Below are 50,098 nucleotides of genomic sequence, written 5' to 3'. Positions count from 1 at the left end.
CGCAGCGGCGCGGCGGAAGTCCAGCAGCACCACGCAGTGCGGCTGGCGACGGTGCGTGTCCAGCGCGGCAGCGCCGGCGGTGCTGTCGACCCAGTGCACGGTGACGCCCACCGGCAGGCGCTCGCCGAGCAGGCCGGCGAGGTCGCGTACCGGCGCGAACAGCACCAGGGTCATGGGAGCCGGGGCGGGGTGCAGAAGCTGCAAGGAGGCGGACATGGAAGCGACGGTCCTGGCACGGGGTCAGCGGGAGAAACCAGGCAGCTGGTCGGAGGAGGCAGGGCTGAGCAGCCATGCCCCCCACACCGGCTGGTTGGGCGTGGCTTCGCGTTCGCCGGGCAGTGGCACGGTGGTGCCCTTGGCCAGCGGTTGCACCAGACGCGGGGTCACGATGATCACGAGTTCCTTCTCCTCTTTCTTGTAGTTCAGGCTGCGGAAGAACGATCCGATGATCGGCAGGTCGCCGAGCAGCGGGACCTTGTCGACGTTGGAGCTGACCGAACTGCTGACCAGCCCGCCGATCACGAAGGTTTCGCCATCGCCCAGCTCCACCGTGGTGTCGGCGCGGCGCGTGGTGATGGAGGGAATCTGCACGCCGTTGTAGGCAATGCCGGCGGCGTAATTGAGGTCGCTGGCTTCCGGGGCCACCTTCAGCGCGATGCGGTCCGGGCTGAGCACGGTCGGGGTAACGGTGAGGCCGATGCCGAAGGGTTTGAAGGTCACCGTGGTGGTGCCCAGGCCCTGCGGTTCCAGAATCGGCAGTTCGCCACCGGCCAGGAAACTGGCGCTCTGCCCGGACAACGCCACCAGGGTCGGCTCGGCCAGCACCCGGGCCATGCCGTTGCTCTGCAGCAGGTCGATGTTGGCGGCCCAGCCATGGGTGAGCGACTTGAACACCAGGCCGAACGCCGATGACAGCGGATTGGCGTCGGTGTCAGTGGTGACACTGCCGACCGGCGGCGTGATGCCGGGCACAAGGCCACCCGGACGAACCACGCCATACGAGAAACCGTTGTTCTGGTTGGCGAAGTTCATGCCGATCTCGCGCAGCACGGTCTTGTTGAACTCCACCACCTTCACTTCCACCTGGACCACGCCGCTGCTGGCCACGGTGGAGACGTCCGCCAGCTGGCCTTCGCGACCCAGCGTGGCCTGCGCGGCCTTGCGGCTGCGTTCGTGGGCCAGCAGGCTGGGGGCGCTGCCCTGCAGCAGGCCCTGCTGTTCCTGCACGGTGAGCTGCAGGTCGTCGCCGTCGGCCAGCGCGCCCTGCACGGCGCTACGCACTTCCACCTGCAGGCGCTGCGGTTCGGTCTGTTTGTGCTGCCACAGCAGCAGTATGGTCACGCCGGCGTTCTTGCCGACCAGCAGGGCCTGACGATTCTTCAGCATCACCACGTCAGCCACGCCCGGATCGGCGATGGCGACGCGTTCGAGGTTGGCCGGTAGCGTCCACGGCCGCTGCTCGCGCACCTGCAGCACCACGTCGGCGCGTGCCCATGCGGGTGGCGGAAACAGCACGAAGGCCAGCAGCAACGCCACCAGCACGGCGATGGGCGGCAGCAGGGGAGCGATGGCAGCGGGGCGACGCGTCATGAAAGGTCTCTGCATGGGGTCAACGAGAACCGCTGTGGGAAGAAGATTCGCCGCGGATGATCTCCACGCCGGGGCTGAGTCGCGGGGCGGAGCGACGCACGGGGGCCGCTGCGCGGGTGACCGGCGCGGGTGCGGTGCCATGACCGGTACGACGACCGGCCAGCGCGTCGGCGTCGATACCGGCAAACGCATCATTCTCGGGTGAGGCCAGCGCCAGCTGCTGTTCCGGGCTCAGCGCACGGCGCGGGCTCAGCACCGCCACGCTCGGGGCGAACAGATCCTGGTCGGGCAGGCCCACGTCGGCGGGGTTGCGCAGCGCCAGGAACAACTTGCCCTGTTGCGCACCCAGCAGCAGGCGATTGGCTTCCTCCACCGGCACCGCCAGCACCGCGCTCCTGGCCGGTGCCGATGCGCTGTTCGAGGAATTGCCGCTGGCGGCGCTGCTGCCCTGGATGTCGGCGGCGCGGCTGTCAGCGGCGTCGCCGTTGCTCGGGGCGGCCGCAGTCGCGGGGGCGGTGTCGGTCGCTCCATAGCTGAGCACGCGCAGTCGCGACAACAGCAGGCGTGCCTGCGCCTGGCCGTCGGTGTTGATCCCGGGCGGTGCGCGCAGGTTGAGGAACACGTCCACATAGTCGCCGGGCAGAATGCGGTTGCCCGCAGCGACCAACTCATCGACCGGCACCGCCAGCGCCCGCTCGCCCGGGTTGAGCCGCATCGCGTAGCCCTGCGCCAGCTGTTCGCGGTCCAGCGTGGCGCTGACTTCCAGGACGGGCACAGGTTGTGGTGTCACCGTGTTGTTCACGGTGGAGGGGACGACATTGGATGCAGGTGCACGCCGGCTCAGCGCAAATGCGGCCAGCGCCAGCACCACGGCCAGCGCGATCAGTCCAATCGCGGCCAGGCGGGTCAGCTTGAGCATGCGGAAGACTCCTGGAAGAGGGAAAGCGGCATCACGGCGTGCCCAGGTCAAGTTGGGCCACGGCCGTGCTGCGGATCGGTTGGGTCATCACCCAGCCATACACCCGCCCGGTGCCGGGCAGGAACGGCTTGGCCTGGTAGTCGTAGCTCACTGAAATCTGCATGCACTGCGCGCTGGGCAGGCCGCTGCACGGGGTCGGCACCGACACCACGATGGGCGCTGCGCTGGCCGCGACGCAGTTCGGCGATTGACCAGCGTAGTTCAGCAGCCACTGCATCGACCGGCGCGCGGCTTCACAGGCGGCGGCGCGTCGTTGGTCGGGCGCGGCGTAGCGCAATGAAGCGCGTGCACCTTCAGCGGCGGCCAGCGACAGGGTCTGCTGCACCGCCATGATCATCACCCCGGTATAGGTCAGCATCAGCAACGGCAGCAGGCCGAAGATCAGCATGAAGGCGAACTCGATCGTGGCCGCACCACGTGCGCGTCTGCGGTTCATGCGCCCGCTCCCTGCGCCGGCCACAGCACCCATGCCAGCGTGGCGAAGGCCAGGTAGGCTGCGAACGGAATGCCCACCCGTCCCTGGCGCGCGTGATGCATCTGCACCAGGGCAGGGTGCTGCTGCCACTGCTGCACGGCCCGTGCCTGCAGTTGCTGCAACGGAAGCGGCAGCATGGCGCGCAGGCGCGGCAGCCCCACCACGCACAGCACATGCACGCCCGCCAGCGCGCTGGCCCCCAGCCACACCGGCAACAACGCGTCCAGCCCCAGCAGCAGGCCCAGCACGGCGAAGTACTTGACGTCACCCGCGCCCATCCAGCCGACCACGTAGAACGGCAACAGCGCCACCAATCCCGCCACCGCACCCCGTAGATGGTCACTGACCGCTGCCGGTTGCCCGGCCAGCTGAGTTCCCAGCAGCCCGAGCGCAGCACTGCACGCACCGGCCAGCAGCCAGGCATTGGGCACGCGTCGCGCATACAGATCGCTGATCGCGATCCGCAGGCTCAACAGCAGCGCGAGCAGGGCGAGAAAGGACATCCGGGTGCTCCTCCAGAGCAGGACGGTGCGGTGCCCCCGACGCCAGGCCGAACGAACCCATCACCGCACGCCCAAGCGAACGGTGGGGCAGGGCCGTCAGGCCTGGCGTGGAGGAATCAGGTGGTGGTGCTACCGCCGCCGGTGCCGCCGATGGTGCTCTCCACCAGCTCTTTGAGCTTGGTAAACAGCGTGGAGAACATCTCGCTGAGGCCTTCGCGGCCGGCCACCACCAGGACCCCGGCGATCACCGCGGCCAGCAGGCCGTACTCGAGTGCGGTAACGCCATCTTCTTCGGCAAGAAAACTGCGGATTGAAACGTTCATGACGGTCGTCTCCCTGTTCCTGTCAATCAACTGTGCTGCTGGAGTGGCCGCCCCCGGTCATCCGGGACGCAACCATTGAACTGCGTCAGGCCGAAGCCTGCACCACGCAGATGGGGTCAACAGGGAATGAGCGTCCGGCCGCTGCGGGTGGCGAACACCCGATGGCGGCGGCGACAGAACTGTCGCGACGCGATGTGAAACTGCTGCATTGCATCCCCCTTGTGGTCAGTCCGGATTTCCGCCAAGAACGTGCCGGGCTGTGCTGCATTAACTCTTGAACATTTTCCTGCCTGGCAATGCACAGAAACGGCATTCCAGTGACGAACTTGAGTTTCTATCTGTGACCGCGGTGGCAAAACTACACCTCGCGTATCTCCGATGTAAAGTCCTGGCAGTGAAGCGTTCGTATATTATTTGTGAATGCGTTGTGATGTCGGAAAATTGACGCATAAACAGCCAGAAATCAGAGGTTTGGCTTAATGGTTAATGTGTCAGTTAATGTCGCAGACGGCTTGATTTGCGCCGCTGCGATTAAGGCATACTGGCCCCGTCCGTTGGCGGACAGGCCCGGGGCGCTGGCGGCGCAACCGGGACGTTGAATCACAAGGGGGCTTCACTGTCATGGTTGATGGTGCGGGGGAGGCGGCCGGAGTAAATCCGCTGAAAACGTTCGACCTGGCCACGCTGGGTGGCGTGCTGCGCGTGTGTGATATTGAACTGGTATTGCTGGATGCCAACGGTCCGCGTGCCAGCGTGCAGTCGCAGGTGCACGATGAATCGCTGTTTCTTTCTGCCACCTGTGGTTTCCAGTTTCGCGGTCGTTTCATGCTGCCGCCGGACTGGTGCCTGCTCGGTTTCATTCACGCCACCGATCCCGAGCGCAGCTGGTGCCATGGGCTGCCGCTGACCGCAGGCATGGCCATCACCGTGCTGCCGGAAGGCATCAGCGAGTTTTCCCTGAGTGCGGGCACACAGCTGAGCCTGCTGCTGACCCCGACCCGTCGCCTGCAACGCAAACTGGCCGAACTGACGCTGCGCAGCACGCTGCCATCCGGCCAGGCACTTTCAGTCTTCATGGGCGACACCGGTACTGGAGCCACGCGGCTGGCGCAGCGCTACGCGCAGCTGCCGGCGTGGCTGGACGGGGGTGAGCAGGCGTTGCCCGATGACGCCGTGGAGCGTCTGCTGCACGACCACGTGCAGGCACTGCTGGGTGCGGAGTCGCAGGAACGTCCCAGCTGCAGCCGCGCACGCCGTACGCATTACCTGATAGCGCAGCGCGCCGAGAATTTCATGCGCCAGAACCTGCGCCGCTACATCTACATGCATGAAATCTGCGATGCCGCCGGGGTCAGCGAGCGCGCACTGCGCTATGCCTTCGAAGACCTGTTCGGCACCTCGCCCAACCGGTATCTGTCCATGCTGCGCCTGTGCGCGGCATGCCGGGGGCTGTCCACCGCCGATGCCACCCGCAAGTCGGTGAAGGCGGTTGCCCTCAGCTGCGGGCTGTGGGACCTGTCCCGTTTTGCCGACAACTATCGTCGTGTATTTGGCGAACTGCCGCGCGACACCCTGATGCGCGCGCCGGCCTCGTTGGGCCATCCGGCCTGACTGCACGTTTCCGGCATTCTGCCGGAATTGCACATTCCCCTGCCGGTTTCCTGCCGTCTCTTGCCGGAACGCACGTTCGTGCTGCCGGAATGAAGTGCCCCGCGTTCGCGCAAGCGCCTGTAATGACTCCCACGTGCCGGCGGGCACGCCGTCAGAACTGCAACGGGGGGAGTGATCATGAACCGCATTTTCCGTTTGGTATGGAACCACCAGCTCAATGCCCTGGTGGTGGTCTCGGAAATCGCCACCGCGCGTGGCAGCCTGGTCGCCGGTCCGGTCGTCGTACACCTGAAGGTGCCATTGAAACTGCTCGCGCTGGGCCTGGCCTGCGCGCTGGGCAGTGGCTCGGCGCTGGCGTCGGACAACCAGACCCTGACAGACCTGCAGGCGCTCACCGACAAATACCTGCCGGTGCAGGTCGACGCCGAAGTGGCGTTGAAGTCGCTGGTTTCGGCAACGTCAGCCACGCCCCCCACGTCGCCCCTGGCTGACGTTGCCGCCCATGTACAGGTGGGACTGGGCGCGCGTTCAACAGCGCCCGCACCGCGACCGGTGGCCGCGGCCGTGCGGGTCGGGCTCAACACCCGGAGCACCTCCCGGTTGCCGGTAGCGGCAGCGGTGCATGTGCCGGTTGAAGTCCAGCTGGCCGATGCCGTCGCCCTGGACGCCGACGTGGACGCTACGGTGGATGCCGACGCGTCGTTGCGCGCCACCGTGGCCGCCGGTGTTGCCGGCACCGCGGATGTGCAGGCCGTGCAGGCACAGGTGCAGGTCGCTGATCGCAATGACAAGCTCGTAGCGGCCGATGTGAGCGTGCAGACCAGCGCGCTGCAGAACAACCGACAGGGCCTCGTGGGCGGCCTGCTGGGTGGCGTAGGTGATCTTGCAACGGTAGTTGGTGGCGTGGTCCAGAACGTCGGCAGCACGGTAGCCGGTTCGGGACTGCTGGGTGATATCGGTAGCGGCCTGGGCAACACGGTCGGCGATCTCGGCGGCGTGGTGGGAGCGGTCGGCAACGGGCTGGGCGGTGGCGTGGTCAACGCGTTGCCGCCCGGCAGCCCGAAGGCCCCGGTCGCCAGCGACCCGAACGCGGGCCTGATCATCGGTACCGGTGGGCTCACCGGCAATCTGAGTGAGCTGGTGGGGCCGACCGCGCAGGGGCTGCTCGGCGGCGACGGTTATGTGCGCAACGGCAATCTGGCGGTCAGCAGTGCCAACGTGATGCAGGCCTATTCCGTTACCAACGTGCTGGGCCTGCCGGTCGTGAACCTGAGTCCGGTCGGCACGCTGCTGGACGGGCTGAGCGGGGCCACCACCGGCGGCAACTCGCACCTGACCCTGATCGGCGGCGTCACCTCCGACAGCTACATCTACAACATCAACAACGGCGACCCCAACGGCCTGCTCGGTCTGATCCTGCCGGGCCAGGCCCCGGCGTGGGCCAGCAAGTGCGTGGACCTGCTGGTGGCCGACATCGACTGCTGGGCGCTCAATCCAGCGCAGGATTATCAGGTGCTGATGGGCGACGGGGCCTATGCGAACGGCTCGCGCGAAGTGGTGATCGGTGCCAATGCGCGGCATGAACTGCCGCAGGTCGACGCCAACGTGGCGTTCCCGGGCGCGGGATTGAACGATCCAACCGATCCGACCGGCGTGCCGACAGCCGACTACGCGGCGCGCATGGGGCATTCCGTGGTGGTGGGCGACAGTGCGGTCGGCACCGCCAATGGTCAGGTGCTGCTGGGCGCGGAAGCGCGCTCCACCCAGGCCAACAGCGTGGCACTCGGCTTCCGTAGCGTGGCCGACCGCGGCGCGCAGGCCGCGTACGCAGCCTACGGCCTCACGGCTTCGCAGGTGTCGGCAGGCGAAGTGTCGGTGGGCTTTGCCGGCGGCGAGCGCCAGATCAGCAACGTAGCCGCCGGCAGCGCCGGCACGGATGCAGTGAACGTGGCGCAGTTGCAGGGAGCCATCTCGCAGATCAGCGCGGCCGCTGACATCTTCGCGGTGTCGTACGACGATGACGGCACCGGCCAGCCGAACTACGCCAGGGTGACCCTGGGCAATGGGGCGGGCCCGACCACGGTGACCAACCTGGCGGCCGGCGCAGTCAACGCCGGCAGCAGCGATGCGGTCAACGGCGCACAGCTGTTCGCAGCGAACCAGGCGGTATCTACGCATCTTGGCGGTGGCTCGACGCTGGATGCCAACGGCAATGTGACCGCGCCGACCTACACCATCAACTCGGTGTCCAGCACCGGCGCGGTCACGCCCGGCACCTACACCAACGTCGGCAGTGCGTTCGACGCGGTGAGCCTGTCGCTGGCCAACGTGGCCGAGCAGACCGACACGGTGGACCGGCTGGCGGTGAAGTACGACGTGGATGGCAGCGGCAATGCGGTCAATCGGGTCAGCCTGGTCGGTGACGGCAGCGGGGCAGCGGTGGCGATGGGCAATCTCGCAGCCGGGCAGGTCGACGCCAGCAGCACCGAGGCGATCAATGGCGGGCAGCTGTTCCAGACCCACAGCACGCTGGCCGCCTTCTTCGGCGGCAGCACGGCATTCGATGGCGGCACGGGGCTGTGGACGCCGCCCAGCTTCGCGATCTCCTCCTTCGGAATGAGCGGCAGCAGCAGTACCGACGTCTACGCCGATGTCACCTCCGCCTTCGCCGCAGTGGATGCGTCGCTGACCACGCTCAATACGCGCATCAACCAGATGCCGCGCCTGCCGTCCACCTCCAGCCCGTACTTCCAGGTCAATTCGACCAAGGCGGCGGCGAACGCCAGCGGCACCGACAGCATCGCGGTCGGCGGCGTTGCCAGCGCCAGCGGTGCCGGCAGCATCGCCATCGGCGACACCGCCTCCGCCACGGCGACCAACAGCGTGGCGTTGGGAGCCGGTTCGGTCGCCGACCGCGACAACGCGGTATCGGTGGGCAGCGCTGCGGCCACCCGTCAGATCACCCACGTGGGCGACGGCACCGAGGCCACCGACGCGGTCAATCTGCGCCAGCTGCAGGCCTCGCAGCAGGGCACGCTGCGCTACGACACCACCGTGCAGGGTGATACCAACTACAACAGCGTCACCCTCGGCGCGCCGGGCGGCGGCACCACCGTGGTGCACAACGTCGGTCCTGGCACCGCAGGCACGGATGCGGTCAACGTCGACCAGCTGCGTGCCGGCATGAACCAGACCCTCGATGCGTCCAAGGCCTATACCGATGAACGCATGGGCGGCTTTGACCGTGATCTGCGCCGCACCGACAACCGCGCCTCGGCCGGTGTTGCAAGTGCGATGGCGACGGCGGGGCTGCCGCAGCCTTCCGAAGCCGGTCGCAGCATGGTCGCTGTGGCAGCAGGCAGCTACAACGGTGAGTCGGGTCTGGCCGTGGGCCTCTCCGGTGTGTCGCAGGGCGGGCGCTGGATCTACAAGGCAAGCGGGTCCACCAACAGCCGCGGCGAAGGCGGTGTGTCGGTGGGCGCAGGTTTCCAATGGTGAGTCCTGGGGAGACAATCATGAAAACGCAGATTGCACATGACACCGCGCTGGTGCGCTCGCTGGGGTTGGCGCTGGCCACGCTGCTGTTCAGCGCCTGCGCCACCCACGCGCCCAGGCAGGGATCCGAGGCAGGTGCAGCTGTTTCCTTCCCGGACGCGGGGAAGGCCGGGCCGAAAGGCGGGCTGTTCGTCGATCTCGAGAACCTCAGGCAGTACGCACGTGGCATGAGCAAGCGCCAGTTGTACGGACTGTTGGGCACGCCGCACTTCAATGAAGGCATGTGGGGCGTGCGGGAATGGAACTACCTGTTCAATTTCCGCAGCCAGCCCAATGGTGATTACTTCTCCTGCCAGTTCCAGGTGCATTTCGATCGCGATGGCATCGCCCAGGAGAGTTACTGGAAGCCGCAATCCTGTGTGGCGATGCTGCAGGCGGGTAACACTGCGCCGGTCGCATCTGCTGCGCAGCCGCTGCCCGCGCAGCCACTGGCGCTGCAGGCCGACGCATTGTTTGGCTTCGACAGCGACAGTTTGACCGCGCAGGGACGCCGCAGCGTTGATGCGCTGGTGCAGCGCATAAAAGCAGCCAGCGAGGTACAGATGATTGCGGTCACCGGCTACACCGACCGGATTGGCGCGGACGACTACAACCAGGATCTGTCGCAGCGTAGGGCCGAGGCGGTGCGCGCGGCGCTGATCGCCGGCGGTGTGCCCGCAGCGGCGATCGTGGCCGAAGGACGGGGTGAAACCGCCCCGCTGGTCGCGTGCGCGCAGCCGGCGGGCGACGCCTTGATCGACTGCCTTGCGCCAAACCGGCGCGTGGAGATATCCGGTGTTGCGCAACTGGCAAGAAAATAGCAGGAAGTTAATCAGAACCGGACAGTAAAGTATCTTGCAAGTAATTGTTTTCGTTCGTCTAAAAAAAGAAGTTAATGCTGCGTAACGACCAGCAGTTTCGCCCTTTCAGTTTCATCACGCCCGCGTCACGGCACAGCGACGAATGTGCGCACCGTACGGGGGGAAGTCGTTGGACCGAATACGTACCCATGCATGGAGTCCAGGTCGCATGGGTGCAGAGCTTGACCTGGCTCGCTGTCGGCCGCGGGATGTCTCCCCCGTCATCGCTGAGGGAGCAGCGAGCCAGGTCATCTGTTTTGGTACGACGAATCTATTCGACGCCGGCTATCTCCACTTTCAGCGCAGCCGCTTCGCTTTCGCAGTCGGTTGCAGGCACGCCGGCACCACGCAGGGCATCAATCTCGGCACGCGCCGCCTTCATGTCAGCGAGAAAATCCGCATTGGCATGCAGCTTCGCCACCGCACCGGCTGCCACTGCGCGGCCCTGCAGCACATCACTCTGCCAGTGCGCATTGCAGATCAGCCGGTTCTCGCCAAACGCACGCCCACGCGCCAGTATCGCATCGGCCTGGTCGGGACTCAGCTCGGTCAGGATCAAGGCCCAGGCCCAGCTCAGTGCGGTATGCCCTGAAGGATAGGAGCCATCCTTGCGCAGGGCCTCTTCGTCGCCGGGCGCGCAGGTGCTTTCCTTGTAGAACACGAACGGCCGCGTGCGCTGGTAGTGGTCCTTTGCCGCATACGTCGCCAGCCCGGCATCGACCATGCTCCGCTGCAGCAGCAGATACAGGCGGGGCGTGTCGGCCTTGCTGACCGGAATTCCCAGCGCGCACGAGAACGTGCTGGCCACCTGCGGGAACTCGAGGTTGGCATCACGCGTGGCCAGCGCATAGCGCGGGGTGCCGCGCAGCTTGCGCGCGGCGGCGTGCGTGGCCTGGTCGCGGGCGAACGCAGCGCTGCCCTTGGCGGGCGGCGGCGGTAACAGGGCCAGACTGTCAGGCAGGTTGCGACCGAGGTACCCGGCCGGAACGCCGGGGCGTATTTCAGGAACCGGAGAAGGGGCCGCCGCGGTTGGCGGTACCGCGGCGGCCGTTGGTTCCAAAGGACCCGTCGCGCACGCGGACAGGACGGAACAGACCAGCACGGCGCTGAAGGGGGCCAGACGTCGGCTGGGTGTGCGCATGGTGACCTTCCCTGGACAGGGGTCAGCCAATCCCGCACCCGTACACCCGGTAAGGGAGGGCCCCGGTGTACGGGTGCGGAATGGCTGGTGTTACTTTCGAAGTTGCCGGAGAGCCCGGCAACCGGCGTTCTACTGAGGTGGTCTCAGTAAAACTACTGAGTCGCCGTGGCCTGCGGACGCGTGCCGGGCACCGGGAAGCGCACTTCGATGCGGGTGCCGCCCAGCGGGCTCTGGCTGACCTGCAGGCTGCCGCCGAGCAGGCGCGCGCGTTCTTCCATGCTGATCAACCCCAGTCCCGGCGCGCGGGTGGTGCCGGAGGACGACATGCCCACGCCGTCGTCGTCCACCCGCAGCACCACCTCATGGCCCTGCACGTTGATGCGCACGTCGGCGACGCTGGCACGGGCATGGCGGTCGACGTTGTTGAGCGCTTCCTGGACGATGCGGAACACGCTCAGTTCACTGTCCTCGCCCAGGCGCGGGGCACAGTCGATGCTGCAGCACAGGCGCAGGTTGCCGCGTGCATTGCGCTTGTTGCAGAACGCATCCAGTGCGCTGGCCAGGCCGGTGAAGCGCAGGATGCTGGGATGCAGTTCGTGCGAGATCGAGCGGATGTCGTTGGAGACGGCCAGCAGCTGGTCCTGCAGTTCGGTCACGATCGGGCGTTCGCGATCAGGCAGCTGATGGCGCAGCGCGCTCATCCGGATCGAGATGGCCGCTAGTGACTGGTTGATGTCGTCGTGCAGGTCGCGGGCGATACGGGTGCGCTCTTCCTCCTGCACCACCAGCATGCGTCCGGTCACCTCGCCGAGGCGCTGGTAGGCGCGGTGCAGTTTGATGCGGCTGGACATCTTCTGGTCCGACAGTGCACCGAGAAACAGCAGCGCCAGGCCGGTGCCGATGGTCCAGGCCTGCGCGGTGAGCAGATTACGCTCCGGGCTCCAGAAGCCGAACGGCCCCAGCCCGTACTGCCCCAGCACGGTGCCCAGCGCCGCCACCAGCAGCATGCCCACCGACGCACCGGCCACGCCGAACACGATGAGCGCCCAGACCAGGATCGGCACCGGTGCCAGCGACAGCAGCGGCGTCACCACCCCGTCGCGCCAATCGACCGTCCACAACAGGACCAGCAGCGCCAGCAGCACCGCCGCAAGCGCGGCGGCGTTCAGATGCCAGCCTTGGCGGCGCTGCGGTGAGCGGAAGCAACGGCCCAGGTTGTATACCGCCGGAACCACCAGCAGGTAGCTCACGGCATGGCCCAGCGCCAGTCCACGCAGGTCCTGGACACTGGAGATCCGGGCACCGTTGGCCAGCGCATACCACCACGCGCAGCACAGTGGCAGCAGCACGCACCCCATCAGCAGGAACAGGGTGAGGTCGCGATACCCCTCCAGCAGCGGACGCTGCTGCTGCCAGCGCACCAGCGCCCAGGCAAACACCGCCACCATCGCAAATTCGCCCAGGCTGGTCAGCACCTGCGCATAGGCCCCCGCGGGTACCAGCAGCAGCGCCAACAGGCTGCCGGCCGTGGCAGCCAGCAGGGCGTCGCGCCACTGGTGCAGCGGCAGGGACAGCAGCCAGCCGAGCAGCAGCGGGCCAGGCAACCAGAACAGGTGTACGGCCCCGTCGGGCAGGGGAACCAGATACGGCAGGCATTGACCCAGCAGACACCCGGCCAGCAGGGGCAGGGTGCGCAGCAGCAGTCCGCGGAACTCGCCAGCAGTGGGCGCGCGGAAGCGTGACATGGGCTCTGGACCGGGCCTGCGCCTGGTGCGCGGACGGGTGCCCACACGGGTTGCCTGACTGCCTGCCTGCACGTCGCACCTCATAAGCGGTCGCGGAGGGGTCACCCGGAGTACGGGGCCGCGGGGATCAGAATGCTTGTCGGCGCTGCATTACGGTCGCACAATCACTCCAATACACGCAGGTTGTCGTCTCCCGCGCTATCCACTTTCCGACATGAACCCCGGAGTTGGCATGGACGATTCGCTGGCCCAGTACAGTCGCTTCGACGTCGACGGCTTCGATGCCGACGCGCTGCTGGGGGTCGTGCGCGATACCCGTTTCGAGCAGCGTCTGCTGGCGGGGGGGCAGTTCAGGGCCTGCGTGCAACGGGTGGTGTTTCCCGAATTCAGCCTGGACAGCGGGGCCTACAACCTGCCCATTTTTGCCAGCGGCAGCTTCGGCGAGGACCTGATCGGGCTGGCCATGGCAGTCAACAGCGATGGCCCGATGTGGGCCAACGGGCGCTGGATTCCCGCCGGTCAGATCATGGTGTTCGCCGAGGACAGCGAACTGAATGTGCGGCCGCGTCCGGGCGGCTGGCAATGGGCGGTGCTGCTGATCTCCCGACCGGTACTGCAGCGCGAAGCCGTGACCTGGCTCGGGCGCGAACTGCAGGTGCCGCGTTCGGGCTGGTACAGCCGCGCGGCCAGCGCCACCGATGCCGCGCGGCTGCGCCGCACCGTGCTGAACACCCTGAATGACGCCGCGCACCCCAGGGGGCTGGTGACCCCGGCACAGATCCAGGCGCAGGCGCAGACCTTGCTGACCGCGTTTCTCGCGTCCGTGGCCGCCACCGATGCCGGACAGCCACGACGTGCGTTGGGCAGCTACAGCGAGCGCTACCGCGACGCGGTGGTCCGGCGCGCTGAGAACTACCTGAAAACACAGTGCGACCGGCCATATGACAGCCGGGCGCTGACCACGGCGCTGGGGGTCGGCGAACGCCAGTTGGAGCGCCTGTTTCGTGATGCCTACGGCCACGGCCCCTGCCAATGGCACCAGATGGCACGGCTGAATCTGGCGCGCAGCGCGTTGCGACAGGCCCGTGGCCAGGGCGCGGTGACCGACGTGGCGACCCGCTATGGATTTGGCCACCTGGGGCGTTTCTCGGTGATGTACCGGGACGTTTTTGGTGAAAGCCCTCGCGACACCCTGCGTGGTTGAGCGCAGTGTCACGGTTTTGATGCGTCCGCATCACGTTGCCATCACGGCGGTGCAAGCAACGTCATAACCCTGTGCAGGTGCCGTTCACAAAACGGGTCGGCACCCGCCACAGGGATCCGTGGACGCAACAGGAGACACGACTATGCAGGCTTTGCAGGTGCAGGAAGAGTGTCGTTATCGCCGGGTGGTTCTGGCCGATGATCATCGCGTCGTCGCGCAGGGCATCGAGCAGTTGCTGGTGGGCCGTTTCGACAACATCGAACTGGTGACCTCGGGTGAGGCACTGGTGGAGTCGGTACGCCGCGATCCGCCTGACGTGGTCGTCGCTGATATCAGCATGCCGGGGTTGAGCGGCATCGACGCGATGCGGGTAATGCGCGAAGAAGGCTACGACATGCCGGTGGTGTTTCTCACCATGCACGACGAAACCAACATGGCGGCGCAGGCACTGCGCGCGGGCGCGCGCGGCTATGTGCTCAAGAGCGCGGCCGGCGAGGAACTGGTGCGGGCGCTGGACGGGGTGATGGACGGGCGGACCTATGTGACCCCGACCCTGGCTGCGGATGCGCTGGTCAGCACGGGGCGGCCACGCTATCTGCTGACCGAAAAGCAGCTGCGCATTCTGGAATACGTGGCGCGCGGCCTGCGCTCCAAGCAGATTGCCTATGAGCTGGGCGTTTCGGTGCGCACCATCGAATCGCACAAGTACGCCATCATGCAGGAGCTGGGGGTGCATGGCACGCTGGAATTGGTGCGCAAGGCCGAGCTGGAAGGATTGATCCGGCATTGATCCCGATGACGCGCATGGCGCGTCACTACCGGTATCCGCCACGGATGTTTCCGACCCGTACTGACACGCCATGCGTGTCATCGCGGACCATCCGGCAGTAATTTTACTTGCCGTCGTCCGGTTGTTTTTCCATTGCCGGTGCTCCCGGTGCCGCCCACCATCAAGACTCGGTGGGTTATGGCGGAAGAGCATGAGCGCAGTCCGGGTGCTGCTGGCTGAAGACGGTTCCGCCATGGGCCGGCAGCTGCGTGGGCTGCTGAGCGATGCCTTCGACGTCATCGGGCTGGTCCAGGATGGTGCCTCGCTGCTGAACGCGGCCCAGCGCATGCTGCCCGACGTGGTGGTGACCGACATCGCCATGCCGCAGCTGGATGGGCTGGAAGCGGTGCGGCAACTTCGGGCGCAGCGCCCGGTGCTGGGCGTGGTGTTTGCCACCGTGCATGCCGAGCCGCAGATGGTCGCCCGGGCCATGGCGCTGGGGCCCTGCAGCTATGTGCTGAAAGCCGATGCCGGCGAAGACCTGCTGCCTGCGGTGCAGGCAGCGCTGCGCGGCGAGACCTATCTCTCGCACTCGCTGCAGTCGTTACGCGCTTCAGGCCAGCAGGCCCATTAGCTTGGCCACCAGTTCATCCACCGACATCGCCACCAGCAGCAGCGGTAGCATCGGTACCAGTGCCGGCAGGACCAGGCCGAGCAGATTCCAGCGCGACAGCGGCACCACCCGCATTGCAGCGACGCCCTGGTAGACGCCCCCGAAGTCGCAGTAGGCTGACGCATCGTTGTGGTCCAGCAGGGAGTCCCCCTCGGCGCGCATTTCCCCGCTGACCCGCCAGCGCTGGTCGAACACGCGTGCGGCGCGGCTGCCGAGCGCGTCGAAGCGGTACAGCGCATGCCGTTTGGCGTGGACGAGTGCCGGTGCAAGCAGCAGCAGGGGCGCACTCAACAGCGCGGTCGCGCCGATGACGTAGCCGGCGATCAGATGACGCAACCCGTACAGGGACTGGTCCTGGTGCAGCATCTGGTTGAGGAATGCGCCCGCCAGCATGATGCCGCCGGCAGCGGCGAGCGGGCTGAAGCGCATCTGCGCGCGGCCCAGGAAGGCAAGTCCGCCGGCGCGGTCAGGGTGTTGTGGATGCAGATCCAACCCCACCTGAGGCAGCCGCCAAAGCACCAGCGTCCACAGCAGGAAGCGCCAGAACCAGAGCAGCAGCAACAGCCGCAGCAAGGGCACCGCGACGGCTGAGAACCACAGCCCCGCTGCACTCGGGCTGCTGCCATGGAAGCGCCAGTCATCCAGGCCTGGCAGCACGCCCGCCACCGGTGCGCCGGACCACGCGGGAGCAAAGGCAAGCACGAGGCACACCGCCTCCGGCAACCAGCTGTCGCGCTGCCGCCGCACATGCTCCAGCAGCGCTTCCAGGCGCGATGCCCGCACCGCATGCACCACGTGGCTGCGGGTGAGTTGGCGCACCGCCCCGCGCAGCAGGGCATCGGCGCGTGGCGCGGTCAGCACCAGCAAGGGCAGCGCCAGCAGCAGTCGTGCCAAGGTGTCGTAGTCGGCCAGTAGTGCAATCTGGCCAGGCGCAGATCCGCTGCTGGGCCAAAGCGTGCCGGCCTGCGCCGTCAACAGCAGCAGCGGAACGAGTGCCAGCATCATCAGCAGCAGCGCCAGCCACACCGACAGGTGACGGGTGCGTTGCAGCGTGCCGGTCGCATGCAGCAGCCGGTGAACCAGTCCGCCGCGCATCAGGGAGTAGTGATTCTGGCGCATGCCGCAGCATAGCGCCGCGCTGCACGAGAGCCTGGGCAGTAAAAATACTGGATGTCGTGCAGTACCTATCCCGATGCTCCGCACATGTATTCAGGCGACGCTGGAAGCCCAGCACGGCAGACCACGCACATGCTTCTGGTGATCGATTTCCTGACCCGGTTCTGGTCCGACCTGATCGCGCGTACCGACGGGGTGATGACCTTCCGTCTGTTCCTGCAGCCGACCATGGCGCTGATCACCGCGTTGATCGATGGCCTGCGTGACGCCCGTGCCGGGCGTGGTCCGTACTTCCAGCGGTTGCTGCACGCCCCGGGATACATCGAACGCCGGACCGTGCTGCGCGAAGGCGTCAGTGCCACCGCTCGCATCCTGCTGCTGGGCGTGGCGATGGATGTGATCTACCAGATCCGCACGTTTGGTGGCTTCCCCTATCCGCTGGAGGCGTTCGTGGTGGCGGTGCTGTTGGCCTTCATTCCCTACCTGCTGCTGCGCGGTCCGTTCCGGCGGCTGGCCGGGCGCTGGATCAAGCAACGAGGAGATGCATGATGACCGAGCAGGACCCGACCCGCGCCCTTCAGAACAGTGCGCTGAACATCGAGCGCGCCAGCCAGATTCTGGGCAGCGGTGACGCCGCATCGCTGGAGCTGTCGTCGCGGCGCACCGGCATGTCGTTCCAGCGCACCCGCATGAGCGCCGACCGCACGCTGATGTCGATCATCCGCACCGCGCTGTCGCTGATCGGCTTCGGCTTCACCATCTTCCAGTTCTTCGGCCACGTGCTGGAGCTGCCGGGCAGCACGCTGAAGCCGGAAGCGCCGCGCAACTTCGGCATGGCGCTGGTGATGCTGGGGCTGGTGATGCTGACCCTGGGCATCGTCTACCACCTGCGCTACATGAAGGGCCTTCGCTCGGAGCGCGAGCTGATGATCAAGGAAGGGCTCATCCACGGCGAAAGCCATTACCCCATTTCGCTGACCTTGATCACCGCCGGCCTGCTGTGGCTGCTGGGGCTGGCGGCAATCACCAGCATGAGTTTCAACACCTGGCCGTTCGGCTGACCATGGAGCGCTTCGATGACACAGTGCCTGTTCGCCGCGATGCTGCCGTCCAACGCACGGAGTCGCCCATGAATGCGGTGGTGGACGACATGGTCGACATTGCCGGTGGCGTGTTCCTGATGGGGTCCAATGACCACTATCCGGAAGAAGCACCCGCGCACAAGGTGAAGGTGGCGGCGTTCCGGATTGACCGCTACCCGGTGACCAACCGCGAGTTTTCACGGTTCGTCAGCGAAACCGGATATGTGACCGCGCCGGAGAAGCCGGCCGACCCGCGCGACTATCCGGGCGCGGATCCGGCGTTGCTGGTGCCGTCGTCGGTGGTGTTCATACAGCCCACGCAGCGGGTGGACATGCGCAACACCCACAACTGGTGGCAATACATTGCCGGGGCCGACTGGCGGCACCCGCGCGGGCCCGATTCCAGCCTGGCCGGACTGGACGATCACCCGGTGGTGCACATCGGTTTCGACGACGCACTCGCCTATGCGGCGTGGGCGGGCAAGGATCTGCCGACCGAGGCGGAATGGGAGTTTGCCGCGCGCGGCGGGCGGGACGGGGAGGAGTTCGCCTGGGGCGACACGCTTACCTTGCGTGGGCGGCATCAGGCCAACACCTGGCAGGGTGAGTTCCCATGGCAGAGCCTCGATGAGGACGGTTACCGCTGGACCTCACCGGTGGGCAGCTTCGCCCCGAACGGCTACGGGCTGTACGACATGATCGGCAATGTATGGGAGTGGACCGGCGACTGGTATCAGCACCACGGGGTGCTGCAGGGCAAACCCTGCTGCGCGATCGAGAATCCGCGCGGCGGCACGCGCGACGGCAGCCGCGACCCGCGCGATCCGGTGGCCATTCCACGCCGGGTGATGAAGGGCGGCTCGCATCTGTGCGCGCCGAACTACTGCCGCCGCTACCGGCCCGCCGCACGGATGGCGCAGCCGGTGGATACGACCACCTGCCACGTCGGCTTCCGCTGCGTCGAGCGCGGCTGACCAGGAGCCCGCCATGTTCGAACTGCACGAAGTGCTGGTGACGATCACCGAACCCATCGTCACCCTGATCGAGTTCATGGCGCTGATCCTGATCACGCTGGCCACGGTCAAGCTGTTCCTGCAGGGATTGTGGCTGCTGATCCGCGGTGATGCGGACGGCGACCAGCGACGCTCGATCTGGCTGGAGTACGGACGCTGGCTGGTGGCCGGGCTGTCGGTGCAGCTGGCGGCGGACATTCTGGAGTCGGCCATCTACACCAGCTGGGACAGCATCGGCCAGCTGGCCGCCATCGCAGTGATCCGGACCTTCCTCAACTACTTCCTGGAAAAGGACATCGCCGAAATCCGCGAGCGCCAGCAGCGGGTGCGCGAGCGTCGTGAGTCAAAGACGGCAGACAACACCCTGGAGGTGCGCTGATGCACGGGCAACAATTCTCCTCTCTACGCGGTGCCGGGGCACTGGCGGTACTGTGCGCGGGTCTGGCCTGCGGCAACGCGCACGCCACCGAAGGCGCGCTGGGTCGTTCGATCACCGGCATGCAGATCACGCCCTATGCCGGTGTCATACCACCGGACCCGGGCTTCCAGTGGTCGCTCAGCTATGTCGGCTATGACGGCAAGATCCGCGGCAGCCGTTCAGCCCCCATCGCCGGCCGGATCTCGCTGGGGCTGGAGGCGGACGTCAGCCTGATCGCGGCGACCGGTGTCTACGTCTGGCCGACGAAAACCGGGCGTTGGAACTTCGCCTCCATGCTGACCGTGCCGTACATCAACGCCGACATCGATGCCGGCGTGCAGGGGCCGCTGGGCAACCGGATCCGGGTCAGCGACAGCGCCTCCAACCTGTTCGATGTGTACTTCGCGCCATTCATTGCCGGCTATCACATCAGCGAGGTCGAGCATGTCTCGATGGGGCTGTATGTGTACGCGCCGACCGCCAAGTACAACCCGGACAACCTCGCCAACCCCGGCTTGAACGTGTGGACGCTGTCGCCCAGCGTCGGCTACACCCACCTGTTCCAGCAGGGCACGCTGGAGTTCAGCGTGCTGGGCGCGTTCGACTGGTACAGCCGCAATGACGACACCGACTACAAGAATGGCCTGGTACTGCGTACCGACGCGCTGCTGGTGAAACGCACCCCCAGCGGCTGGGGCTTCGGCGCGGCGGCCGGCTGGATCCAGCAGGTGCAGGACGACGACAGCGCACTGGCCGACCAGTTGAATGGATTCAAGGGTCGCTCATGGGGCGTAGGGCCGGTGCTGACCTATGGCAAGAAGTGGTCCGGGGGTGAACACCTGGACATATCGTTCCGCTACATCAGCGAATTCAGCGTGCGCAACCGCTTCGAGGGTGATCCCTGGAGCGTGTCGATCAGTGCTGGGTTCTAAGGAGACAGGCGCATGATCCGTTCCACGACCGCACTCAGCACCGCCACCTGCCTGCTGCTGGTTGGGCTGGGCACGCTGGGTCTGCCCGCACAGGCAGCCCAGCCCCAGGCGACCACGACCGCCACTGCCGCGCCTGCGGCCGAACGCGACCCCGAAGCGCTGGCCGCGCTTGAGCGGATGGGGGCCGCATTGCGCGCGCTCAAACAGTTTTCATTGACCTCCGATGCCAGTACCGAAGTCGTGCTGGAAGACGGACAGAAGATCGAGCTGGACGGCAAGGTCAGCTATCGGGTCAAAACTCCCAACCAGGTGTTCGTGGAGCTCGACAGCGACCGCCAGCAACGCCAGCTGATCTATGACGGCAAGGCACTCACCGTGTATGCGCCGAAGCTGAAGTACTACGCACAGGTGGACGGCCTGCATGCCACCCTGGGCGAACTGGTGGAACAGGCCGCCACGCGCTATGACATCGAGTTCCCGCTGGCGGACATGTTCCTGTGGGGCACCGATAAGGCCCCCAGCAGCCTCATCCGCAGTGCACGGCATATTGGCGGGGGCACCCAGGATGGTCAGCCGATCGAGCAGTACGCGTTCCAGCAGGAGGGCGTGGATTGGCAGGTATGGATCTCCAAGGCGAGCTCGCTGCCGGTCAAGCTGATCATCAATTCGCTGGATGACCCGGCACAGCCCCAGTATCGCGCGCGGCTGCGCTGGGATACCCGCACGCCGGTGCCGGACAGCGCGTTCGCCTTCAACCCGCCGGCAGATGCCCATCGGATCAAGCTGGTCCCGGTGGCCGTTGCGGTGGCTGCGCCTGACACGGAGAACTGAAATGAGCATGCCTTCTGCACGATCGCTGCTGCTGACCGCGCTGGCTTCCGCCGCGCTGGGCCTGGCTCCGGCGATGTTCGAAAGCGCGTCAGCCCAGCACGGCCATCGCGGTGGAGGTGGCGCGCGTGCCGCGGCGCACACCAATGTGAACCGTGCTGCACAGCGGCCCGCCAACCGCCAGGTCAACCGGCCTGCCGGCGGTGCCGCCAACCGCAACATCGACCACAACCGGAACATTGACCGCAATCGCGATGTGAACCGGAACGTGAACCGCAACATCGACCGTGACGTCCATGTCGACGTGGATCACCACTATGACCATCACGACCACTGGGATGACTGGGATGACCATCCCTTCGCGACCGCTGCCGCCGTAACCGCCGGCGTGGCGGTCACGCGCGCGGTCATCGGATCGATCGTGTACTCGCTGCCGCCGAGCTGCGTGACCACCGTGATCAACGGCGTGGCCTACCAGCAATGCGGCAGCGACTGGTACGAGCCGCGCTACGCCGGCACGACCGTGCAGTACGTGGTGATCGAGTCGCCGCGCTGAACCGGTAGTTTTTCTGCCTGTTCTGCGTAGTTATGCGGATGCTCCGGCAGGTGGCGGAGCGCTAGCCTGAAACCCTGTTCACGACGCTGGAGTCTGCTGTGATGAAAGCCTTCGTCCTTGCTGTTCTGGCGACCGGCCTGGTGGCCTGTGCGTCGTCGCCCACGGTCCGCACCGACCATGACCCGAGCGCCAACTTTGCTTCGTTCAAAACCTACAGCTGGGCGCAGAAGCCGCAGGGCGCTTCGCCGCTGGTAGTGCAGCGGATCGTGGACGGGGTGGATGCACGGCTGCGCGCGCGCGGCCTGACCGAAGCTCCCAATGGCGATATCGCGCTGGTCGCCAACATCGCCAACAGCCAGCGCCAGACCCTGGATACCTTCTACACCGGCACCGGCATGGGCGGCTGGGGCTGGCGCGGTGGCTGGGGTGGCGGCATGGGCATGGCCTCGTCCACCACTACCGTGCACACCTATGACGTCGGCACCCTGGTGGTGGACATGTTCGACGCGCGCACCAAGCAGGCGGTGTGGCGTGGCTCGGCCAGCGGCACCGTGCCCAGCTCCACCGAGCGGGTCAATGCGGCGGTCGAAGCCGGCCTCGACAAGATGTTCGCCGACTTCCCGCCGGGCAGCGCAGCGGCGCGCTGAGCCACGCTTCGGTTCATCGCGCGGCGTCGCGTCGCGGCTCTCCCTCCCCAGCGACGCGACGCCGTGCACCTCTCACTCCTTACCGCGCGGGTGCAGCGCGGCACGAGGTGATGCCGTGTCGATCCGCGCACCGCTGCTCATTGCCTTCCTGGCACTGCTGCCGGCCACTGCCGCCGCACAGGAACAGGCACAGGCACCCAACGCCGAAACACCGAAGGCGTCCGTGTTCCGCGACCCGGAAGACGGACGCTTCGACATGTCGCACTGGCTGCTGGACCACCGGGGCTTTCTGCCGGTACCGATCATCATCACCGACCCGGCGCTGGGTAATGGTGGGGGGCTGGCATTGGCGTTCTTCCAGCGTCCGCACGGTGCTGCAGCTGCCCCAGGGGCAGAGGGGGCGACGGTGACCCGCCCGAATCTGTACGGTGCCGGCGGCGCGCGTACCAGCAACGGCAGTGAATTCTATGGCGTCGGTGCCTCGCTGCATTTCGACGAGGACCGCTGGCGCTATCGCGGTGGCGTTGCCAAGGCCTCCCTCAATCTGGCCTACCACACCCCGGGGCGGCGGTTGCCGCCGTTGGAGATCGACTACAACGTTGATGGCATCGTGTCCTTCCAGCAGGGCTTCCGTCGCCTCGGCGCGCGTGACCTGTATGTAGGGCTGGCGTGGATCTACATGGACATGGACATCGGTTTTGATGTTGCCTCGGACCGCTTCAACTTCACGCCGCGCGAGCTCGGCACGAAGAGTTCCGGGCTGGGGCTGTCGCTGGAGTACGACAGCCGCGACAACACCTTCAGCCCCTCTCGTGGTTGGCTGGGCATGATCGAGGGCAATGCCTACCTCCCTGGCATCGGCAGCGACAATGCTTTCCAGAGCTACCGCGGGCATGCCTACGGCTACTGGCCCCTGGGCAAGTCCTTCGTGCTGGGCGGGCGCGTGGACGCCCGCTGGGCCAACGGAGACATTCCGTTCTACCGGCTGCCGTACATCGACCTGCGCGGCATCGGCTCGGCGCGGTACCAGGACACCCGTGCAGCGGTGCTGGAAACCGAACTGCGCTGGAACATGACTTCACGCTGGGCGCTGGTCGGTTTCGTCGGGGCAGGGCGGACCTGGGGGCGGCACAACAGTTTCAGCGAGGGCAGCGACGAAGTCGCCAAGGGTGCCGGCTTCCGCTATCTGATTGCGCGCAAGTTGGGCATGCACGTCGGCGTGGACTACGCCTGGGGCCCGGAGGATGAAACCTTCTACATCCAGGTGGGCTCGCCATGGCGCTGAACGTGGCCCGCTGGATCGTGTTGTTTACGGTGCTGTGCGCTTCTGCAGCGGCGCACGCGGTGGACGTGGTCAATATGCCCACCGGCAACAGTTGCGGCGTACGTGCGGCCGGTGACACCCGGCCGCGGATTGGGCTGGCATTGGGAGGTGGTGGGGCGCGCGGCATCGCCCATGTGCGCATCCTGCGCAAGCTGGAGGAATTGAACATTCCGGTGGACTGCATCGCGGGCACCAGTGCCGGTGCGTTGGTCGGTGCCCTGTATGCCTCCGGAAAGAGCCCGCAAGAGATTGAACAGGTGGTGCTGGACACCGAATGGATGGCGATGTTCAGCGACACCCTGCCGCGCCGCGACCGTTCGCTGCGACGCAAGGGCGACGACTACACCCAGATGACCGCCGTGGGCATCGGCCTGGGCGGTGCTGGCAAGCGTGTACAGGTATCCGGTGGCGTGTCACAGGGCGAACGCCTGATCGCGCTGTTCGAGCGCGCCACCGGCGGCAGCCGGATCAGCAGCGACTTCGATCAGATGGCCACGCCGTATCGGGCCGTGGCCACCGACCTCAATACCGGTCAGGCGGTGGTGCTGTCGCACGGCAATCTGCCGATGGCGATGCGCGCCAGCATGTCGCTGCCGGGCATCTTCCGGCCGGTGAGCATCGACGGGCGCGTGCTGCTGGATGGCGGTGTGGCGGACAACGTGCCGGTGGACGTGGTGCGCGCGATGGGGGCCGAGCGGGTGATCGCGGTGGACGTCGGCACGCCACTGAGCGAACTGGACCAGGATGCCAGCCTGCTGGATGTGATCGGCCAGCTCAGTGGCTTTCTCACCACCCGCAACGCGCACCAGCAGCTGGCCACGCTGGGAACACAGGACCTGCTGATCACGCCGCCGCTGACCGGGCAGGTGGCCACCGGCGATTTCAACAAAGCTCCACTGGCGCTGCAGATCGGCCAGCAGGCGGCCGATGCGGCCACCCCGGCGCTGCGCGCGTTCTCGCAGCCGCCGGAGGCCTACCAGCAGTGGCGGGTGGCCCGGCAGCAACGCGGGCAATCGGCTGCACCGGCCCCGATTGCCTTCATCGAGGTGGACAACCAGACCGCGTACGCCGACAGCGTGCTGCTGTCCTATCTGCCGGTGGAAGTGGGCAAGCCGCTCGACAGCGAAGCCATGCAGGAAGGCATCCTGCGCGGCTACGGCATGGATACCCTGGCCAGCTTCAGCTATGAGCAGATCGAGCGCGGCGGTCAGACCGGGGTGCGCATCAGCGCTCGCGCCAAGCCGAATGGCCCGGCCTATCTGCAGGCGGGCTGGACCATCAGCAACGACTTTGAAGGCAACCACGAAAGCAATCTGCGCGCCGGGCTGCTGTTTGCGCCGCTGTCGCCGTATGGGGCGGAGGCGCGGGTGACCCTGCAGGTGGGCAGCGAACCGGCGCTGACCGGCAGTTACTACCATCCCTTCGATCTGCATAACCGCTATGGCTTCGAAGCGGCGGGCGGCTTCCAGACGCGTTCCTTCAACCTGTTCGACGACAGCGATGACAACAAGATCGCGCGGTTCCGGGTGCAGCGCACGGGCGCTTACGTCGGTCTGGTGCGCGAGTTCTCCAACGTGCTGGCGCTGCGGGCGGGGGTGGAGCGCTATCGCGGCAATGCCAAGGTCGAGGTCGGCGACCCGACCATTCCGCGCACTGACTTCGACGAAGGCGCGTTCACCGTCAGCGCCACCTACGACAACATCGACAGCCTGTACTTTCCACGTGATGGCTTCCTGGTCACACTGGGCACCTACCAGTCGCGCGAGGCGCTGGGTGCCGACACCCGCTTCGGACAGGTCGATCTGGATGCGGTGGGTGCGTTTCCGTTCGGCAAGCAGGCGGTGCAGCTGGGCCTGCGCTATCACGTCACCGCATCGGGTGAGGCCCCGGTGCAGAACCTGTACCGTCTGGGTGGACGCTGGCGGTTGGCCGGCTTCCAGCACAACCAGCTGACCGGGCAGCATTACGCGCTCGGGTTTGTCGGTTACACCTATGAGCTGGGCAAGGTGCTGGGGCGCTCGGCGCAGGTCGGCGGCACCGTGGAATACGGCAACGCCTGGCAGCGACGTAGTGACATGTCGCTGGAAGACGGCATCTGGAACGGCAGCCTGTTCCTGGGGTTCGATTCGTGGATCGGCCCGCTGATCTTCGGCATGGGCATGCGCGAAGGCGGCGAGCGCGTGGTGTTCATCGAACTGGGCCAGACGTTGTGACGTTGCCGGCCAGCGGCCGGCACTACCGGGCCTGTCGTAGAGCCGGGCTTGCCCGGCTGCGTCTACCTGACCTGCAACCAGATCACCGTCAACGCCCCGATCCAGCACACCAGCACGAACCACGCCAGCACCGCATTCGCCCGCAACCCACGCTTGCGCACGATCAGGCTCACCACCAGCGCCGCCATCAACGGCACCAGGAACAATGCAGCCATCCAGAGCCAGGGATGCTGTGGCATCACCCCTCCTGCAAGGTGCGCTGCGCGGCACAGGCCCGCGCGATGGCATCGCTGTGCGCAGCGTCAGCGTCGCCGGCATCACAACCACTGAGCGCAGCGCGCCGCTGGTCAATCTCGCGCTGGCCGTCCGCCATGCCTTCGCGCAGGGCGCGGGTGGCCGCCTGCGCCAGGGTTCGCTGCGGCGGGGTGACCTCCAACTGCTGCAGCCGCTGGCGCAGATCCACCTCGCCGGGTTGCGCCGGTGCGAACGACAGCAACGCCTCCAGCTGTGCAAAGAACAGCGCCGAATGCCGGGCCATATCTGCAGGCAAGGGCTGCGGCCAGTCGCCGAGCGTGGCCGGCGGTGGCGCAATGGCCAGGTGTCGGGACAACGGCTGTATCTTGAAGCCCCGCTGCAGCGTCTGCTGGACCCGGGCGCTATCGGTGTCTAACCCCTGCACCCAGCCACTGACGCTGACCAGCGTGGTATCGGCATGGATCACGTCGACGATGCCCACCGGCACCGCACCTTGCCAGCCCGGGCCCACCACCAGGTAGTCACCGGCCTGATTTCCGGTGCTGCGGCTGCTGATCTGTGCCGGCACCGACGCCTGCAGGTCGGTCAACTGCAGCAGGTAGGTACGCTCGGCCGGCAACGCCGGCACCCGCACCACCATCGGCTCAGCCCGCAGATCCAGGCTCGCCGCCACCGTAGAGCCGGGCTCTGCCCGGCTGCCGTTCGCGGGAACCATCACCCAATGCAACACATTCAAAGGCCCCTGATACGCCGCACCGCCGCGATCAATGTTCCGCGCATGCACCACCGCATAGCGCGCCAGCAGCGGCACACCCGCCACATAAAGCTCCCGTGCCAGCGCCCGACGCCCGGGCAGCTCGGAAGCACCGGCCAACGCGTCATCGGCACTCGGTGTGGTCGCCCGTGCAATCGACGCCGGACGGCACCCCGGCAGACCGGCCAGGGCGGTGGCGGCCAGCGCCATTGCAAAGGCGGTGCGCTTCAGTCGTGGCATGGTCGCATTCCTTGACCCGATCAAAGCGTCACAATGCGCAGGGCGAGCGGCACGAACAAGCGGAGTTACACCGAGGAGCCACCAGTAAAACTACCGAGACCGGGGTCGTACAACGCCATCGTCCTGGGCACGTAACACGTCCCGTAGGTACCACGCCCTGCGTGGTACTGAACACGGACGCGCGCCGTGCAGCCACGCAGGGCGTGGCTCTACGGTTGGTCTGCCACCCATGCGTCCACCGCCTGGGTCACCACCGTCATCGGCATCGCCCCATTGCCCAGAACCAGGTCATGGAACCGGCGGATGTCAAAGCGCTCGCCCAGTTGCTGTTTCGCCTGCTCACGCAGTTCCAACAGGCGCAGGTGCCCCATCTTGTACGACGACGCCTGCCCGGGTTGGACCAGATAGCGGTTCACCTCGACAGTCACCTCGGACTCGGTCATGCCGGTCTTCTCCTGCATGTAGGCAATGGCCTTATCCCGTGTCCAGCGCTTGCGGTGCAGACCGGTGTCCAGCACCAGCCGCACCGAGCGGAACATCTCCGCCTGCAGGCGCCCCAGGTCACCTGCCGGGTCGTCCTTGTAGACGCCAGCCTCGGCCATCAGCTGTTCCGCATACAACGCCCAGCCTTCACTGAAGGCGCTGGGATTCAAGCTGCGACGCAGCATCGGCAGGTGCTCCAACGTCTGCCCGATGGCGATCTGGAAGTGATGCCCCGGCGCGCCTTCGTGATAGGTGAGGGTGGGCACGCTCCAGCGCGTGTTGGCCTTCATATCCCCCAGGTTGATGAAGAACGTGCCCGGGCGTGAACCGTCCATCGCCGGCGGATAGTAGTACCCTCCGGGCGAGGTGGCCTGCATGTGCGCTGGCACCGGCTGCACCAACAGCTTCTGTGACGGCAGCAGGCCGAAATAGTCCGGCAGGATCGGGTCCAGCGCACGCAGGCGCTTTTCGATGTCGGCCAGCACTTCAGCGCGGCCGGCATCGCTGTCGGCATAGGTGTAGCGCGGGTCGGCAGCCAGCTGCTGCACGCGTTCGGCCACGCTGCCGTCTTCCAGGCCCAGCTGGCGCAGCCGTTCGTCCATCGCCGTTTCCAGGCGGGCCACTTCATTCAAGCCGATCTGATGGATGGCATCGGCTCCCAGATCGGTGCTGGTGTACCAGCGCAGCGCGGCGTCGTAGTAGGCATCGCCCTGCGGGCGCGACCACATGCCGGTGTTGCCCGGGTGGGTGGCCAACAGCGCTTCGCTGCGCTCAAGCAGGCGCTGGTAGCCGGGGTTCACCGACGTGCTTACGGCGGCGATGGCCTGCGCCACCAGCGCGGCGCGTTCCGCCGGCTTGATCGTGGGTACCTTTTCAAGCTTGCGCCGGAACGAGGTCACCCACAGGCTGTCCTTGGGGGTCGGTTCCAGCAGCGTGCGGAACTGGCTCGCCGCGCCCTCCAGTGCGACTTCCGGGGGCACCACGCCGTGTTCGGCCTGCAGGTCGGCGTTGGCCAGCACCTGGTCCAGCTTCGGGCCGAGTGCGTTCAAGCGGGCGATGTAATGCTCCGCGCTGGTAAGATCGGTAACCGCGTGCTGGTTGTCGAAGAACTGCGGCAGGTTCACCGGCAGGCTGAACAACTGGTCGATGGCATAGGTGCTGCCGCCCACCGGCAGCCATGCCGCGCTCCACGGCACCGCCATCAGGTCGATCTGTGATTGATAGAACCAGCGCGCCAGGCCGTCGCTGAGCTGCTGCTGCGCATCCAGCGGCGGGCCTTTCCAGGCCTTCAGCGCGGCCAGATTGTCGGCCAGCATCTGCCGGTTGATCGCGCGCCGTTCCAGCGACACGTCGGTGAGCTGGTCGGAGGTGTCACCTGCTGGTCCGCCATTGAGCCCCAGCAGGGTGCGCAGCTCCGGGTCGGCGTTGATCGCCGCCATGGTCTGCGCGTCCAGCAGAGTGTTGTAGGCGCTGGCCTCTTCGGCGGCGGTGGCGGCCGCGGGTTCGGCCTGGGCCAGGGCGACGGCGGGCGGCAGGGCGGTGCACAGGGCAAGGCATAAGGCGAGGGCGGACGGACGTGGCTTCACGGGCGGCGTTCCGAGCGGGCAGGTGGTTTGCAGCGTACCGCATGGTGGGGTGAAACGTTGACACGCTGGGTGTTTCACAACGGTGTGTCCGCCGGCCGGTCGGACACGTCCGTTCTATCCTGCGTTACGCCGCAGACGGCATGGGCGGAATGGGATCCGCATGCACGTCCACGTAATGCACGTGGCGCACCTCACCGGTAGGTCCATCCGGAATCACCGAACGAACGCGTCGCGGCGGCCCCACCAGGGTGACCTTGATCTGGCCCGGCCCACCTTCAACCCGAACACGCGAGCCCACCGTGATGCCCACATGGGTCATCCATGCCCCATGCAGCAGCAGGAACGGCGCGGGCTTGTGCGGAAGGTGCGGCGGGCGCAGCACGCTGTTGCAGCACTTGCAGCGTTCGGCCTTGGGTGTGGTGTCATCGTTATCAACATCGTTGTTGCGCATACACAGTCTCCATTGTTCTGGAAGACCTCTCGCCGTTGCGACGAGAGGGGTCGGGAGGTAAGTAGCCGTCCACAAGCACACGGTGTGGCGTATTCCCCAAAAAAGGGTGTTGTATTAACCACCCTCCCGACTCGGGATGCGCGAACATTATGGCTTGTGGAAGGGCTACTAAACCCGACGCAGACAGTGCGCCTTCTGCAATCGCATTGAAACAGGCAAAAGCGACGTGTTTTGCGGAGAACCCTGCGCGACAAGGGTGCTGTCGCGTCTGGCTTACCAGAACCGGGAAGCCTGTTCCAGAATGGAAGAAATCAATTGAAGAAACGCGGTTGTTGGATGGACGGCTGTACGCGAAATGTGCGTCGCCGGGCAACACCCCGGCGAACAGCGCGATCGTCCTGCGCACGTAACAATTCCGTAGGTACCACGCCCTGCGTGGTACCCGCGCAAAGCGCGGCACAAGCATCCGAAGACATCCGAATCCCCAGGCCTGCGCCTATCCGACGTTTAGCAATCAACGAAGCCGCGTGTCAGGGGTTCATGACCGCGGAACGAAGAGCAGCCACGCAGGGCGTGGCTCTACGTGCCCACTCCATGATGGATGACGAACAGGCCATCCGGGTCATAGCGCCGCTTCGCCTTCAGCAGCCTCGGATAATTGGGCCCCCAGAACGCCTGCTGCCAATCGCGCTGGAAGAAATCGCACTCCGACACGTAGGTTGGCGCAGCAGGCAAAACAGCGCGTAACGCCTCATACGACGCCTGCACCCGCTGAGCTCCGCGTTCGGCCCTCTTCTCATTCACCACACCACCACTGCCGGCATAAGCTGGATCACCGGCATTGCCAATCAACGCCAACGCAAACGCATCCAGCACCGCCGGATGCATCGCGGTGTTTCGTGTTGCATCCAACGCCTCCTTGGGTGCGCCGAACAGCCCCTTGTTGCAGTGCAGTTCCACCGGCATGTGCGCGGCCGCAGCACAAATCGCCTTGGCCGCCGAATCACGCTCTGCATCGTCCAGCAGCTTCGACGGCATCCACGCCGACGCGTAGCCATGCAGGTACCACCCCACCTGACCCTGATCGCCTTTCCACAGCATATGGATCGGCGGTGAGCCGGCACGGGTATCGCGGGCGATGAACTGCGGCGCGTACTTGCGGAAGAACGCCGCGTCCCACATGTGCTCGGCGGGCAGGGCAGACACCTGCAGTGGCTCAACAATGGAATACGCAGCGTTCTCACCCAGCCACGCCATGAACGGAGCCCAGGCTTCCTTGGCCTCGCGCTCGTTGATGCCCTGGAACACCATCGACACCTGGAGGCAGCGCTCATCATCGAACCGCAATTGCTCGCCCCAATGCGGATTGCACAGCGCATCGCGATAGAAGCGCAGGCTGTGCGCCACCAGTGCCTGCCAGCTGGCCTCGTCGGCGGCCTGCACCTTCAGCGAGACACCGCCGAAGAAGTCGGGCAGCGCGTGGGTGCGCAGGGTGATGCGGGTGACCACGCCGAAGCTGCCGCCGCAGCCACCTTTCAAGGCCCAGAACAGATCCGGGTCCTGGTGAGCGTTTACCACGCGGAGTTGGCCGTCGGCGGTGACTAGCTCGGCCTCGAGCAGACTGACCGCAGCGGTGCCGTGCGCCTTGGAGAAACTGCCGAAGCCGCCGCCTGTGACCAGCCCCGTTACCCCGACGGTAGTGCAGCCGCCGCCCTGCACGTAGCGCCCGGCCCGGGTGGTGACCGCATCGTAGGCGTGGATCCACATCGCGCCTACGCCGAGGCTGACCGCCGGTAGCGCGGCAGTCCCACCGGGTGCACCTGCCGGTAGGAACGCTTCGTGCAGGTCCACCTGCTTCATCGCCCGGGTCCAGATCAACAGGGAGTCAGGGGCGCTGGAGGTGCCGTGGTAGCTGTGGCCGCCGCCTTTCACTACCAGCCGCAGCCGGTGTTCGCGGGCGAAGTTCACCGCAGCGACGACGTCGGCGCTGTTGCGTGCGGCGACCACGCGTGCGCTGGGTTGCGACAGCCACGCGCCGTGGTAGCCGCTGGTCTGGGTGAGCGCTGGCTGGTCGCCGATGTAGAAGGGGTTTTTGATCTGCGCCAATGCTTCGGCGCGGGTGGCTTCGTCGGCGAGGAAGGGGGAGATCGGGGTGGAGAGCTGGCCGCCGACTTGTTCGGAGAGAGCATCCCATTGGGCCTGGCTGGGCCAGCTTGCATCGCCTGGGCGCACCGTGGCGCGGGCGGGGAGGGCGTTGGACGCCATCGCGTTGGAGAGGGGCAACAGGGACAGGCCCAGGCCTGCTTTCAGACAATCGCGACGATCCATGGCGCTGCTCCGGCTGAGAGGGGATCAGCATCGCATGCCGGGCGGTCCTGTGGACGCGCATGGCGCGTCCGTGCGGTGGGTCGGTGGTTCAGCCGGGCAAGCCCGGCTCTACGGTGGTGGGTCGGTGATGGTGGGTCGTTACAATCCGGGGCAATGTCTCCCTTCCTGTTCTGCATCGTGGTGTTCGCCGGCCTGCTGCATGCCAGCTGGAACGCCATCGTCAAGCGCGGCAGCGACACGCTGCTGACCACCCTGCTGGTGACCGGGTCGGCGGCTGTGATCTCGGCGGCGTTGCTGCCGTTCGTTCCGGCGCTGGATCCGCGCAGCTGGCCCTGGCTGGCGGCCTCCACGGTGCTGCAGGCGGGCTACTACGTGCTGGTGGCGCGGACGTATCGGGTCACCGACATGAGTGCGTCCTACCCGGTGATGCGTGGGTTGGCCCCGCTGCTGGTGGCGGTGGTGGGTGCGCAGTGGCTGGGTGAATGCTTGCCTGCGTTGGCCTGGGGCGGTATCGGGCTGGTGTGCCTGGGGATTCTGAGCATGACCCACGGGGTGCAGCGTCGGCATCTGGCGCTGCCGTTGATCAACGCGATGGTGATTGCCACGTACACGCTGGTGGATGCCACCGGAGCGCGCTTGTCCGGGTCTGCGCCGGCTTATACCCTGTGGCTGTTCCTGTTGTCGGGCTTGCCGTTGCCGGTGTGGGCGCTGTGTACGCGGGCCAGGCAACTGCGTGTGTATGCGCGCGACAACTGGGGCTATGGGGTAGTTGGGGGTGTTGGGACGCTGGTGTCGTATGGACTGGCGCTGTGGGCGATGACGCTGGCTCCGGTGGCGATGGTGTCTGCGCTGCGCGAGACCTCAATTCTGTTTGGGGTGTTGATCTCGGCGTGGTTGCTGCGCGAGCGGGTGACCCGGCGGCGGTGGGTGGCGGCCGGGTTGATTGTGGCGGGAGCGGTGGTGTTGCGGGTGGCGTGATGTTTTCGCCGCGGCGAACGGCGCAATCTCCCTGTGCACTGAAATTCACCCGTAGGTACCACGCCCTGCGTGGTACACGCGGGCAGCGCGGCTCAGGTGTCCGCACGTCGGAGCGGAGGGCAGCCACGCAGGGCGTGGCTCTACGCGTGTAAGTTGATGCCCTGTAGAACCCAGCAGGCGGCGGTGAAGCGCACGCGGTCGCTGAGTATGAAGGGCGCGAAGGCGGCTTCCAGGGTGTCCAGGATGCGCTCGCGTTCTGCTGCGTCCAGCGTTTTGCTGCGCAGCGCGGTGCCTACCGGCCCCAGCAGTGAGATATAGGTGCGCAGGTCGGTGCGCGCAATCTCACACGGCACGTCCAGCGGCGTGATCGCCACCTCGCTCCAACCCGCCGACTCCAGAATGCCCCGCACCTTGTCCGCGTCCGCGAACGCAAACTGCCCGGGACCGTCCGGTACGCGCGGCGGCAACGGCAGCAACGGGGCGGCTGCCCGCTCTGCGGTGGTCATGAACGGATTGTCGGCGGCGCTACGCCAGACCACGGCGTGCAGTGTGCCGCCTTGCCGGGTGGTGTCGCGAAGGCGGGTGAACGCCTGCACCGGGTTGTCGAAGAACATCACCCCGAAGCGCGACACGACGTGGTCGATGGAACCGGGGGGCAGTGGGGGCTGGCCGGCATCGGTGGCGATGAAGTCCACCGGCAGCCCGGCGTCGGCAGCGCGCTGGCGTGCGACTTCGATCATCGGGGCGGAGAGGTCTATGCCGGTGGCGTGGCCGCCGGGGCCGAGACGTCGCGCGAGGGTGAGGGTGGTGTCCCCGGTGCCGCAGCCGACGTCCAGTACCCGCCAGTTGGCGTTCAATGGCACGGTCTGCGCCAGGTGCGTGGCGAAGCCGATGAACATTTCATCGAGGATGCGTTGCGCGGTGACCCAGGCATGGCCAGCGGGGCCGTTCCAGAGGTCAGCCTGGGTGGGGGTGTTGGCCATGCGCGTGATCCGGTTGGGGGTTGGCGGCCACGTTACGGCCTGAACCATGGTCGAGGTCAAGCGCCCATCCATTCCACCAGCAGCTTCACATTCAACACCACAATCACCCCGGCAATCAGCCACGCCAGCGTCAACAGCCAGCGCGGGGCCACCAGCGCGCCCATCTTGGCCTTGTTGCCGACGAACATCACCAGCGGTATCACCGCGAACGGAAGCTGCATCGACAGCACCACCTGACTGAGCACCAGCAGTTTGGCCGTGCCTTGCTCGCCATACAGCGCGGTCACCGCCACTACCGGCACGATGGCAATTCCGCGCGTCAGCAGCCGCCGCATCCACGGTGCCATGCGCAGGCGGAGGAAACCCTCCATCACGATCTGCCCGGCCAAGGTGGCGGTCACGGTGGAATTGATGCCGGAAGCCAGCAGCGCCACCGCGAACAAGGTGGAGGCCAGTCCTACACCCAGCATGGGGGCCAGCAGCTCGTAGGCCTGCTCGATCTCCTGCACATCGGTCCGCCCGTTGGCATGGAACACGGCCGCAGCCAGGATCAGGATCGAGGCGTTGATGAACAACGCCAGCATCAGCGCCAGCGTGCTGTCGGTCACCGCCCAGCGCAATGCGGCACGGCGGCCGGTGTCGGTGCGCTGGTAGGCGCGGGTCTGCACGATGGACGAATGCAGGTAGAGGTTATGCGGCATCACGGTGGCCCCGATGATGCCGATGGCCAGGTACAAGGCGTGCGGGTTGGTGACCACCTCGGCGCGCGGAATGAAGCCGGCCAGCACGTCGTGCACGGGCGGGGCGGCGAGCACGATCTGTACCGCGAAGCAGCCGAAGATCACCAGCAGCAGGGCGATGACGAAAGCCTCCAGTGCACGGAAGCCGCGATGCATAAGCCACAGCACCAGGACCACGTCGATGGCGGTAATGATCGCGCCGACCACCAGCGGAATGCCGAACAGCAGCTTCAGCGCGATGGCGGTGCCGATCACCTCGGCCAGATCGCAGGCGATGATCGCCACTTCGCACAACAGCCACAGGCACAGATTGACCGGCTTGCTGAAGTGGTCGCGGCAGGCCTGGGCGAGATCGCGCCCGGTGGCGATGCCGAGGCGGGCGGACAGCCCCTGCAGCACGATGGCCATCAGGTTGGAGACCAGGATGACCGACAGCAGCAGGTAGCCGAACTGCGCGCCGCCGGCGATGTCGGTGGCCCAGTTGCCCGGGTCCATGTAACCCACCGAGACCATGTAGCCCGGGCCGAGGAAGGCGAGCAGGCGGAACCACCAGTGGCCGCCCTGGGGCACGGCGACGCTGGCGTTCATTTCGCCGAGGCTGGGGGAGGTGGCTGAGGGGGGTGGGGGTGGGTTCATGGCCCGAATATAGCAGGGGCTATGTTATGTAGGTTGTGCAAATTGTGTCGCCAAGAGCGCAGCCACGCAGGGCGTGGCTCTACGGGTTGTTCGGTTGTTTGTTGCCGGTGCGGGCGGCACGGGTTGTGGGGTTGTTTGTTATCGATGCACGCGGCGCATGCCATGGGTGGCCGGCAACTGCTGCTTCATCGCGTCCACAAACGCCCGCAGCCGGCTGGGCATCTGTCGGCTGGAGGGGAACACCAGGTACACCGGCAGTGCAGGTGCTTCCCAGCCGGGCACCAGTTGCACCAGCCTTCCTTCGCGCAGATCTGCCTCCACCAGCCACGACGACACCACCGCCGCGCCCAGGCCGGCCACCGCGGCCTGCCGGGCCACGAACAGATTGCCGGTGAGCAGCCGCGGCTGGATGTCCACCCGCAGCGCAGGGCCTTGGTCGGCCGGAAGCAGGGTGAGGTGTTCGCGGTAGTACTTGGTCAGCGCGATCCACGGCAGGGTCGGCAACCGGTCCGGATCCGCCGGATCGCCATCGCCCACCACAGACGGGGCCGCAATCACGATGCGCGGCACGTCAGCCAGATGCACCGCCACCAGCTGCGGCTCGGTTACCGGCCCGACCCGGATCGCACAATCAATCGCGTCGGCAATGAAGTTCGGCGGCTCGTCGTCCAGCATCCATTCCACCGACACCTTGGGGTAGCGGGCCAGGAACTGCAGCATCGGCTCCAGCAGCTGGGCCTGGCCGAACGCATGCGGCACCACCACGCGCAGGCGACCCTGGGGCTCATCGGCCTCGCCGCGCAGGTCGGCCTGGATGGCATCCCATTCCTCGACCAGGCTGCGCGCATGCGCATAGCAGCGTTGGCCGTCCTCGGTGAGCATCATCTGATGGGTGGAGCGCTGCAGCAGGTGCAGCCCGAACAGCCGCTCCAGCGCCTGCAGGCGGCGGCTGATGGTGGGCTGGGTGGTGCCGAGCTGGGCGGCGGCGGCCGACAGGCTGCCGGTGTCGACGATGCGCACGAAGGTGCGCAGCAGGTCGATCCGGTCCGCGCCGGCGGCGCTGGCAGGGGTGCTCATACAACCTTCGTATGACGGATATGTACCCAAGCCTACTACACGGCCCGGAGAATGAAGCGGATCCTAGCCGCCATCTTCCTCCCCCAGGAGTGGCTCATGTCCACAACGCATATCAACGCGGCGGTACGCCCCGCGCACGGTCTACCGACCCGGCTGATTGTCTCGCTGGCAGCCGGGGCCGGCTTTTCGGTCGCGTCCATCTACTACAGCCAACCGATGCTGGGCGTCATCAGCGGCGGGCTGGGCAGCAGCGAGCAGGCCACCGGCATGGTGCCGACGCTGACCCAGCTGGGCTATGCACTCGGCATTCTGCTGCTGGCCCCGCTGGGCGACCGCTTCGATCGGCGGCGCCTGATTCTGGTGAAGTCGCTGGTGTTGGCGGCGGCACTGACCTTCGCGGCGGTGTCCGGCAACCTGTCGACGCTGCTGCTGGCCAGCCTGCTGGTCGGGCTGATGGCGACCGTGGCGCAGGACGTGGTGCCGGCCGCCGCCGTGCTGGCCCCGGAGGCGCACCGCGGGGCGGTGGTGGGCAAGGTGATGACCGGCCTGCTGCTGGGCATTCTGTTGTCGCGGGTGGCCAGTGGGCTGGTTGCCGAGTGGCTGGGCTGGCGCGCGATGTTCGGGCTGGCGGCGGGCTCGGTGGTGCTGATGGCATTGGCGCTGGCACGTGAGCTGCCGCATATGGCACCGACCACGAAGCTGGCGTACCCGGCGTTGCTGCGCTCGCTGTATGGCCTGTGGAAGGGCCAGCCGCAGCTGCGTCGTGCGGTGTATGCGCAGGGCTTGCTGGCGGTGGGCTTCAGTGCGTTCTGGTCGACCCTGGCGGTGATGCTGCATACCCGCTATGGATTGGGCAGTGCGGTGGCAGGTACGTTTGGTATTGCCGGTGCGGCCGGTGCGTTGGCGGCGCCGCTGGCGGGGCGCTGGGCGGACAAGCTCGGCAGCCATGCGGTGGCGCGGATTGCGATTCTGATCGCGCTGGGTGGGTTTGGGTTGTTGTTGCTTGACCCGCTGCTGCCGAGTGTGGCGATTCTGCCGCTGCTGGCGGTGAGCGCGGTGGTGTTTGATTTCGGGTTCCAGTCGGCGCTGGTTTCGCACCAGACCCTGGTTTATGGGTTGGCACCGGAGGCGCGTAGTCGGTTGAATGCGCTGTTGTTTACGGGTGTGTTTCTGGGCATGGCCAGTGGTGGGGCGTTGGGCGCGGTGGCGTTGGCGCAGTGGGGGTGGATGGGGGTGGCCGGGTTGGCCGTGGTGGCGGCGGTGGCGAGTTTGTTGCAGCGGTTGCGTTGAGCATGCATGACCGTAGAGCCGGGCTTGCCCGGCTGCGGTGATTGTCCACGCGAAGAGCAGCCGGGCAAGCCCGGCTCTACGAGATGGTCGCACGCGGAAAGTTGTCCGGTAGCGCCGGCCGTTGGCCGGCCCACGCGATGCGTCGATCAGGCGTCGCCGTCACCGCCGGCATCATCCAGACTGATGATCCCGCGCTTCAACGCCAGCGTCACCGCGTGGGTCCTATCCCGCGCGCCCAGCTTTTCCATGATGTTCTTCATGTGCGCTTTCACGGTCTGCTCGGAAATGCGCATCTGCTCGCCGATGGCCTTGTTCGAGCGACCGGCCGCCACATGACCGAGCACTTCGGTCTCACGCGGTGACAGGCTGTCTTCCACCACATGCGCGGCAATGCTGGCGGCCAACGCTGCCGGCACACCGGCGCGGCGGCCGCTGTGCACGGTGCGGATGGTGTCCACCAGTTCATGCCGCAGCATGTCCTTGAGCAGGTAGCCACTGGCCCCGGCCTGCAGCGCCTTCACCGCACGCACGTCGCCGCGATAGGTGGTCAACACGATGATGCGGGCGCGCGGGTCGTGGTGGCGGATGCGGGTGATGGCTTCCACGCCGTCCACGCGCGGCAGCTGCAGGTCCATCAGCACCACGTCGGGGCGCAGGGCCAGATACTGCGACACCGCCTCTTCGCCGTCGCTGGCCTCGGCCAGCAGGCGCATGTCCGGCTGCAGCCCGAGCAGGGCGGCCAGACCGTCGCGCAGCAGCGGGTGGTCATCCACCACCAGAATGCCGATCGAGTCGGTGGCGTAGGGGGAAGAACCGGTCATGCAGTGTCTCCAGAAGCGGTGCGCCAGCGCCATGGACGGCGTGGCAGGTAGATGCGGTCGCGGGGCAGGAACAGTTCCATCTCGGTGCCGGCACCGGCGCGCGACCACAGGCGCAGGCGCGCGCCCAGGCGCTCGGCACGCTCGCGCATGCCCACCAGCCCCCAGCGGCCTTCGGGCAGTGTATCGGGCAGGCCGTCGCCGTCATCGCGGATGTGCAGACGCAGGCCGCGCCGGGTGTAGGCCAGCTCAATCTCGACGGCATCGGCGCGGGCGTGCTGCAGGGCATTGAGCAGCGCCTCGCGGCCGATCAGGTAGACCTCCTCGGCAACGTCCTGGCGCAGGCTGCGTGGCGTGCCTTCGACATTCAGTCGCAGCGCTGGGCTGTCCGTGCCTTCCGCGCGCTCGCCATACACCTGCACCAGCGCCGCACCCAGGTCCTGGTCGCCGGTGGAACCGTCGCGCAGCAGGCTGACCCGCTCGCGGCCCTCGGCGAGGACCTGTTCGGCCTGCTGCATCGCCGCCTCCAGTGCCTCGCGCACGGCCGGGTGTGCATGTTGGGAATGGCTCACCGCGTGCAGGCGCAGAATCAGCCCCTGCGTGCCCTGCAGCAGGGTGTCGTGCAGTTCGCGGGCGATGCGTTCGCGCTCGGCGTGGCGTTCCTTCAGACGTGCACGCACCAGCTGGGTCAGGCGGCGGCTGCGCAGGCGCACCGCCAGCACGATGGCAGCCAGCACCAGCAGCACGCATAGTGCCTTGAACCACACGGTCTGGTACCACATCGGCGCAATGCGGAAGGCGCGCTGCGCGGGATGCTCACTCCATACGCTGTCCTGGTTGGCCGCCATCACCTCGAAACGATACGGCCCCGGCGGCAGGTTGGTGAACAAGGCGCGGGTCAGCGTGCCGGCTTCCTGCCATTGCTCGTCCAAACCCAGCAGGCGATAGCGGTAACGGGTGCGCTCGGGTCGGGTGAGCGACACGGCGGTGTAATCGATCTGCAGCTGGGTGGTGCCGGCCGGCAGTACGTCGCCATCGCGCAGCGGGCGCTGCTGGTTGGTCCACGACACCTGGCTGATGCGCGGCTGCGGGGCAGGCGTTCGCGGCGCGGCGTGCAGGGTGTCCAGCCAGGCCAGCCCCTGGTTGGTGGCCAGCCACAGCAGCCCGTCCGGGGCCAGCACCGCACTCGGCACCGGCGAGGACTGCGCGGCAATGCCGGGCATGCCATCCACGGTATCGAACAGACGCGGGTCCACCGCACGGCCCTCCAGCGTGGCGGCAACGAGGGTGTCACCCTCGATCCGCACCAGCCCGCGCGCACCATTGAGCCAGTACTGCCCGTTGCGGTCCTCGACGATGCCGGTAATGCCTTCGAACAGGCCGGGCGTTGCGGTGCGTGCGGTGTAGAAGTAACCGTCGGGCCCGAGCAGGGCGAGACCGTTCTCGCCGGCCACCCATAGCCGCGTGCCGATCATCGCGATGGCGGAGATCGGACCCACCTCCAGACCCTGCGCCGCACCGTAGTGCCGCCAGGTTCCGTTTTCGAGTACCCGCAGATGGCCATCCGGGAAGCCCATCAACAGCTGTTGCTGAGGACCGCTGGACAGGCTGGAGCAGGCCCTCGCGGGCAAGCGTGCATCGGTCAGCCATTGGCCCTGCCGGTAGTGCACGATGCGGTCGGCTCCGTAGCAGAACCACGCCTCATCCGCGCTCAGTGCCACCATCGCGCGCAGGTCGCGTGCGGAGGCAGTGCCCGGGTGCAGGTCCGCGTTCGCACCCGCATGACGCAGGCGGACGAAGTCCGAACCCAGCAGCCAGAGTGGCTGGGAGGTGCGTGTGGCGGCCTGACGCCACGCGCTCATCGGAGTGACCAGCAGGTCGCGCTGCAGCGCCAGCGGTTGCAGGTCCTCGCCATACCCGTACAGGCTGTCGTCCTGCGCGCGATACAGCGTGCGCAGCGGATCGGCCGGACCGGGCAGGGGCAGGGCACGCACGTCGTGTTCGCGGAAGCGGTTCAGGCCCAGGTTGGTGCCCACCCAGAGATTTCGTTCGCGGTCTTCCAGCAGTGGGGAAGCCGTTGTCGAGGTCAGCCCCTGCGCGGCATCGAAGCGCTCCACGCGCGGCGATTGGCCGCGCTCAAAGCTGACCCGGAACACACCGCCATTGGCAATGAAGCTGCCCCACAGGCTGCCATCGCTGGCAAAGCGCAGGCGCGCGGCGCGCAGCTCCGGCAGTGCGCCGGCGCGCCGCTGCGCTTCCGGCAACAAGCCATTCCGGTCCGCCACCGGCATCACCCCGTGCTGGCGGTCACCCAGCCAGAGCTGCCCATCGGCACGCAGGGCGAGCACGGACAATCGGGATACCGGCAGGGGCAGCGGTTCGAAGCGGGTGGCGTGCGCCGGCAACCGCCACAGCTGGCCACCGGCCAGCAACCACAGCGTGCCCATGCGGTCGCGCAGCGCCCAGTGCGCGGGTACATCGCCAATGCCCATGGCGGCGGTCGGTGCCTGCCAGCGCGTGCCGTCGAACCAGCGCAGACCACCATCGGCAGCCGCCCACAGACGACCGCTGGCATCGCGTTCCAGCTTCGGCACCAGGCCCGGTGGAAGACCTTCGGCGGCCTGGTAATGGCGCAGCGTTCCATCGCGCGTCAACTGGCTGATGCCGGCGTTGTAATAGGCGATCCACAGTGTGCCGTCGTCATCGCGGCGCAGCGTGGTCATGTTGGAAGACGGGAAGCGCGCGCCGTCCGGTGCGTCCTGGCGGGTGAACTGGCGGCCATCGAAGCGGTACAGCCCCGAGCCGGTGGCCAGCAGCAGACCGCTCTGCGGGGTTTCGACCATGTCCCAGATGTCACCGGGTGCGCCCTGGCCGACCACCCATGCAGTGTGCTGGAACGCGTTCAATCCCTGGGCACCGGCCAGCGCTGGCAACAGGCACAGGCAGGCCAGCCAGATCAGCAGACGGAACGGAGCGCGGGGCGACATGCCGCCATTGTGTCAGGCAGGGGGCAGGCGCTGACTACCCTTTCGGGGCAGGCGCTGCGGGCAGCGGTGCGCTATCGATAGCGGACCCGAATGGAGCGCGGCGGTGCAACGACTCTTCGTGATGTTCCCCGACCGTGCCCCGGGCGTGGGCCTGGTGCTGCTGCGCGTGGGCCTGTGCGTGCCGCTGCTGCTGCAGTGGAATGCCCCGTGGACGCTGCGCAGCACCGCGTTGGCGGTGGTGATCGGGTTGCTGCTGCTGGGCTGGCTGACGCCGATGGCGGCGGTGCTGGCGGGTGTGCTGCTGGGAGCCGGGCCCGCCATGCAGTGGCCCTGGATTGCCGTGGCGCTGGCGTTGCTGCTGCTGGGCCCCGGCGCGTATTCACTGGATGGCGGCCGCTTTGGGCGACGCGTTCGGCAATGGGGTTCAACGCGTCGACGCGCACGCACTCCCCCGAAAGAGTAGCCGGCTCCACCGCCGAACGAGGGTAGGGTGCCGCACCCATCAAGGCGACGATGTCCGCCATGCATCACGCGGTGCGTTCACCGGGTGTAGCGCCCGCCGCGTGATTCCCTCGCCGCACTTCCAAGGACTTCCCATGACCACCGCCACCGCCGTTCCCGGCAGCACCCTGCTGTCGCCGACCAACCACGCGCTGATCCTGATCGACCACCAGTCGCAGATGGCCTTCGCCACCCATTCGATCGACATCGCCACGCTGCGTAACAACGTGGCGCTGATCGGCAAGGGGGCCGCCGGCTTCCAGGTGCCGGTGCTGCTGACCACGGTGGCCGAGGCCTCGTTCTCGGGCCCGCTGTTCCCGGAACTGACCCAGATCTTCCCGGGCCAGAAGGCCTTCGACCGCACCACCATGAACTGCTGGGAAGACGCGGCGGTGATCGATGAAGTGAACCGCATCGGCCGCACGCGCATCGTGCTCGGTGGGTTGTGGACCAGCGTGTGCATCGTGGGGCCGGCACTGTCGGCCCTGGAGCAGGGCTTCGAGGTGTACGTGATCACCGACGCCTGCGGCGATGTCACCGATGAAGCCCATGAGCGCGCGGTGACCCGCATGGTGCAGGCCGGCGCGGTGCCGGTGACCTCGGTGCAGTACCTGCTGGAACTGCAGCGTGACTGGGGCCGTGCCGAAACCTACGGCCTGACTACCGGCATCGCTCGCGACCATGCCGGCGGCTACGGCATCGGCATCCAGTACGCCAAGACCATGTTCGGCGCGCAGGAAGGCGGGCACTGAGCATGAGCACGGCCGCCGGGTTGGACGCAGCGCTGTTGCTGCTGCGTGTGGCCGCCGGCGGCTTCCTGCTGCCGCATGCGCTGGGCAAGTTGTTCGGCTGGTTTGGTGGACCCGGGTTGACCGGGTTCGCCGACGAGCTGCGCGGTTATGGCCTGCCGGCGGTTTCGCCGCTGCCGTTGTTGCTGGCGCTGCTGCAGGTGAGCTGCGGCGTGGCCGTGCTGCTGGGCTGGCAGACCCGCATTACCGCCGTTGTGGCGGCGCTGTTTCTGTTGTCCACCGCCGTGCTGGCCCGGCCCAAGGGCTGGTTCTGGATGCACGGCGGCATGGAATACCCCCTGTTCTGGTCGCTGGCGCTGCTGGCGATCGCCCTGGCCGGGCCCGGTGCCTGGTCGCTTCACGCGTTTGGCGAGGGAGCCCTGACATGAGCCATGACCCCGTCATGCCGAGCCGTCGCGATCTGCTGCTGGGAGCCGGTGCCGCACTGGCGCTGGGCATGACCGGTCGTGCGTTCGCCCAATCTTCGGAGAATTCCGTGAGCACCCTGCTGATCCGCAATGCCCGCATCACCACCCTGGACCCCACCACGCCGCAGGCCGACGCATTGGCCGTGCACGACGGACGCGTGTCTGCCGTCGGCGAGGAGGGGCAGGTGCGCGGCGCGCTGTCCCGCGCCGGCCTTGAGGCGGGCCGGGTGATCGACGCCGGCGGCCGCCGCCTGGTGCCCGGCTTGAATGACAGCCACACCCACCTGATCCGCGGCGGGCTGAACTACAACCTGGAACTGCGCTGGGACGGGCTGCGTTCGCTGGCTGACGCCATGGCCATGCTCAAGGCGCAGGTCGACGTGACGCCCGCTCCGCAATGGGTGCGTGTGGTCGGTGGCTTTACCGCCGAGCAGTTCACCGAGAAGCGCCTGCCCACCCTGGCCGAACTCAATGCACTGGCTCCGGACACACCGGTGTTCCTGCTGCATCTGTACGACCGCGCGCTGCTCAACGGCGCGGCGCTGCGCGCCTGTGGCTACGACCGCAACACCCCGGATCCGCCGGGCGGGCAGATCGTGCGCGACACTGCCGGCAACCCCACCGGACTGTTGCTCGCCAAGCCGAACGCGCTGATTCTGTACGCCACCCTGGCCAAAGGCCCGCGTCTGCCGATCGAGTACCAGGCCAATTCCACGCGTCACTTCATGCGCGAGCTGAACCGCCTCGGCATCACCTCGGTGATCGACGCCGGCGGTGGTTTCCAGAACTACCCCGAGGACTACCAGGTCATCGAACAGCTGCACCGCGACAACCAGCTCAGCGTGCGTATCGCCTACAACCTGTTCACCCAGAACAAGGGCGGCGAGGTGCAGGACTTCCAGCGCTGGAGCGAACTTCTGCAGCCGAGGCAGGGCGATGACCTGCTGCGCCACAACGGTGCCGGTGAAATGCTGGTGTTCTCGGCGGCGGACTTCGAGCTGTTCAACGAGCCGCGTCCCGAACTGCCGCCCGGCCTGGAGCCGGAGCTGCACGACGTGGTGCGGCTGCTGGTGGAAAAGCGCTGGCCGTTCCGCATCCATGCCACCTATGACGAAAGCATCACCCGCATTCTGGATGTGTACGAGCAGGTGAATCGCGAGGTGCCGTTCGACGGCCTGCACTGGTTCATCGACCACGCCGAAACGATTACCCCGCGCAACATCGAGCGCATCCGCGCGCTGGGCGGCGGTCTGGCGATCCAGCACCGCATGGCTTATCAGGGCGAGGCCTTCGTGCAGCGTTACGGGGCCGACGCCGCCCGCCACACTCCGCCGGTGCGGCGCATGTTGCAGGCCGGCGTGCCCGTGGGTGCCGGTACCGATGCCACCCGTGTGGCCAGTTACAACCCGTGGGTGGCGCTGTCCTGGCTGGTGACCGGGCGCACCGTCGGTGGTCTGTCGCTGTATGGCGAAGAGAACCTGCTGGAACGCGAAGAGGCGCTGCGGCTGTGGACCCAGGGCAGTGCCTGGTTCTCGGGTGACGAAGGCCGCAAGGGCACGCTGGGCGTTGGGCAGTTGGCCGACTTCTGCGTGCTGTCGTCGGATTACTTCGCGGTGGACGATGCCGCCATTGCCGATATCACCAGTGTGTTGACCGTGCTGGGCGGGCAGGTGGTGCATGGCGACGGCGAGTTTGGTCCGCTGGCTCCGGTGCTGCCACCAGCGATGCCGGACTGGTCACCGGTGAACCGCTTCGGTGGCTACCACGTCGGTGGCGCAGCAACCGGGCTGGTTGCCGCGCATGCGCATATGCATGCGCATGGTGCAGGCGGTTGCCGCACGCACACGCACAGCCATGCCGCCGCGCATGCGGTGCCCACATCAGAACCAAATGCGTTCTGGGGCGCGCTGGGTTGTTCGTGCTTCGCGTTCTAAGCCTGGCGCTGGCAGCAGTGACGGCGCCCGCGTTCACCCAGGATTGCGCCGACGCGGCGGGCGGCCAGTGCACGATGCTGGCCAACGGCACGCGCGTGCAGTGGGATGCTTCACTGCGCCTGCGCGGGATGTACTACGACCCCACGCGCTTCGGCGTGCAGGGGGGAGTGGAAGACGGCTACGGACTGCTGCGCGCGCTGGGCTCGGTGCAGGTGACGCACGGTGAGTGGCAGGGCTACGCGCAGTTCGGTGTGCATGGCGAACAAGGCCGTGCCGGCGGGCCGGGCGGTACCGACCAGGGCGCGCTGGACCTGCAGCAGGGCTATGTGCGCTGGCAGGGTGAGGCGTTCGGCGTGCAGATTGGCCGGCAGGAGATTCCGTATGGAAGCTCGCGCATTCTGTCGGTGCGCGACGGCCCCAACATCCGTCTGGCCTTTGATGGCGTGCGCGGGCGCTGGCAGCACGCGCGCTGGCAGGTGGATGCGCTGGCGCTGCGCCCGGTCGACAACCGGCCAGGTGCGTTCGATGACCGCAGCGATGAAGGGCAGTATCTGGTGGGATCGTATGCCACGCGGCGCGGTGCCTCTGCCCGCAATGGCGTGGATCTGTACCTGCTCGGCTACGGCCGCGACGGTGCGCGCTTTGCCAGTGCCAGCGGCGATGAGCGGCGCACCACGTTGGGCACCCGGTTATTCGCACGCCAGCCGCGCTGGGATGCCAATGTGGAACTTGTGCTGCAGGACGGCACGCTGTCCCGCCCGCAGGGCTCGCTGGATATCCGTGCGTGGACCGTGGCCAGCGACATCGGGCTGCGCTTCCCGGAGGTGCGCCTGCAGCCCCGGCTGGGGATCAAGGCCGATATCGCCAGTGGCGATGCGAACCCCAGTGATGGCCGCCTGCAGACCTTCAACGCGCTGTACCCGAAGGCGGCGTACTTCAGCGAGGCCAGCCTGCTGGCACCGGCCAACCTGATGGACGTGCAGCCCACGCTCACCCTGACCCCGCGCCCGGGCCTGACCACCGAGTTCGGCTGGCAGCTGGCCTGGAAGCACCGGCGCAACGACGCCATTTACACCACCCCCACACCCCTGAGTGCGATACCCGGCAGTGCCGGCGCCGCGCGGCGCATCGGCCAGCAGTTCAAGTGGGAAACCACCTGGAAGGCCAGCCCGCACTGGCAATGGCAGGGCCAGTTGGCCTGGTTCGAGGCCGGCCCCGGGCTGCGCCAGAGTGGTGGCCGCAACACCCTGTTTGCCTCGGTAGTAGGAGCATGGCAATGGTAGAGAAACAACACGCAGCGGCTGACGCTGCTCCCGCGGAAGGCGCATGGTCGCCGCTGAAGGTGAGGCTGTTCCGCGCCATGTGGCTGGCCATTCTGGGCAGCAATGTCGGCACCTGGATCAACGACGTCGCCGCTGCCTGGGTGATGGCCGAGCGCACCGGTTCGCCGCTGATGGTGGCGCTGGTGCAGTCCGCCACCACCGTGCCGGTGGTGCTGCTGGCGCTGGTCGCCGGCACTCTGGCCGATATCGTTGACCGCCGCCGCTACCTGCTGCTCACGCAGGGCTGGATGCTGCTGGTGGCGGGCACGCTGGCCGTGAGCAGCGGGTTGGGCCTGCTGACGCCGCCGCTGCTGGTGGTGCTGACCTTTGCCATGGGCTGTGGCGCGGCGATGGCCATGCCGGCACAGGCAGCGGTGGTGTCCGAGCTGGTGCCGCGGCCGATGCTGGCCTCGGCGGTTGCGCTGAACTCCATTGGCATCAACATCGCCCGTTCGCTGGGACCAGCCATCGGCGGCTTGATCGTGGCGCAGCTGGGCCCGGCGTGGGCGTTTGGTGCCAATGCGCTGAGTTTCAGCCTGATGCTATGGGTGCTGTGGGGCTGGAAGCGTGCACCGGAAGCGTCTGCGTTGCCGCCGGAAGGGTTTGGTGCCGGTTTGCGCGCCGGCCTGCGCTACGCCTTGCGCGCCGGCCGCCTGCAGGCGGTGCTGATCAAGTCGGCTGGCTTCTTCTTCTTTGCCAGTGCGGCCACCGCGCTGCTGCCGCTGGTGGTCCGTGGCGAACTGCAGGGTGGGGCAGGACTGTATGGATTCCTGCTGGGCTGCATCGGCGTGGGTGCCGTAGCCGGCGCGCTGCTGCTGCCGATTCTGCGCGCCAAGCTGGACCGCGACCTGCTGGTGCTGCTGGCCACGCTGGCGCTGGCGGTGAGCCTGTTGGGGCTGGCCTGGGTGCGCAGCACCGTGCTGCTGCCGTTGGCGATGCTGGTGAATGGCTTCGCCTGGATCACCGTGCTGTCTTCACTGCAGATCGCCGCGCAGACCGCCGTGCCGCCGTGGGTGCGGGCGCGCGCGCTGTCGCTCTACATCATGGTGTTCTCGCTCGGCATGGCCGCCGGCGGCCTGAGCTGGGGCAGCGTGGCCCAACGCAGTTCCATTCCGCTGGCGCTGACCATTGCGGCTATTGGCGCGGTTGTGGCGGGTCTGCTGGTGTGGCGCGTACGCATCGCCGGCACCGAAACCCTGGACCTGCGCCCGGCCGGCACCTGGCCTGCGCCGGAACTGGCGCAGCCGGTGTCGCATGATCGCGGCCCGGTGCTGGTGACGGTGGAGTACCGGATTGATGCCGCGGATCGGGCGGCGTTCCATGGGTTGATTGGGGAACTGGGTCGGATTCGTCGGCGCGATGGCGCGGTGGTGTGGGGTGTGGCGGAGGATGTGGCCACGCCGGGTATTCACTTGGAGTATTTCGTGACCAGTTCCTGGGTGGAGCACCTGCGCCAGCATGAGCGGGTGACCGCGGAGGACCGCGTGTATCAGGAGCGCATCCGCGAACTGCACCGGGGCGAACATGCGCCGGTGGTGCGACATTTCGTGGGCGGGGAAGGCGTGTTGAAGCACATGGGCCATCACCACCACCACGACCTCGGGTAGCGCCACGGTGACACGACCGCAAGGTTTACGAACGTCATGAACCCGTAGAGCCGGGCTTGCCCGGCTGCCTTTCGCGAAACATCGAAACGCAAGCCGCCATCACCATGGCACCGCCTTAACCCCCCAACCACTATCCTGCGGTGTCTTTTTGCAGGAGTACCCCCAATGCGGTGGATAGCACTACTGGCCGCCTTGACCATGCCCGTCGTGGCATGGCTCTCCCAAACCGGCCAGTTCGGCCCCACCAACGGAGCCATCTCCGACCGCTACCCCACACTTCTGGTCGCAGCCGGCTACGCATTCTCCATATGGGGCCTGATCTTCCTCCTGGACGTAGTCTTCGGCCTCTACCAACTGCGCCGCCGCACCCCCGACTTCAACGCCCGCGTGCGCGGCTGGGCCACCGTCGGCTTCGCTCTCACCGCTGCCTGGATGCCGGTGTTCTCGCAGCAGGCGTTCCTGCCAGCGCTGGCCATCATCTGGGCCGCGCTGGCCTGCATGGCCGTCGCCGCCGTGCGCGCCGCACCGCTCAACGCCAGTGCCGGGCAGCGGGCATTCGCGGCTTACCCGCTGGCGCTGCACGCCGGCTGGCTGAGCATGGCCGCGTTCCTCAACACCGCCCAGGTGATCGTCGCCTATGGCTGGCTGGATACCGCCAACATGCTGCCGTGGAGCCTGGTGCTGCTGGCCTTGGCCACGTTGCTGGCGTGGTGCATGAACCTGTTGCTGCGCGGGCACTACGCGTATCCGGCCGCCGTCATCTGGGCGCTGGTGGGCGTGTATGTGAAGCAGTCCGGCTGGCGCTTGCCCGGTGCCGACACCGTGGCCGTGCTGTCGCTGGCGGTCGCCGCGCTGCTGCTGGTGCAGACCCTGCTGCTGCGCGCACGTGCGTGGCGTGCGCCGCGTGTCGCGGTGGTGGCCGAGCATCGTTATCGGCGCTGATTCCGCTTGGAACAGACGAAACCCAATACCAAGACTCGTTGCTTACGTAAGGAGCCGCTGATGCGCGCCGCACTTCATGACACATTTGGTGACCCGACCCAGGTTCTGCACGCAGGCGAGGTCGCGCTGCCTGAGCCCGGCGCAGGTGAGGTGCGCATCCGCACCGTGCTCGCCCCGATCCATAACCATGACCTGTGGACTGTGCGCGGACAGTATGGGTACAAGCCGGAGCTTCCTGCTGTAGGTGGCAGCGAGGGAACTGGGGTGATCGATGCGCTGGGCGAGGACGTCACTGGCCTGCAAATTGGCCAACGCGTGAGCGCAGCCTCCGTACATGGGAGTTGGGCCGAAGCCTTCATCGCTCCGGCTCGCATGGTCATTCCCATGCCGGACAGCATTGATGATGAGACTGCGGCGCAGTTGATTGCCATGCCTCTCAGTGCCTTGATGCTGCTGGAGTTCCTGCAGGTCGAGCGCGGCCAGTGGATCGTGCAGAACGCGGCCAATGGTGCCGTGGGCAAGGCGCTGGCAATGCTGGCACGAGCGCGCGGGGTGAATTGTCTGAATCTGGTGCGGCGCGATGATGGCGTGGCTGAGATGCAGGCGCTGGGGATCGAGCATACCTATTCCACGGCGCAGGCTGACTGGCTGGACAACGTGAAAGCAGCGCTGGGCGAGGGCGGGGCAGCAGCTGCCGTGGACTCGGTCGGTGGTAAGGCCAGCGGTGAGCTGGTCAGCCTGCTGGGCGAAGGAGGCACCCTGGTGTCGTTCGGCTCGATGACCGGCGAGCCGATGCAGATCGGTTCGGGCGATGTGATCTTCAAGCAGGCCACGATCAAGGGGTTCTGGGGCAGCAAGGTGAGTCAGGACATGGCTCCGGAGAACAAGCGCCGGTTGGTGGGCGAGCTGTTGAAGTTGGCGGCCGAGGGTGGATTGAGCCTGCCGGTGGATGCGGTGTTCGGGCTGGACCAGGTGGCTCAAGCGGCAAAGGCCAGCCTGCAGCCCGGTCGTAACGGCAAGGTGCTGCTGCGCCCGTAATTTTTCCTAACGTAGAGCCACGCCCTGCGTGGCTTCGACCCACCCCGGATCGCGCAGCCACGCAGGGCGTGGCTCTACGATTCAGGAATATCCACGGGCCGCGTCAATCCGGAGGTGGTAGGCCCCAGAGGGGTAGAATCGGTCGCAAGACGACTGCAGTGAAGCCTTCAACGCCCGGTAACGCATGACCCCGGAACAACGCCCCAGCCGCCGAACCCGACATCAAAGGTTACGGCATTCCCTGCGTGCCGCCTCGATCATTGCCTTACTGCACTTCTCCAATCCCACGATGCAGGTTCCCGAGGACAGCTGCCGGTTCTCCGAATCGGTCACGGCGTAGGGGTAATCCCCCCACTTCTAGCTGTCGCCAAAAGTGGAACTAGGCCGCCAATGCCA

The 50,098-nt window shown here is 66.9% G+C and carries 44 protein-coding genes and 1 pseudogene; 26 read left to right on the top strand and 19 right to left on the bottom strand.

Annotation, left to right across the window (positions count from 1 at the left end; all coding sequences use genetic code 11):
* The 6 genes and pseudogenes from RT551_RS12345 to RT551_RS12320 form a co-directional block, all read right to left on the bottom strand.
* Positions 1-216 (bottom strand): annotated as a pseudogene (locus RT551_RS12345) (fimbrial protein); the annotation flags it as partial.
* Between the two features lie 24 nt (positions 217-240).
* Entirely contained in the window at positions 241-1,590 is a 1,350-nt protein-coding gene (locus RT551_RS12340; RefSeq protein WP_313459071.1) for a type II and III secretion system protein family protein, read from the bottom strand.
* Between the two features lie 19 nt (positions 1,591-1,609).
* Positions 1,610-2,509: a Flp pilus assembly protein CpaB gene (cpaB, locus tag RT551_RS12335; protein WP_313459069.1), complete on the bottom strand. Its 900-nt coding sequence runs from the start codon at positions 2,507-2,509 to the stop codon at positions 1,610-1,612.
* 31 nt (positions 2,510-2,540) lie between these two features.
* The gene (locus tag RT551_RS12330; RefSeq protein ID WP_313459067.1) at positions 2,541-3,005 is read right to left on the bottom strand and encodes a pilus assembly protein; all 465 of its coding nucleotides are present in this window, start codon (positions 3,003-3,005) and stop codon (positions 2,541-2,543) included.
* Entirely contained in the window at positions 3,002-3,547 is a 546-nt protein-coding gene (locus RT551_RS12325; RefSeq protein WP_313459065.1) for an A24 family peptidase, read from the bottom strand. Before RT551_RS12325 ends, RT551_RS12330 begins: the two co-directional genes overlap by 4 nt.
* A gap of 116 nt (positions 3,548-3,663) precedes the next feature.
* Positions 3,664-3,870 carry a Flp family type IVb pilin gene (locus RT551_RS12320; RefSeq protein ID WP_313459064.1) on the bottom strand — a complete coding sequence of 69 codons (207 nt, stop codon included), beginning with the start codon at positions 3,868-3,870 and terminating at the stop codon, positions 3,664-3,666.
* Between the two features lie 621 nt (positions 3,871-4,491).
* Between RT551_RS12320 and RT551_RS12315 the strand changes: the two genes are divergently transcribed.
* From RT551_RS12315 to RT551_RS12305, 3 genes are all read left to right on the top strand, one after another.
* Positions 4,492-5,481, top strand: coding sequence for a helix-turn-helix domain-containing protein (locus tag RT551_RS12315; RefSeq protein ID WP_313459062.1), 990 nt, complete (start codon positions 4,492-4,494; stop codon positions 5,479-5,481).
* 177 nt (positions 5,482-5,658) lie between these two features.
* On the top strand, positions 5,659-8,979 hold the full coding sequence (locus tag RT551_RS12310; protein ID WP_313459060.1) for a YadA-like family protein: 3,321 nt from the start codon (positions 5,659-5,661) through the stop codon (positions 8,977-8,979).
* 17 nt (positions 8,980-8,996) lie between these two features.
* Entirely contained in the window at positions 8,997-9,836 is an 840-nt protein-coding gene (locus RT551_RS12305) for an OmpA family protein (protein WP_313459057.1), read from the top strand.
* 310 nt (positions 9,837-10,146) lie between these two features.
* Here the strand turns inward: RT551_RS12305 and RT551_RS12300 are convergent, their stop codons facing one another.
* On the bottom strand, positions 10,147-11,016 hold the full coding sequence (locus tag RT551_RS12300) for a phosphatase PAP2 family protein (protein WP_313459055.1): 870 nt from the start codon (positions 11,014-11,016) through the stop codon (positions 10,147-10,149).
* A gap of 152 nt (positions 11,017-11,168) precedes the next feature.
* A complete protein-coding gene (locus RT551_RS12295; RefSeq protein WP_313459052.1) occupies positions 11,169-12,761 on the bottom strand; it encodes an ATP-binding protein in 1,593 nt (530 codons plus the stop codon).
* A gap of 232 nt (positions 12,762-12,993) precedes the next feature.
* On the opposite strand from RT551_RS12295, the gene RT551_RS12290 reads away from it, so the two are divergent.
* From RT551_RS12290 to RT551_RS12280, 3 genes are all read left to right on the top strand, one after another.
* A complete protein-coding gene (locus RT551_RS12290; RefSeq protein ID WP_313459051.1) occupies positions 12,994-13,965 on the top strand; it encodes a helix-turn-helix domain-containing protein in 972 nt (323 codons plus the stop codon).
* Between the two features lie 142 nt (positions 13,966-14,107).
* Positions 14,108-14,755, top strand: a complete 648-nt coding sequence (locus tag RT551_RS12285; protein WP_313459048.1) for a response regulator transcription factor — start codon at positions 14,108-14,110, stop codon at positions 14,753-14,755.
* A 190-nt stretch (positions 14,756-14,945) separates the two neighbouring features.
* Positions 14,946-15,368, top strand: a complete 423-nt coding sequence (locus RT551_RS12280; protein ID WP_313459046.1) for a response regulator transcription factor — start codon at positions 14,946-14,948, stop codon at positions 15,366-15,368.
* Here RT551_RS12280 and RT551_RS12275 read toward each other — a convergent pair.
* Entirely contained in the window at positions 15,348-16,526 is a 1,179-nt protein-coding gene (locus RT551_RS12275; RefSeq protein ID WP_313459043.1) for a hypothetical protein, read from the bottom strand. The two genes, RT551_RS12280 and RT551_RS12275, sit on opposite strands and share 21 nt — an antisense overlap.
* 129 nt (positions 16,527-16,655) lie before the next feature.
* On the opposite strand from RT551_RS12275, the gene RT551_RS12270 reads away from it, so the two are divergent.
* The 10 genes from RT551_RS12270 (at position 16,656) to RT551_RS12225 (ending at position 25,536) form a co-directional block, all read left to right on the top strand.
* Positions 16,656-17,072 (top strand): hypothetical protein, encoded by a 417-nt coding sequence (locus RT551_RS12270; protein WP_313459042.1) that lies wholly within the window; start codon positions 16,656-16,658, stop codon positions 17,070-17,072.
* On the top strand, positions 17,072-17,584 hold the full coding sequence (locus RT551_RS12265) for a DUF202 domain-containing protein (protein ID WP_313459040.1): 513 nt from the start codon (positions 17,072-17,074) through the stop codon (positions 17,582-17,584). The genes RT551_RS12270 and RT551_RS12265 overlap by 1 nt, the downstream gene beginning before the upstream one ends.
* A gap of 68 nt (positions 17,585-17,652) precedes the next feature.
* Entirely contained in the window at positions 17,653-18,579 is a 927-nt protein-coding gene (locus tag RT551_RS12260; RefSeq protein WP_313459037.1) for a formylglycine-generating enzyme family protein, read from the top strand.
* Between the two features lie 13 nt (positions 18,580-18,592).
* Positions 18,593-18,997 carry a DUF1622 domain-containing protein gene (locus RT551_RS12255; RefSeq protein ID WP_313459034.1) on the top strand — a complete coding sequence of 135 codons (405 nt, stop codon included), beginning with the start codon at positions 18,593-18,595 and terminating at the stop codon, positions 18,995-18,997.
* A complete protein-coding gene (locus tag RT551_RS12250; protein ID WP_313459031.1) occupies positions 18,997-19,968 on the top strand; it encodes a transporter in 972 nt (323 codons plus the stop codon). Before RT551_RS12255 ends, RT551_RS12250 begins: the two co-directional genes overlap by 1 nt.
* Before the next feature lie 12 nt (positions 19,969-19,980).
* Complete coding sequence (locus RT551_RS12245; protein WP_313459029.1) at positions 19,981-20,799, top strand: DUF2092 domain-containing protein; 819 nt, start codon at positions 19,981-19,983, stop codon at positions 20,797-20,799.
* Between the two features lies 1 nt (position 20,800).
* A complete protein-coding gene (locus tag RT551_RS12240; protein ID WP_313459026.1) occupies positions 20,801-21,352 on the top strand; it encodes a hypothetical protein in 552 nt (183 codons plus the stop codon).
* A gap of 101 nt (positions 21,353-21,453) precedes the next feature.
* Positions 21,454-21,999 carry a DUF4136 domain-containing protein gene (locus RT551_RS12235; protein ID WP_313459023.1) on the top strand — a complete coding sequence of 182 codons (546 nt, stop codon included), beginning with the start codon at positions 21,454-21,456 and terminating at the stop codon, positions 21,997-21,999.
* Between the two features lie 115 nt (positions 22,000-22,114).
* Positions 22,115-23,284 (top strand): BamA/TamA family outer membrane protein, encoded by a 1,170-nt coding sequence (locus tag RT551_RS12230; RefSeq protein WP_313459020.1) that lies wholly within the window; start codon positions 22,115-22,117, stop codon positions 23,282-23,284.
* Positions 23,275-25,536: a patatin-like phospholipase family protein gene (locus tag RT551_RS12225; protein WP_313459018.1), complete on the top strand. Its 2,262-nt coding sequence runs from the start codon at positions 23,275-23,277 to the stop codon at positions 25,534-25,536. Before RT551_RS12230 ends, RT551_RS12225 begins: the two co-directional genes overlap by 10 nt.
* A gap of 62 nt (positions 25,537-25,598) precedes the next feature.
* Here the strand turns inward: RT551_RS12225 and RT551_RS12220 are convergent, their stop codons facing one another.
* The 5 genes from RT551_RS12220 to RT551_RS12200 form a co-directional block, all read right to left on the bottom strand.
* Complete coding sequence (locus RT551_RS12220) at positions 25,599-25,775, bottom strand: hypothetical protein (protein ID WP_185750265.1); 177 nt, start codon at positions 25,773-25,775, stop codon at positions 25,599-25,601.
* Entirely contained in the window at positions 25,775-26,785 is a 1,011-nt protein-coding gene (locus tag RT551_RS12215; protein ID WP_313459015.1) for a DUF1254 domain-containing protein, read from the bottom strand. Before RT551_RS12215 ends, RT551_RS12220 begins: the two co-directional genes overlap by 1 nt.
* 209 nt (positions 26,786-26,994) lie before the next feature.
* Positions 26,995-28,854, bottom strand: coding sequence for a DUF885 domain-containing protein (locus RT551_RS12210; protein WP_313459012.1), 1,860 nt, complete (start codon positions 28,852-28,854; stop codon positions 26,995-26,997).
* A gap of 124 nt (positions 28,855-28,978) precedes the next feature.
* Positions 28,979-29,305, bottom strand: coding sequence for a hypothetical protein (locus tag RT551_RS12205; RefSeq protein ID WP_313459010.1), 327 nt, complete (start codon positions 29,303-29,305; stop codon positions 28,979-28,981).
* Between the two features lie 579 nt (positions 29,306-29,884).
* Entirely contained in the window at positions 29,885-31,633 is a 1,749-nt protein-coding gene (locus RT551_RS12200) for an FAD-binding oxidoreductase (RefSeq protein WP_313459007.1), read from the bottom strand.
* Between the two features lie 153 nt (positions 31,634-31,786).
* On the opposite strand from RT551_RS12200, the gene RT551_RS12195 reads away from it, so the two are divergent.
* On the top strand, positions 31,787-32,611 hold the full coding sequence (locus RT551_RS12195; RefSeq protein WP_313459005.1) for a DMT family transporter: 825 nt from the start codon (positions 31,787-31,789) through the stop codon (positions 32,609-32,611).
* 140 nt (positions 32,612-32,751) lie between these two features.
* Here the strand turns inward: RT551_RS12195 and RT551_RS12190 are convergent, their stop codons facing one another.
* From RT551_RS12190 to RT551_RS12180, 3 genes are all read right to left on the bottom strand, one after another.
* On the bottom strand, positions 32,752-33,594 hold the full coding sequence (locus RT551_RS12190) for a methyltransferase domain-containing protein (protein WP_313459002.1): 843 nt from the start codon (positions 33,592-33,594) through the stop codon (positions 32,752-32,754).
* Between the two features lie 56 nt (positions 33,595-33,650).
* Positions 33,651-34,970, bottom strand: a complete 1,320-nt coding sequence (locus RT551_RS12185; RefSeq protein WP_313458999.1) for an Nramp family divalent metal transporter — start codon at positions 34,968-34,970, stop codon at positions 33,651-33,653.
* Between the two features lie 138 nt (positions 34,971-35,108).
* Complete coding sequence (locus tag RT551_RS12180; protein ID WP_313458997.1) at positions 35,109-36,047, bottom strand: LysR substrate-binding domain-containing protein; 939 nt, start codon at positions 36,045-36,047, stop codon at positions 35,109-35,111.
* Positions 36,048-36,143: 96 nt separating this feature from the next.
* On the opposite strand from RT551_RS12180, the gene RT551_RS12175 reads away from it, so the two are divergent.
* Positions 36,144-37,337 (top strand): MFS transporter, encoded by a 1,194-nt coding sequence (locus tag RT551_RS12175; RefSeq protein ID WP_313458995.1) that lies wholly within the window; start codon positions 36,144-36,146, stop codon positions 37,335-37,337.
* Between the two features lie 146 nt (positions 37,338-37,483).
* Here RT551_RS12175 and RT551_RS12170 read toward each other — a convergent pair whose 3' ends face one another.
* Both RT551_RS12170 and RT551_RS12165 read right to left on the bottom strand, forming a co-directional pair.
* Entirely contained in the window at positions 37,484-38,158 is a 675-nt protein-coding gene (locus tag RT551_RS12170; RefSeq protein WP_313458992.1) for a response regulator transcription factor, read from the bottom strand.
* Positions 38,155-41,142 carry a triple tyrosine motif-containing protein gene (locus RT551_RS12165; RefSeq protein ID WP_313458989.1) on the bottom strand — a complete coding sequence of 996 codons (2,988 nt, stop codon included), beginning with the start codon at positions 41,140-41,142 and terminating at the stop codon, positions 38,155-38,157. The genes RT551_RS12170 and RT551_RS12165 overlap by 4 nt, the downstream gene beginning before the upstream one ends.
* 103 nt (positions 41,143-41,245) lie before the next feature.
* Between RT551_RS12165 and RT551_RS12160 the strand changes: the two genes are divergently transcribed.
* From RT551_RS12160 to RT551_RS12125, 8 genes are all read left to right on the top strand, one after another.
* Complete coding sequence (locus RT551_RS12160; RefSeq protein ID WP_313458987.1) at positions 41,246-41,605, top strand: hypothetical protein; 360 nt, start codon at positions 41,246-41,248, stop codon at positions 41,603-41,605.
* 133 nt (positions 41,606-41,738) lie between these two features.
* Positions 41,739-42,395, top strand: a complete 657-nt coding sequence (locus tag RT551_RS12155; RefSeq protein WP_313458984.1) for a hydrolase — start codon at positions 41,739-41,741, stop codon at positions 42,393-42,395.
* A gap of 2 nt (positions 42,396-42,397) precedes the next feature.
* The gene (locus RT551_RS12150) at positions 42,398-42,820 is read left to right on the top strand and encodes a DoxX family protein (RefSeq protein ID WP_311191515.1); all 423 of its coding nucleotides are present in this window, start codon (positions 42,398-42,400) and stop codon (positions 42,818-42,820) included.
* Between the two features lie 107 nt (positions 42,821-42,927).
* Positions 42,928-44,793: an amidohydrolase gene (locus tag RT551_RS12145; protein ID WP_313459074.1), complete on the top strand. Its 1,866-nt coding sequence runs from the start codon at positions 42,928-42,930 to the stop codon at positions 44,791-44,793.
* A gap of 17 nt (positions 44,794-44,810) precedes the next feature.
* Positions 44,811-46,076 (top strand): alginate export family protein, encoded by a 1,266-nt coding sequence (locus RT551_RS12140; RefSeq protein WP_313458981.1) that lies wholly within the window; start codon positions 44,811-44,813, stop codon positions 46,074-46,076.
* Positions 46,070-47,722: an MFS transporter gene (locus RT551_RS12135; protein ID WP_313458978.1), complete on the top strand. Its 1,653-nt coding sequence runs from the start codon at positions 46,070-46,072 to the stop codon at positions 47,720-47,722. The genes RT551_RS12140 and RT551_RS12135 overlap by 7 nt, the downstream gene beginning before the upstream one ends.
* 165 nt (positions 47,723-47,887) lie before the next feature.
* Complete coding sequence (locus RT551_RS12130; RefSeq protein ID WP_313458976.1) at positions 47,888-48,664, top strand: hypothetical protein; 777 nt, start codon at positions 47,888-47,890, stop codon at positions 48,662-48,664.
* Positions 48,665-48,724: 60 nt separating this feature from the next.
* The gene (locus tag RT551_RS12125; RefSeq protein WP_313458973.1) at positions 48,725-49,702 is read left to right on the top strand and encodes a zinc-binding dehydrogenase; all 978 of its coding nucleotides are present in this window, start codon (positions 48,725-48,727) and stop codon (positions 49,700-49,702) included.
* Positions 49,703-50,098: the final 396 nt, after the last annotated feature.

It is taken from the genome of Stenotrophomonas sp., from assembly GCF_032103445.1.
Taxonomy (GTDB): Bacteria; Pseudomonadota; Gammaproteobacteria; order Xanthomonadales; family Xanthomonadaceae; genus Stenotrophomonas.
This window is presented reverse-complemented; position numbering and strand designations above follow the sequence as displayed.

Bases quoted from the DNA above. Each gene is read 5' to 3' on its own strand.
- RT551_RS12180 (WP_313458997.1), bottom strand. From the start codon at position 36,047: ATGAGCACCCCTGCCAGCGCCGCCGGCGCGGACCGGATCGACCTGCTG.
- RT551_RS12245 (WP_313459029.1), top strand. From the start codon at position 19,981: ATGATCCGTTCCACGACCGCACTCAGCACCGCCACCTGCCTGCTGCTG.
- RT551_RS12250 (WP_313459031.1), top strand. From the start codon at position 18,997: ATGCACGGGCAACAATTCTCCTCTCTACGCGGTGCCGGGGCACTGGCG.
- cpaB (WP_313459069.1), bottom strand. From the start codon at position 2,509: ATGCTCAAGCTGACCCGCCTGGCCGCGATTGGACTGATCGCGCTGGCC.
- RT551_RS12280 (WP_313459046.1), top strand. From the start codon at position 14,946: ATGAGCGCAGTCCGGGTGCTGCTGGCTGAAGACGGTTCCGCCATGGGC.
- RT551_RS12325 (WP_313459065.1), bottom strand. From the start codon at position 3,547: ATGTCCTTTCTCGCCCTGCTCGCGCTGCTGTTGAGCCTGCGGATCGCG.
- RT551_RS12150 (WP_311191515.1), top strand. From the start codon at position 42,398: ATGAGCACGGCCGCCGGGTTGGACGCAGCGCTGTTGCTGCTGCGTGTG.
- RT551_RS12240 (WP_313459026.1), top strand. From the start codon at position 20,801: ATGAGCATGCCTTCTGCACGATCGCTGCTGCTGACCGCGCTGGCTTCC.
- RT551_RS12220 (WP_185750265.1), bottom strand. From the start codon at position 25,775: ATGCCACAGCATCCCTGGCTCTGGATGGCTGCATTGTTCCTGGTGCCG.
- RT551_RS12125 (WP_313458973.1), top strand. From the start codon at position 48,725: ATGCGCGCCGCACTTCATGACACATTTGGTGACCCGACCCAGGTTCTG.
- RT551_RS12215 (WP_313459015.1), bottom strand. From the start codon at position 26,785: ATGCCACGACTGAAGCGCACCGCCTTTGCAATGGCGCTGGCCGCCACC.
- RT551_RS12135 (WP_313458978.1), top strand. From the start codon at position 46,070: ATGGTAGAGAAACAACACGCAGCGGCTGACGCTGCTCCCGCGGAAGGC.
- RT551_RS12330 (WP_313459067.1), bottom strand. From the start codon at position 3,005: ATGAACCGCAGACGCGCACGTGGTGCGGCCACGATCGAGTTCGCCTTC.
- RT551_RS12200 (WP_313459007.1), bottom strand. From the start codon at position 31,633: ATGGATCGTCGCGATTGTCTGAAAGCAGGCCTGGGCCTGTCCCTGTTG.
- RT551_RS12170 (WP_313458992.1), bottom strand. From the start codon at position 38,158: ATGACCGGTTCTTCCCCCTACGCCACCGACTCGATCGGCATTCTGGTG.
- RT551_RS12130 (WP_313458976.1), top strand. From the start codon at position 47,888: ATGCGGTGGATAGCACTACTGGCCGCCTTGACCATGCCCGTCGTGGCA.
- RT551_RS12275 (WP_313459043.1), bottom strand. From the start codon at position 16,526: ATGCGCCAGAATCACTACTCCCTGATGCGCGGCGGACTGGTTCACCGG.
- RT551_RS12185 (WP_313458999.1), bottom strand. From the start codon at position 34,970: ATGAACCCACCCCCACCCCCCTCAGCCACCTCCCCCAGCCTCGGCGAA.
- RT551_RS12205 (WP_313459010.1), bottom strand. From the start codon at position 29,305: ATGCGCAACAACGATGTTGATAACGATGACACCACACCCAAGGCCGAA.
- RT551_RS12195 (WP_313459005.1), top strand. From the start codon at position 31,787: ATGTCTCCCTTCCTGTTCTGCATCGTGGTGTTCGCCGGCCTGCTGCAT.
- RT551_RS12165 (WP_313458989.1), bottom strand. From the start codon at position 41,142: ATGTCGCCCCGCGCTCCGTTCCGTCTGCTGATCTGGCTGGCCTGCCTG.
- RT551_RS12295 (WP_313459052.1), bottom strand. From the start codon at position 12,761: ATGTCACGCTTCCGCGCGCCCACTGCTGGCGAGTTCCGCGGACTGCTG.
- RT551_RS12190 (WP_313459002.1), bottom strand. From the start codon at position 33,594: ATGGCCAACACCCCCACCCAGGCTGACCTCTGGAACGGCCCCGCTGGC.
- RT551_RS12290 (WP_313459051.1), top strand. From the start codon at position 12,994: ATGGACGATTCGCTGGCCCAGTACAGTCGCTTCGACGTCGACGGCTTC.
- RT551_RS12175 (WP_313458995.1), top strand. From the start codon at position 36,144: ATGTCCACAACGCATATCAACGCGGCGGTACGCCCCGCGCACGGTCTA.
- RT551_RS12265 (WP_313459040.1), top strand. From the start codon at position 17,072: ATGACCGAGCAGGACCCGACCCGCGCCCTTCAGAACAGTGCGCTGAAC.
- RT551_RS12225 (WP_313459018.1), top strand. From the start codon at position 23,275: ATGGCGCTGAACGTGGCCCGCTGGATCGTGTTGTTTACGGTGCTGTGC.
- RT551_RS12340 (WP_313459071.1), bottom strand. From the start codon at position 1,590: ATGACGCGTCGCCCCGCTGCCATCGCTCCCCTGCTGCCGCCCATCGCC.
- RT551_RS12285 (WP_313459048.1), top strand. From the start codon at position 14,108: ATGCAGGCTTTGCAGGTGCAGGAAGAGTGTCGTTATCGCCGGGTGGTT.
- RT551_RS12155 (WP_313458984.1), top strand. From the start codon at position 41,739: ATGACCACCGCCACCGCCGTTCCCGGCAGCACCCTGCTGTCGCCGACC.
- RT551_RS12320 (WP_313459064.1), bottom strand. From the start codon at position 3,870: ATGAACGTTTCAATCCGCAGTTTTCTTGCCGAAGAAGATGGCGTTACC.
- RT551_RS12255 (WP_313459034.1), top strand. From the start codon at position 18,593: ATGTTCGAACTGCACGAAGTGCTGGTGACGATCACCGAACCCATCGTC.
- RT551_RS12235 (WP_313459023.1), top strand. From the start codon at position 21,454: ATGAAAGCCTTCGTCCTTGCTGTTCTGGCGACCGGCCTGGTGGCCTGT.
- RT551_RS12260 (WP_313459037.1), top strand. From the start codon at position 17,653: ATGAATGCGGTGGTGGACGACATGGTCGACATTGCCGGTGGCGTGTTC.
- RT551_RS12315 (WP_313459062.1), top strand. From the start codon at position 4,492: ATGGTTGATGGTGCGGGGGAGGCGGCCGGAGTAAATCCGCTGAAAACG.
- RT551_RS12300 (WP_313459055.1), bottom strand. From the start codon at position 11,016: ATGCGCACACCCAGCCGACGTCTGGCCCCCTTCAGCGCCGTGCTGGTC.
- RT551_RS12305 (WP_313459057.1), top strand. From the start codon at position 8,997: ATGAAAACGCAGATTGCACATGACACCGCGCTGGTGCGCTCGCTGGGG.
- RT551_RS12310 (WP_313459060.1), top strand. From the start codon at position 5,659: ATGAACCGCATTTTCCGTTTGGTATGGAACCACCAGCTCAATGCCCTG.
- RT551_RS12270 (WP_313459042.1), top strand. From the start codon at position 16,656: ATGCTTCTGGTGATCGATTTCCTGACCCGGTTCTGGTCCGACCTGATC.